Source organism: Streptomyces sp. NPDC048211 (assembly GCF_043202315.1).
Lineage (GTDB): Bacteria > Actinomycetota > Actinomycetes > Streptomycetales > Streptomycetaceae > Streptomyces.
In genome coordinates this window covers 332,588-390,258 of the sequence record NZ_JBIDAD010000001.1, presented here as the reverse complement: position 1 = coordinate 390,258, position 57,671 = coordinate 332,588, and the positions used below count along the sequence as shown (strand labels likewise).

Sequence of the window (57,671 nt, the reverse complement as noted above, 5' to 3'; positions counted from 1 at the left end):
CGGCGGGGTTCCCGCGACACAGTCCCCGAAGACCGGCGGGCTTCCCGCGACGCAGTCCCCGAAGACCCGTCCGCCGACCCCCGTCGAAGCCACCGGGAGCGACGCCATGGATCCGACCGAACCCGGCACCACCGCACCCGAGGCGCCCAAGGCACCCAAGGCGCTCGAAGTGGTCGAGGTCGTCGAGTCGACCGAAGCCGCTCGGGCGGCCGAGCCAGTCGCGGCGACTGAGGTGCTTGATGCGGTTGCCTCGGCCGAGGCAACCGTGGGAACCGACGGGGCTGAAGGGACCGACGGGACCAACGGAGCCGACGGGGCAGAAGGGACCGGGCCCTCGCCCGCCGAGGCGTTCGACGCGCTGTACCGGCACACCGCCGCCGCGCTCTATCGCCAGACCTATCTGCTGACCGGCCGCCGTGCCCTCTCCCGGGAGGCCGTCGGCAAGGCCTTCGAGCAGGCCTGGCAGCGCTGGCCGGAGGTCGCCGTCGACCGCGACCCGGTGGGCTGGGTGCGGGCGGCCGCCTACGAGTACGCGATGTCGCCGTGGCACCGGCTGCGCCGCGAGCACCGCCGCCCCGACCCGCCGCCCGAGGCACCCGGCCCGCGCGCCCTGCTCGACGCGCTGCTGGCTCTGCCGCCCTCGTACCGCCGCACCCTGCTGCTGCACGACGGGGTCGGCCTGGGCCTGCCGGAGACCGCGGCGGAGACCGAGGCGAGCACTCCGGCGGCGGCCGGACGGCTGGTGAACGCCAGAGCAGCGGTCGCCGAGCAGCTGCCCGAACTCGCCGGACCCCCGACACCGGAGGAGCAGTCCGCGCTGCTGCGCGAACACCTCGGCGCACTCGCCCTCGCCCAGCCCGCGTCCTCGCTTCCCGTGCCGGACCTGATCCGTACGGGCAGCGAGCGCAAGGCCCAGCTGTGGACCCGGGCGGCCATCGCGTTCACGGTGCTGCTGATCGGACTGACGCTGATCACCCTGGCGACGGCCCCGACCCGGTACGAGACGCCCGAGTCGCCCCCGCAGAGGGTCGAGGGGGTCCCTCCCCTCGGCGGTCCGCAGAAGCTGACGCCGCAGGACAAGAAGCTTCGGCAGAAGCTGGGCGATGAGCTGGGGCGCGGTCCGGGCCGGCTGGTCCCGCGGGCCGGCTGATCCGGCACACCCGCGGCGGACCCGGTGCACGAAGAAGCGGGCCCGTACCCCTGGCCGGGGGTACGGGCCCGCTTCTTCGCGTGGTGACGCGTTCCCGCTGTGGTGCTCCGACGCGGTGAGGCGTCAGGCGCCGAGGATCTCGCGAGCCAGCTTGGCGGTCTCGGTCGGCGTCTTGCCGACCTTGACGCCGGCGGCCTCGAGGGCCTCCTTCTTCGCCGCGGCGGTGCCGGAGGAGCCGGAGACGATGGCGCCGGCGTGGCCCATGGTCTTGCCCTCGGGGGCGGTGAAGCCCGCGACGTAACCGACGACCGGCTTGGTGACGTTCTTCGCGATGAAGTCCGCCGCACGCTCCTCGGCGTCGCCGCCGATCTCGCCGATCATGACGATCAGGTCGGTGTCGGGGTCGGCCTCGAACGCCGCGAGGGCGTCGATGTGCGTCGTACCGATGACCGGGTCGCCACCGATGCCGACGGCGGACGAGAAGCCGATGTCACGGAGCTCGTACATCATCTGGTAGGTCAGCGTGCCGGACTTCGACACGAGACCGATGCGGCCGGGCTTGGTGATGTCGCCCGGGATGATGCCGGCGTTGGACTGGCCGGGGGTGATGAGACCCGGGCAGTTCGGGCCGATGATCCGGGTCTTGTTGCCCTTCGCGCCGGCGTACGCCCAGAAGGCGGCCGAGTCGTGGACGGCGATGCCCTCGGTGATCACGACGGCGAGCGGGATCTCGGCGTCGATCGCCTCGACGACGGCGGCCTTCGAGAAGGCCGGCGGCACGAAGAGGACGGACACGTTCGCGCCGGTCTTCTCCATCGCCTCGGCGACGGAGCCGAAGACCGGTACCTCGGTGCCGTCGAAGTCGACGGTCGTGCCGGCCTTGCGCGGGTTCACGCCGCCGACGATGTTGGTGCCGTCGGCGAGCATGAGCTTGGTGTGCTTCATGCCCGTCGCGCCGGTCATCCCCTGGACGATGACCTTGCTGTCCTTGGTGAGGAAGATAGCCATGGTGGTCTGAGTCCCTCTTCCTTACTTCGCAGCCGCGGCGAGCTCGGCGGCCTTGTCGGCCGCGCCGTCCATGGTGTCCACGCGCTGAACCAGCGGGTGGTTGGCGTCGGAGAGGATCTTGCGACCCAGCTCCGCGTTGTTGCCGTCAAGGCGCACGACGAGCGGCTTGGTGACCGCTTCGCCCTTGGTCTTGAGCAGCTCCAGCGCCTGGACGATGCCGTTGGCGACCTCGTCACAGGCGGTGATGCCACCGAAGACGTTGACGAACACGGACTTGACGTCCGGGTCGCCGAGGATGATCTCCAGGCCGTTCGCCATGACCTCTGCGGAGGCGCCGCCACCGATGTCGAGGAAGTTGGCGGGCTTCACGTTGCCGTGGTTCTCACCGGCGTACGCGACGACGTCCAGGGTCGACATGACCAGACCGGCACCGTTACCGATGATGCCGACCTCGCCGTCGAGCTTGACGTAGTTGAGGTTCTTGGCCTTGGCGGCAGCCTCGAGCGGGTTGGCTGCGGCCTTGTCCTCGAGCTCCTCGTGACCCGGCTGACGGAAGTCGGCGTTCTCGTCGAGAGACACCTTTCCGTCCAGCGCCAGGATGCGGCCGTCCTTGGTCTTCACCAGCGGGTTGACCTCGACGAGGAGGGCGTCCTCGGCGACGAAGGTGTCCCACAGGGTCACCAGGGCCTCGGCGACACCCTCGGCCACGTCGGCCGGGAACTTCGCCTGGGCCACGATCTCGCGGGCCTTGACGATGTCGACGCCGTCCACGGCGTTGACCGGGACCTTCGCGAGGGCCTCGGGGGTCTTCTCCGCGACCTCCTCGATGTCCATGCCACCCTGCACCGAGGCCATGGCCAGGAAGGTGCGGTTGGTGCGGTCGAGGAGGTACGAGACGTAGTACTCCGCCTCGATCTCCGGGGACAGCTCGGCGATCATCACCTTGTGGACCGTGTGGCCCTTGATGTCCATGCCGAGGATGTCGGTCGCCCGGGCGACCGCCTCGTCGGCGTTGGCGGCCAGCTTCACGCCACCGGCCTTGCCGCGGCCACCGACCTTCACCTGTGCCTTGACGACAGACTTGCCGCCCAGCCGCTCGGTCGCCTCGCGGGCTGCCTCAGGCGTCTCGATCACTTCACCGGCCAGCACCGGTACACCGTGCTTGGCGAAGAGGTCCCTCGCCTGGTACTCGAACAGGTCCACGCGCGTCCGTCCCTTATCAAATGGTCTCGCGGTTGGTTTTCTGCGTGGGCGTGCCGCGAGGGGCAACGTGACTGCTCTGTCACAAGGAAGGCGCACACGGTGACCGAATACGCGGCATGTCCGTCTCGCAGGTTATCCCCGAGCCCCGCAGGACCCTAAATCACAGATCACACCTGGGCGGTGATTACGGTCACAGATCACGCTGGTGGCCGGGTCGCAGTGGACAAAACGGCGTGGGACGGCGGCGCGGCGCCGCCCGGCGGGCCGGGCGGCCCCCCTGGTCCGGACCGGCACGATCCGGATCGTGCGGAGGGACCGCCCGGCGCTCTCAGATCCCCTGGAGCGGGTACGCCGGAGCGGTGACGGAGTGCGCCGGGGACAGCGACGAGACGGTCCCCGTCGCCGACGACACGGTGTCGCCGACGAACCCGGGAGTGACGGCCGTCAGCCCCTCGGAGCCGTCCGCGGCGTGCGCCACGGCCGGACGGGCGTCGTCACCGACCGTGGACACGAGGCCACCCGCGAAGGGCCGGGCCTGGGCGCCGACGCCCTGGGCGAGCGGCATCACCCGGCCGGTGACCCCCTGGGCGAACGGGGTGACGGCGTCGCCGGTGAGGCCTTGGGCCAGCGGCCGGACCTCGGAGCCGACACCCTCGGCGAACGGCTGCACCGAGCCGGTCACTCCGTACGCCAGGGGCTGGACCTCGGTCGTCACCCCCTGCACGAAGGGCACGGCGGCCTGCGTCACGACTCCGTCGGCGAAGGGCGTGACCTCACCGGTGACGCCCTGGACGAGGGTGGACACGTCGCCGAGGGCCTGTCCGACGACCGGGAGCACCGAGGAGACGGCATCGGCGACGAGGGGAGGCAGCACGGCGTCGGAGGTCTGCCCGACGACCGGAGCGGCCTGGGTGAGGGCGCCTTCGGCGGTGGTCCTGGCGGTGCCGAGCACGTAGGGCGTCGCGTTCTGCACGTAGTCGCTCTGCATGTAGGCGCTCTGCATGTAGTCGCTCTGCGCGTAGCCCTGGCCGACGTGCTGCCCGGCGATCCGGTCGACGTGCTGCCCGGCGTTCTGGGCAATCCCCCGGCCGATGTTCTGCCCGTAGCCGGGGAGCTGCTCGATCGGGCCGAAGAGGTAGTCGACGGGTGCTTCGAGGGTGGGGGTGGGCGTGGGGGTGTCGATGGCGTCGGATGCATGGCCGGCCGCGACGCTCCGGGCGGCGGACGTGACGTCAGCCGCCTTCGCGCGGGCATCGGGCGCGACATCGGCGGCCTTGGCCCGGGCATCGGACGTCAGGTCGGCGGCCTTGGCCCGGGCGGTGCTCTGGAGACCTGCCGCCTTGGTGACGGCGTCCGCACCGTCGACACCGACGATGCCGTCGGCCACCTCGCTCACGTCGGGAACGTCGGGAGCGTCGGCCGCGTGGTCCGGGGTGGACAGCGGGAGGGAGACGGGCAGTTCGTCCGCGCTTGCGGCTGCGGTGCCGAGCGCCCACATACCGGTGGCCGTGGCGGCGACGGCTATGGAACGGCGGATGTTCTTGTGCATGAGTGGGTCAGATCCTTCGAATGTGGTCGGCGGTCCGGAGTACGTCCGGACTGCGGGCAGACCTGTTCCGCCCCCGCGCGGCAGGTCGAGGCGGGGAAAGGCCTGCCCTAGCCGGGGAATTCGAGGATGTCGCCGGATCTGTCACGGACCGGCGCGGCGGTCGCCGGAAGACCGGCGCCACGGACGAGCCCGAAGGAGGTGCCGTCCGCAAGCGGAACGGCGTGCTGGTCACCGCCACGGGGCGGGTGGGCCTCGGCGGACGCGGAGTGGCCCTGCCCACCGTCGGGCCCGAACGGCTTCCGGGGAGCCGGACGGTGGTCCGCGGCGGCCTCCCCGTACGCGGCCTCCGCCGCCTCACGCGGTACGGAGAACGCTGCCGGGCCCGGATGGCCGGGTGCTGCGGGCGTGGTGACGGGCCGGGGTGCGGCCGGAAGGTCCGGTGCACCGCTGCCGGGGACGTCGGACACCCGTGCGGGACCGGACTGCGGCGCCTCCGGAGCGGCCGGCGACGAAGGCACCGGAAGCGGCCACGCGCCCGGGGCCGGGAGGGCCACCGTGATGTCACGGAGACCGGTGACGGCCGCGCCGACGGTCTTGTCCACGACCTCACGGAGCTTGCCGGTCTCGCCGGTCTCGCCGCCGGTTCCTCCGGCCTCCGCGACCTCTGCGGCGCGCCGGGTCACCTGCCGGACGGTGGTGCGTGCGGGCTCCGTGCCCGGGGTCAGCGCGACGCGGGCGGCGTCCCTGGGTGCGGGCGGCGCGGGTGCGGACGAGGCGGGCGAGGCGGGCGAGGCGGCGGCTTTGCGTGCCACCCCAAGCGTCGCCCCATCCGCCGCCGTATCCGTCGCTGTCCGGACGGGCTGCTGTTCCCGCTGACCCTGCTGTTCCGACTGCTCCTGCTGTTCCGGGAGTTCAGCGTGTTCCTGCTGCTCCGGGTGTTCCTGGAACGGCCGTTGGAGGAGTTGCTGGACCGCATGTCCCCCGGGCTGTCGGTCCGGTTGCCCGTCCGGTTGCTGGTCCGCCTGGGCTCGCGCGCCGAAGAGGAGGCCCAGTGCCAGCAGACCGCCGAGGAACAGCACTACCTGCAGCGCGCGCCGTCCCGCCGCTCCGCGCCGGGGGCGCGGGGCGGTCACGGGACCGGCGACTGCGGTGGTCATGCGGGAGCGAGCCCTCTCGGGATGGGGTGGACCGCGGAATGCGATCCTCCGCGGACGTCGGGACGATGCTTGCACGAGCCGCCCCGGGTCACGCAAGTCCCCTGTTACTGATGGGTCTCCTTGTCCGGTATGGGCAGGGGCCTCTTCTCGATCGCGGCCGCCATGACGTCCGGGAAGAGGTCCGGCGTACAGGCGAACGCGGGAGCACCCAGCGCGGAGAGCGCCGCCGCGTGGTCACGGTCGTAGGCGGGCGCACCCTCGTCGGAGAGAGCGAGCAGGGTCACGAACTGCACCCCGGACGCCTTCATCGCGGCTACCCGCTTCAGCATCTCGTTGCGGATACCGCCCTCGTAGAGATCGCTGATGAGCACGACGACCGTGTCGGCGGGGCGCGTGATTCTGGACTGGCAGTAGGCCAGCGCCCTGTTGATGTCGGTGCCACCGCCCAACTGGGTGCCGAAGAGCACGTCGACGGGGTCGTCGAGCTGGTCGGTGAGGTCGACGACCGCCGTGTCGAAGACGACGAGCCTGGTCTGCAGGGAGCGCATGGAGGCGAGGACGGCACCGAAGACCGAGGCGTACACGACCGAGGCCGCCATCGAGCCCGACTGGTCAATGCAGAGGATGACGTCCTTCTTCACGGACTGCGCGGCCCGCCCGTAGCCGATGAGCCGCTCGGGGACGATCGTGCCGGCGCCGTTCTCACCGGGGAGGGTCAGGTAGTTCTTGAGGTTCGCCCGGATGGTCCGGTCCCAGTCGATGTCGTGGTGCCGGGGCCGTGTGACCTTCGCGGACCGGTCCAGGGCGCCCGTGAGCGTGGCGCGGGTGCGGGTGGAGAGCTGCTTCTCCAGCTTCTCGACGACCTTGCGCACGACGGCTCTCGCCGTCTCCTTCGTCGTCTCGGGCATGGCCTTGTTGAGTGAGAGCAGGGTGCCGACGAGATGGACGTCCGCCTCGACGGCCTCCAGCATCTCCGGTTCCAGCAGGAGCGCGGACAGGCCGAGGCGGTCGATGGCGTCACGCTGCATGACCTGGACGACGGAGGTGGGGAAGTACGTACGGATGTCGCCCAGCCAGCGCGCCACGGACGGGGCGGAGGCCCCGAGCCCGGCGGATCGGCCGCTGCCGCCCCTGCCACCGGGCCGGCCCCCTTTCTCGTACAGCGCGGTCAGCGCACCGTCCATCGCGGCGTCGCGGCCGGCGAGGGTGCATCCGGTGCTCTCCGCACTGTCCGCACCCAGCACCAGGCGCCACCGCCGCAGCCGTTCCCCCTCGTCCGAGGGAACGTGTGGCATGGCCGTCACTGCCGCCGCCCTCACTGTCGCCGCCGTCACTGTCGCCGCCGCTGCCAGGTCCCGCGCGTCCCCGCCGCTTCCCGTGGTCATCCCGTTGCCCCCAGCCGTTCCTCGTCGTTGCCCGGTGTCCCCGGCCGTTCCCCGTGGCTGTCCGGTATCCCGGCAGCCGTCTCGGTCGTCGGCCCGGCGTCCAGGCCCAGCAGCAGGCGCAGCACCGGCACCACCGCGTCCGCGCGCGCCCCGTCGAGGACGGGGCCGAATCCGGGCGCCGTGGACTCGTGCCCCGGCACCGCTCCGGTGCCCGCGTCCGTGCCGGCGGCCGGGCCGCGCCGGACGAGTTCGCCCAGCGTGCGCCGCACGCCCGACTCGTACGCCGCGAAGGTGCGGCGCAATAGGGGCAGGACGTCGGTGAAGGTGTCCGCGGGCACGCCGGTGAGCCAGGAGTCGACCAGGGCGAGCAGTCGCTCGTCGTGGACCAGGAGCATGCCGCCGCCGGCCGCACCACCGACGAAGCCCTCGATCCATGCGGCGGCATCGGCGGGCGGCGTGCCGGGCGACAGGGCGAGACCCATCAGCCGGGCGGCCTCGTCCTGGGCGAGGTGTCCGTCGTCGAGCAGCAGCCGGGCGGCCCGCCCACGGATCACACCGGCGACGGCGTCCCTGACGGCCAGTCGGTGCAGCACGGCTCTCCAGCGCTCACGCAGCCCGTCGGCGTTCGCCGGTACGGTCCCGGCGAGCAGGCCGATCGCCGTGTGCACGCCGTCCACCTGGCGGCGGAGTGCGGCGGCCCCGTCCGCGTCGAGTCCGGTGCAGGCGGGTGGCAACCCGATGCAGATCCGCTCCGCGAGCCCCGCCGCCACCTCCCCGAGCGCGGCGGTGTCCGTCGCCCGGACATCGCCGTAGCGCAGGGTGCGGGCCAGGGCCGGCAGGGCGTCGGCGAGGTGGCCGACGTCGGAGTCGAGGGCCGCGCGGTCGGCGAGGACCCGCATCACGACGGGCAGCGCCTCGGGCAGTCCGGCGAGCAGGCACCGCTCGGCAAGGGCGGTCACCTCGGAGAGCGCGGTGGCCGCGAGGGCGTCCGACTCGGCGCGCGCGGTGGCGGCGGAGAGCACGGTGGTGCCCCAGACCCCCGCCTCCGCGACCCGTACGTACAGCTCGGGCTCCCAGTGCAGCCGCCAGCTCTCCCGGAAGGTGCCGGTGCTCCCCCGGCCCGCGGCGGGTTCGCCCCAGCCGATACCGAGGAGGCGCAGCCGGTGCAGGAGCCTGCTGCGTGCGCCGTCGGTGTCCTTGCGGAGGTCGAGCTCCAACTCCCTTTCGGTGGCTTCCGGTTTGAGGCGCAGGGTGCGCTGCTGCCGGTTGAGGTCGCGCTGCAGCGGCACGGCGGGGGCGGTGTCCGGTACTTCGCCGAGTGTCACGCCGACGATCAGCCGGTCCCGGACGAGGGCCAGCGGCACGTCGGAGCCCTCGCACATCACGGCGCGGACGGCGTCGGTGGTCTCGCCCAGTCCGGCGAGCGGCCGGCCCCGCATGGCGGCCAGGGTGTCGGCGAGCCGGACCGCCTCGATGACATGGGCCGAGGACACGAACCGGTCCTCGTCGCGCAGGAGTCCGGCGACCTTGGTCATCCAGCGTTCGACCGGGCGGTCCGGGGAGGCGAAGAGGTGCTCGTACCAGCCGGGCGAGTCGATCCCGGCCCCGTAACCGCTGCGCCGTGCGAGCCGCTGATGGGTCCAGGGCACCCAGGTCAGTTCGGCCTTGACCTTGGGGAGGCCCTTGAGGAGCGCCCGGTCGGCCGTCTGCGTCGTCCTCGCTTCGAGCGCGGGGACATGCCAGGCCCCGCAGACCACGGCGAAGGCACCGCCGAACTCCTTGCGGGCGGCGCGGATCTGGATGCGCATGTACGCCTCCCGGACCGCGTCCCTCGGGTGTCCGCCGTCCCCGTACACCTCGCGGAGGGCCGTCATCGCCTCGCCGAGCGCGGCGAAGGCGGCCAACGGATCTGCGGCGGCCGCGCCGGGCACGCCGGAACCGCCGGGGGCTCCGGGAACGCGGGGACCTGCGGGCACGCGGTGTTCGACCACGTCCTCCCACCAGCGCTCGGGGTCGTCGTACCCCGCGGTCTCGGCCAGCACCCGGATCGGGTCGACGGGAACGGCCCGGAGCTCGTCGTCCCGCTCCGCGCCCTCAGCCTGCCGGCCGTCCCGCTCCCCCTCCTCCGCCATGGCCAGGGAGTGCGCCGCGGGCAGGTCGATGAAGCGGACCGGGACGCCCTGCGCCAGCGCCCAGCGGATCGCGACCCATTCGGGTGAGAACGCGGCGAACGGCCAGAAGGCGGCCCGCCCCGGGTCGTCCACCGCGTGGGCGAGGAGCGCGACGGGCGGCCGCATCTGCTCGTCGGCGACGAGCGGCAGCAACGCGTCCCCCTCGGGCGGCCCCTCGATGAGCACCGCCTGCGGACGCGCCGCGTCGAGAGCGGCACGGACGGCACGGGCGGACCCCGGGCCGTGGTGCCGCACCCCGAGCAGCAGCGGCCCCGACGGGCGCGCGCCCGTCATACCGAGACCTCACGGCAGGCGCGGTAGAAGTCCTTCCAGCCGTCCCGCTCGCGCACCACGGTCTCCAGGTACTCCTGCCAGACCACGCGGTCGGCCGCCGGATCCCGGACGACCGCGCCGAGGATGCCTGCGGCCACGTCCCCGGGGCGCAGCACGCCGTCGCCGAAGTGTGCGGCGAGGGCGAGACCGTTGGTGACGACGGAGATGGCCTCGGCGGTGGACAGCGTCCCCGAGGGAGACTTCAGCTTGGTCCGGCCGTCGGTGGTGACTCCGTCGCGCAGTTCGCGGAAGACCGTGACCACCCGCCGGATCTCCGCGAGGCCGTCGGGTGCGGGCGGCAGGTCGAGCGAGCGTCCGACCTGGTCGACGCGCCGCGAGACGATGTCGACCTCCGCCTCGGGGGTGGCCGGCAGCGGCAGCACCACGGTGTTGAAGCGCCGCCGCAACGCGCTGGACAGCTCGTTGACCCCGCGGTCGCGGTCGTTGGCCGTGGCGATGACGTTGAAACCGCGGACGGCCTGGACCTCCTGGCCCAGTTCGGGCAGTGGCAGGGTCTTCTCCGAAAGGATCGTGATCAGCGAGTCCTGCACGTCGGCGGGGATGCGGGTGAGCTCCTCGATCCTGGCCGTCATGCCCTCGGACATGGCCCGCATCAGCGGGCTGGGCACCAGCGCGTCACGGCTGGGGCCGTGTGCGAGCAGCTGGGCGTAGTTCCATCCGTAACGGACGGCTTCCTCGGGTGTGCCCGCGGTGCCCTGGACGAGGAGGGTCGAGTCGCCGCTGACGGCGGCCGCGAGGTGCTCGGACACCCAGGTCTTGGCGGTGCCCGGAACGCCGAGGAGCAGCAAGGCACGGTCGGTGGCGAGTGTGGTGACGGCGACCTCCACGAGGCGGCGCGGGCCCACGTACTTGGGCGTGATCACCGTGCCGTCGGGCAGGGTGCCGCCGAGCAGATACGTGGCGACGGCCCACGGAGACAGGCGCCAACGCTCGGGCCGGGGGCGGTCGTCGGCTGCGGCGAGTGCCTTCAGCTCGTCGGCGAAGGCGTCCTCGGCATGCGGGCGCAGGACTTCGGCGCCGATGGCTTCGGTACGTTCGGCGCTTGCGGTGGTCACGTTGTTTGCGGTGCTTGCGGACACGGTCATGGATCCCCCTCCAGATCGGTCGACCTGATGTGGTTCCCACGGTGCACCATGGCACTGACAATCGACCTTCCCGCAGGTCAGGGCCCGTTGTCAGTGGTGCGGCCTAACGTCGTTCCCATGCTGCTGACTGACGGGGGAGAACCCTTGGGCGCCGCTGCTCCGGCGGCGCGCTGGACGGTGGAGCAGGTCCTGGCCCTGGCTCCTGACGACGCTTCACGCAAGGCGGGAAACAAACTGGGTGCGGCCGGTTGGTGGTCGGACACCGGAGGGAGTGCTTCGGGCGCGGTCTGGGGGCTGTGCCGGGGAAGCGGGAGCAAGCCGTACCGCACGGCGGTCGACACCACCGGGCCCGCGTACAAGTGCAGTTGCCCCAGCCGCAAGTTCCCGTGCAAGCACGCGCTGGGTCTGCTGCTGCTCCGCGCGGCCGACGGATCGGCGCTGCCCGCCGGCGAACCGCCCGACTGGGCCGAGGAGTGGCTGACAGGCCGTCGCTCCCGCGCCGAGGCGAAGGAGAAGGGGAAGGACTCGGGCGGTGGTCCGGCCGATCCCGAGGCCGCGCGGCGCCGTGCCGAGCGGCGGGCGGAGCGGATCGACGGCGGCGCGCAGGAGTTGGAGCAGCGCCTGACCGACCTGCTGCGCGGCGGGCTGGCCGCGGCCGAGCAGTCGGGGTACGGGCTGTGGGAGGAGACGGCAGCCCGCATGGTCGACGCGCAGGCACCCGGCCTGGCGGGCCGGGTGCGGGAGTTGGGGGCGATCGCGGCCTCCGGCCCCGGGTGGCCGGTGCGGCTGTTGGAGGAGTGTTCCCTGCTTCATCTGCTGGACACGGCATGGCTGGGCATCGACCGGCTTCCGCAGCCGCTCGCGGCGACGGTCCGCACCCGTGTGGGCCTGCCGGCCGCTGCGGAGGGGCCGCCGGTCCGTGACCACTGGCTGGTTCTCGCGCAGTACGACACGCCGGAGGGCAAGATCGTCACCCGGCGCATCTGGCTGTACGGCAGGGCATCGGGCCGTATCGCGCTGCTGCTGTCCTTCGGGGCCGCCGGGCGCTCCCCCGGACAGGCGCTCCCGGTGGGCGTCACTCTCGACGCCGAGGTCACGGCCTATGGAGGAGGCGGGCAGCTACGGGCCGAGCTGGGACCGCAGTTCGGCCTGCCCGTGCCGGCCGGATCACCGCCTCCGGGCGTCCCGGTCACCGGGGCGATCGCCGCGTACGGCAAGGCGCTGAGCGACGATCCATGGCTGGATTCCTGGCCGGTGACGCTGCGCGACGTCATACCCGTGCCGTCCGCGGACGGCTGGCAGCTGGCGGACGCCGAGGGTGATGCGGCCCTGCCCGTCGCCGCCACCGCGCTGTCCCGGCCCGCGCTGTGGAAGCTCGTCGCGCTCTCCGGCGGCCGTCCGCTCACCGTCTTCGGGGAGTGCGGTCACCGCGGCTTCGACCCGCTCGCCGCCTGGCCGGTGACGGGTGAGGGCGGCGACGCCGCGGCGCCGGACCCGTCGTCGCGCGCCCGGCCTGACGCCGACGCCGACGCCGCCGCCGCCGCCGTCGCCGGTGCTGACGCCGGCGCCATGACCACCGCCGGCGCGATCGTGCCGCTCATCTGACCCGAGGAGGAGGAGCGATGCCCCGCACCACCACGACCGCAACCCCGACCGCGAACGCATCCAGATCCACATCCGCACCCACACCCACACCCATGACCACCGCCACAGAGACGACCGCACCCACATCCACGTCCGCGCCCCGGACCGGTGCGTCGGCCACCGCGCCTGCCGGCGGGCTCGTGGCCCCGCCGTGGGAGGAACTCGTCACCTCGGCGCTCCTCGGCACGGACCGCCGCCCGTCCGGGACGGCGTCCGGCACCGGGCCGGACGGCGCGGCGGCGGCGCTGCTGGACGCGGCCGCCCTGCACACCGTGCGGCGCCGGGCGGGCCTGCTGCCCGCCCCCGCCGCGCCCCGGCCCGATCCCGCGCCCGCCGACCCGCGGCCCGCGCTGCCGGAGGCCGCCCGGAACCGGCTGACGCAGCTGCTCACGGACCGGGCGGCGCCGCACGGCTCGGGCGGCAGGCGCGGCACGGCCCCCGATCTCATGGAGCTGCTCCCGCAGTGGCTCGCCGCCGCCAATCTGCACAGATACCGGGCGCCGGACGCCGCGTTGCCGCCCCTGCTGGACGCGGCCCGGGCACGGACCGATCTGCGCCCCCAGGCCCTGGCGTTCGCCGGACCGCGCGGACTGTGGCTGGCCGGGCTGAACCCGGAGTGGAAGTTCGCGCTGCGCGGCGCGTCCGGCAGTGCGCTGCTGCCGAAGGTGACGGACCCGGAGGCGGTGGGCCGGCTCTGGGAGGAGGGCCTTTTCGCCGAACGCGTCGCTCTGCTGTCCGCCGTACGGGCACATGACGCGGACGCCGCCCTCGCCCTGCTCGCCACCACCTGGTCCACGGAACGGGCCGAGGACCGGCTGATGTTCATCGATTCGCTGCGCACCGGACTGTCCGGTGCGGACGAGGAGTTCCTGGAACAGGCCCTCGCCGACCGCAGCCGCAATGTGCGCGCCACGGCCGCCGAGCTGTTGTCCGCCCTTCCCGGATCGGCGCTGGCCCACCGGATGGCCGCCCGCGCGCTGTCCTGCGTGAGCCCCGGTCTCACCGGGACCGGGCCGTCCGTGGCCGTGGAGGCCCCGCACGAGTGCGATGCGGCGATGCAGCGCGACGGAGTCGTGGCGCTCCCGCCGTCCGGGCGGGGCGAACGGTCCTGGTGGCTGGGTCAGCTGGTGGAGTCGTCCCCGCTGTCCGTGTGGCCGACACGGTTCGGCGGCCGCGAAGCCCGGGAGATCGTGGCGCTGCCGGTGGCCGACGGCTGGGGCGAGGAGCTGCACGCGGCCTGGTGCCGGGCGGCCGTACGCCAGCGCGATCCCGAGTGGGCGCGGGCGCTGCTCGGCGCACCGTCCATACCTCCGTCGAACGGTCCCGGTACGACGTCGCTCGCGGAGCGGTCCAAGCTCCTGGCCGTTCTGCCCGCCGCCGAGCGGGCCGACTGGGTGGCCGGGTTCATCGCGGCACACGGCCTGTCGGAGGCGTTCCAGCTGCTGGGGGTCTGCCCGACACCGTGGGCGGAGCCGCTCGGGCGGTCCGTCGTGGACGCCCTCGACATCGCCCGGGACGCGGGCAGCTACCCCTGGAGCTTCAGCGGGGTGATGGGCCTCGCCGAGCGCTGCCTGGACCCTGCCGAGGCGGACAGGCTGGAGGTCCTCACCACGACACCCGACGAGCCTGCGGACGCCTCACCGGGCGCGAACGGCTACTGGTCCGAGGCGTTCCAGCGCCTGGTCTCCACGTTGCGGCTGCGCGCGGCGATGGACCTGGAGCTCGGACGGGGCCGCCGCCTCTGAGGCAGTGGACGGGGGCGATGGGCCGCAGGCGGGTGCGGCAGGCCGCGGACGGCGGGCGACTGGCGACTGGCGACTGGCCGCAAACACCGGACAGCCACCCGGACCGCAACCCTGAGACTTCATCCTGGGACCGCACTACCCGGACCGCGGCCCAGGGACCGCACTCCCCTGACCGTCTCCGGAGATCGCTCCCCGGCCACCTCACTCCAGGGACCGCACTCCCCGCACCGCAACCCGGGCACCCCGGCCCACGGACCGCAACCCGGGCACCCCGGCCCACGGACCGCACCGCCCCGGCCTCGGGCTCAGGCCTCCGCCGGCTGGCGGACGTTCGCGTTGACCCAGTCGACGATCGCGACCGTCGTCGCGCCCGGCGTGAAGATCTCCGCGACGCCCTGCTCCTTCAGCGGCGCGATGTCCGCCTCCGGGATGATGCCGCCTCCGAACACCTTGATGTCCGCCGCGTCGCGCTCCTTCAGCAGCTCGATCACCTTCGCGAAGAGCGTGTTGTGCGCACCGGAGAGGATCGAGAGACCGATGGCGTCGGCATCCTCCTGGATCGCGGTGTCCACGATCTGCTCGGGCGTCTGGTGGAGCCCCGTGTAGATGACCTCCATACCCGCGTCACGCAGCGCCCGCGCGATCACCTTCGCCCCGCGGTCATGGCCGTCGAGGCCCGGCTTGGCCACCACCACACGGATCGGACCGGTCACACCCATCACTGCCTCCACATGCGTCTCCCGTGGCCGGAGGCCGGGGAATGTGAACGAACGTTATCGCCAGCATCCCGCAAGCCGCAGTTTCGCGGTGGACGGGGAGGGGGAAATCACACGTGGGACATGTTCACCGGGCACCGTTCCCGCAGCACGCGGCAGTCCTGCCGTGCGGGACCGGCCGCCGGGGGAGCCGCGACGAGGTCGTCGTACCACCGTGCCGTCAGCCGCACGGCACGGTGGTACGACTCACCACCTGCCCGTCCGCCGGTCACCGAAGGTGATCCGGAGGGCGCGGCGGGCGGCTGGTCCCGGACGGCGACCAGCCGGCCCGGGCCTCCGGCGTGGCGCCCCATGAGGGCATACGGGGCAGCGAGCCGCTTCTCCCCGGGTGCCGGAGCAGGAGGTCGACCATGAAGACCCTGCCTTTCCTCCCCCTTCTTCCCCTACTGCTGCGCCGGATGTGCAACGGCACCACCTGGCTGCCGTCCGCCCCGACCCCGCCCACCCGGCTGTCCGCCGCCCTGCTGAAGGCGACCGCCCTTGAACTGGTGGTGCTCGCGGGGCACGCGCTCCTGTATCCCACCGGCATCACCGGCGAACGGCATCCCGCGGCCGGCACCCCCGCACAACCCGCAACAGGAACGCCACCAGCACCGGCACCGGCACCGGGATCAGCGACGGGATCAGCACCAGCGACAGGCACGACGGCCGGCCCGGCGGAACGAACCGTGCCGCCGTCCACCCCCACGTCCCCTCCGCCGTCCACCCCCACGTCCCCTCCGCCGTCCGCCCCCACGGCCCTTCCGCCGTCCGCCCCCACGGCCCTTCCAGCGTCCGCGCCCACGCCCACGCCCGCCCCCGCGGGGACCTCCGCGCTGCCCACCGGGCACCCCGGCCGGCCTCCTGTCGTGCTGCTGCACGGCTTCATCGACAACCGCTCCGTCTTCGTCCTGCTGCGCCGCTCACTGGCCCGGCACGGCTGGCACCACCTGGAGTCGCTCAACTACTCCCCGCTGACGTGCGACATCCGCACCGCCGCCGAGCTGCTCGGCCGGCACATCGAAGAGATCTGCGCCCGCACCGGCCACCACGAGGTGGACATCGTCGGGCACAGCCTCGGCGGCCTGATAGCGCGCTATTACGTCCAGCGACTGGGCGGTGACCGTCGGGTCCGCACGCTCGTCACCCTCGGCACGCCGCACGGCGGCACCTCCGCCGCCCCGCTGGCCGGCGCCCACCCCATCGTCCGCCAGATGCGCAGCGGTTCGGCGCCGATCGAGGAGCTGCGGCTCCCCGCACCCGGCTGCCGCACCCGGTTCGTCAGCTTCTGGAGCGAACTGGACCAGGTGATCACCCCCGTCGAGGCGGCCTGCGTCGACCACCCGGACCTCGACGCGGTGAACGTACGCGTCAGCGGGGTCGGCCATCTGGCACTGCCCGTGCACCCGGTCGTAGCCGCCGGTATCCGCCGGGCGCTCGACGCCCCCACGTCGGCCCAGGGGTCGGCCGAGGCCGCCTCCGTGGCCTGAATCCCACACATTCCGGAAGCCTTGGCCTGTTCGGTCGACGCACCACCCCGCGCACGAATAGAACGAGTTTCGAACATAGAGCCAAGGGTGTGTGAGCAGCCCGTCGAAAGGCGGCCGATTGCCCGTTTCCTGAGCGCCGGGGTGCCGTCGAAGATTGTCCGCGTCGCATACCGCCGGGTACAGTCGCGGCCACTGCTTCCCCCGGAGTCCCACCGGACCCCGGACAAACTGGTCCTGCTGCCGAGGCGAGAGAGAAGTTGGTGAACGACCAGCACCCCTACGCCGGGTACGCCGGATACGACGGCCACTCCACGGGCGGCTTCGACGGCGACCCGCTCTTCGGCTCCCTCCCCGGCGACCACGACGGCTCGTACGACACCGCGACGGCCTACGCCGCCCCGTACGGCAGCGGCCAGGCCGACTACAGCGGCAGCGCGTACGACACCGGCGCCTGGGACACGGGCGCACACCACACGGTCGGGTACGGCCACCCCGCGGATTACGCGGGCCACACCGCGCAGCCCCAGCAGCAGCACCCGTACGAAACCGACCCGCAGTACGACACAGGCGCGACCTGGATCCCGGGAGACACCGGCTACGGCTACGCGATCCCGGCCCAGCTCGGCGCCCCGGACTCCTCCGGCCAGTGGGACACCACCGCCTGGCACCAGAACGGCCAGTGGGCCGACGCCGGAACAGCGGGATACGACACCGGCGCGTACGACGCCACCGCCTGGAACACCGGCGCCACGCCCGAGCACGAACAGCAATCCGCGCACACCGCGACCGCATCGCACGAATCCGAACAGACGGCGCAGCACCCGTACGCGGCCAACGAGACATACGAGGCGTACGAGCAGCAGCCCTCGCACGGAACACCGTACGAGCAGCAGCCCTCCCACGAAACGACGTACGAGCAGCAGGCCCACGGAGCACCGTACGAGCAGCAGGTCACCCACGAGGCCTCGTACGAGCAGCAGGCCTCCTACGATCCGTACGAGCCCTACCGCACCGCCGAGTTCAGCCTCCCGGAGACGGACACCGGGACGGAGACCGGAACCGGGACGGGTGCGGAGACAGGGCCCGCGACCGCGAAGGACTCAGGCGCGGAGGCCACCGACGGCACCCGGGCCGAGACCGCGGAGGCCGACGATCACACCGGCGGCCACGCGTCCGCACCGGACGCCGGCCACCGCCCCGCAGGCCGCCCCGTCACCCGCGGCGGTGGCGGCGGCCGTAGCCGCAGGCGTTCCCCCGCGAAGCGTTCCGCGCTCCTCACCGTCGCCGTCCCGTCCGCCTGCGTGATGAGCGTGGCGGGCATCGCCGCAGCCTCCGTGGGCGGAATGGGCGGTGGCGAGGAGAAGAAGGACGAGACCACGACGATGGCGGCCGCCGACCCCGGCACGGTCAAGCCCGTCGCGGCCAACAACGAGCTGGACACCCAGCTGGCCAATCTCAGCGCCGACGCGGAGAACTTCGCCGACCGCGCCAGCCGCACCCAGGAGCGCATCGACCTGAAGGAGCGGCAGGCCGCCGAGAAGAAGAAGCGGGCGGAGGAAGCCGCCCGCAAGGAGGCCCTGCGCCCCAAGTTCGTCATGCCGGTCAAGGATCACCGGCTCAGCGCGTACTTCGGACAGGCGGGCGTCAACTGGATGTCCGTGCACACGGGCATCGACTTCCCCGTCGACTACGGCACGCCGGTGATGGCGGCGACCGACGGCACCGTCCGTACGCAGTTCAACACCGCCTACGGGAACATGGCCATCGTCACCGCGGCCGACGGCACCGAGACCTGGTACTGCCACCTGAGCAGCACCCGGATCCGCTCGGGTTCGGTCAAGGCCGGTGACGTCATCGCGTACTCCGGGGACTCCGGCAACTCGACCGGCCCGCACATGCACTTCGAGGTGCGACCCGGCGGCGGCGCGGCCATCGACCCGCTGCCCTGGCTCCGCAGCCACAACGTCAACACGAACTGACCCGCAACGCAACGCGACGCAAGGCAACCCCATGCGACGCAAGGCAACGCAACGGCCGGCGCGACCGCCTCATCGGGGCGGCCGCCCCGGCCGCCCCGTCCGGCTAGAGCTTCTCGACCGGGGCGTACCGCAGCAGCAGCTTCTTCGGGCGCTCGTCGCCGAAGTCGACCGTGGCCTTGGCCTGGTCCCCGATGCCCTCGACCGCCGTCACCGTGCCCAGACCGAACTGGTCGTGGGTGACCCGGTCGCCGGCCACCAGCGTGATCGTCGGCTTGTCCGAGGTCCGCCGGGTCGCGAAGCCCGAGGGGCCGGAGCGCGCGCGGGACGCGGAGAGCGATGAGGTGATGCCCGACGTCGGTCCTGCCGGCGCCGCCATCGGACCCTTGCGCTTCCACTCCAGGTGCTGGTCCGGGATCTCCTCCAGGAACCGCGACGGCGGGTTGTACGAGGGCTGGCCCCAGGCGCTGCGCATCGCCGCCCGGGTGAGATAGAGCCGCTCGCGGGCGCGCGTGATGCCGACGTAGGCCAGCCGGCGCTCCTCCTCCAGCTCCTTGACCTGGCCCAGCGCCCGCATGTGCGGGAAGACGCCGTCCTCCATGCCGGTCAGGAAGACCACCGGGAATTCGAGGCCCTTCGCGGTGTGCAGCGTCATCAGCGTGACGACACCGGAGCCGTCCTCGTCCTCGTCGGGGATCTGGTCGGCGTCGGCGACGAGGGCGACCTTCTCCAGGAACTCGGCGAGCGTGCCCGCGCCCTCGTCCTCCGCCCGCTCCTGCTCGAACTCGAGGGCGACGGAGGCGAGCTCCTGGAGGTTCTCGATGCGGGTCTCGTCCTGCGGATCGGTGGACGCCTGGAGTTCGGCGAGATAGCCGGTCCGCTCCATGACGGCCTCCACCACGACCGCCGGCCCCGCGCCGGACTCCACGACCGTGCGGAGCTCCTCCATCAGCGTGTTGAACCGCTTCACGGCGTTCGACGAGCGGGCCGCCATGCCGTACGCCTCGTCGACGCGGCGCAGCGCCTGCGGGAACGAGATCTTCTCGCGCATCGAGAGGGCGTCGATCATCGCCTCGGCCCGGTCGCCGATGCCCCGCTTGGGCACGTTGAGGATGCGGCGCAGCGGGACGGTGTCCTCGGGATTGGAGAGCACCCGGAGGTAGGCCAGGACGTCCCTGACCTCCTTGCGCTCGTAGAAGCGCACCCCGCCGACGACCTTGTACGGCAGGCCGACGCGGATGAAGATCTCCTCGAAGACACGGGACTGCGCGTTCGTCCGGTAGAAGATCGCCACGTCGCCGGCCTTGGCGTCGCCCGCGTCGGTCAGCCGGTCGATCTCGTCGGCGACGAACTGCGCCTCGTCGTGCTCGGTGTCCGCGACGTATCCGGCGATCCGGGCACCGGAGCCGGCGTTGGTCCAGAGGTTCTTCGGACGACGGCTCTCGTTGCGCTCGATGACCGCGTTGGCCGCGGACAGGATCGTCTGCGTGGAGCGGTAGTTCTGCTCCAGCATGATCGTGGTCGCGTCCGGATAGTCCTCCTCGAACTGGAGGATGTTGCGGATGGTCGCGCCGCGGAAGGCGTAGATCGACTGGTCCGCGTCACCCACGACGCACAGCTCGGCGGGGGCGTCCTCGGGACCGGCCGGGCCGACCAGCTCCCGTACGAGCGTGTACTGAGCGTGGTTGGTGTCCTGGTACTCGTCGACGAGGACGTGCCGGAAGCGGCGGCGGTAGTGCTCGGCGACGTCGGGGAACGCCTGGAGCAGGTGCACCGTCGTCATGATGATGTCGTCGAAGTCCAGGGCGTTCGCTTCGCGCAGCCGGGACTGGTAGAGCGCGTAAGCCTGGGCGAGCGTCTTCTCGAAGCCGTCGGCGGCCTGTCCGGCGAAGGTCTCCTCGTCGATCAGCTCGTTCTTCAGGTTCGACACCTTCGCCGTGAACGACTTCGGCGGGAAGCGCTTCGGGTCGAGGTCGAGATCGCGGCAGACGAGGGCCATGAGGCGCTTGGAGTCGGCCGCGTCGTAGATCGAGAACGAGGAGGTGAAGCCGAGCCGCTTCGACTCGCGGCGCAGGATCCGTACGCACGCGCTGTGGAAGGTCATGACCCACATGGCGTTGGCCCGCGGTCCGACGAGCTGCTCGACGCGCTCCTTCATCTCGCCGGCGGCCTTGTTGGTGAAGGTGATCGCCAGGATCTGGCCCGGGTGGACCCCGCGCTCGGCCAGCAGGTGGGCGATGCGGTGGGTCAGCACGCGGGTCTTGCCCGAACCGGCACCGGCAACGATGAGCAGCGGGGAGCCGGCGTGCACGACGGCTGCGCGCTGCTCGGTGTTCAGCCCGTCGAGCAGCGCGGCGGTGTCGATGACCGGGCGGTGGGCCCCGTCGCGGTAGTACGCGTCACGGGGCGGCGGGGGCCCGTCGAAAACGCCCGCGAAGAGGCCCTCCGGCACCGCTTCGGGTGCGGAGTCCTCGGGGGGCGGCGGGGGCCCTTCCTCCGTGTGCTGGAGGCCGGCCAGGAAACTGTCGTCAAAGAGGCTGCTCATCGCCTCCCGAGTCTAGGCGTGCGCACTGACACTCCGCGGCCGAGTGACGAACCACGCATCGGGAGCGGCCACGCAGAGCGAGCGGGGGACCGCACTGCGTGGGGCGATCACGGGCCCCACCTGCCCCGCAGCACTCCCCCGCGTCGAGGTCACGAAAATGTATCGGGCATATCGAACATCAACCTTCACAGCGACACCATGAGTTGGCTAGCGTGCTCGTTCGGGCGGCCCGTACCCCCAGAGGCGATCCACGCCGAGCGGGCTTCCACGCCGAATCCGGGCTGCCGTACAAGGAGTCCGGAACCGGGGACCCACACGCAGCACCGGGGTGAATCGGTCCGCAACCCCCACCAGGACCGTAGGGCAGCCTTCCGTTCCGCCCGAACCCGACAGCTAACCCGGTAGGCGGTCCACGGAAGGAGATGCCGGCCTTGGCGTCGCATCGCAAACCGCGCACCCGTGTGCGCAACACCGGCCCGGCCGTCGGGATCACGACGGCCGCGCTCGCGTCGGTGACCCTGCTGTCCACGCAGAGCGCACTCGCCGCCCCGGCTCCCAAGCCCAGCATCGAGGACGTACAGAAGAAGGTCGACGACCTCTACCGGCAGGCGGGCACCGCGACCCAGCAGTACAACCAGGCGAAGGAGGCGACGGGCAAGCAGCGCACCAAGGTGGACACGCTGCTGGACGACGTCGCCCGGCGCACCGAGAAGCTGAACGAGGCCCGCAGGACACTGGGCGTCTACGCCGCCGACCAGTACCGCAGCGGCGCCCTCGCCCCGACGGCCACCTTCTTCCTGGCCGACGACCCGCAGTCGTTCTTCGACCAGTCCCACCTCATGGACCGGATGACCGCGCGCCAGACGCAGGCGGTGTCGGACTTCCGTACGCAGCAGGCGAAGGCGTCCAAGCAGCGGGCCGAGGCCGTGGCGGGCCTGGAGACGCTCACCGAGTCGCAGGCGACGCTGCGCACCAGCAAGCAGAACGTCCAGACGAAGCTGTCCGAGGCCCGCAGCCTGCTGTCGAAGCTGACCGCCGAGGAGAAGGCGCGTCTGGCGGAGCTGGAGCGCAAGAAGGAGGCCGAGGCCAAGCGCAAGGCCGAGGCACTGGCGAAGAAGCAGGCAGCCGCGAAGGCCGAGGCCGACCGCAAGGCCGAGGAGGCCGCCAAGGAGGCCGGCACCGGAAGCGGTGCGGACACGGGGAGCGGGACGGGGAGCGGGACGGGCACCGGTTCGGGCTCGGACGCGGACGCCTCGACGAAGGCCGAGAAGGTCATGGCGTTCGCCAGGGCGCAGCTCGGCAAGCCGTACGTCTGGGGGGCGACCGGCCCGGCCTCGTACGACTGCTCGGGACTCACCCAGGCGGCCTGGAAGGCGGCGGGCGTCGACATTCCGCGGACCACGTGGGACCAGGTGAACGTCGGCACCAGGATCGCCACGGCGGATCTGCAACCGGGTGACCTGGTCTTCTTCTACGACGACATCAGCCACGTCGGCATCTACAAGGGCGACGGCATGATGATCCACGCGCCGAAGCCGGGGGCGAACGTGCGTGAGGAGTCGATCTTCTACATGCCGATCTACGGGAGCGTGCGACCGGGCTGACCTCCCCTCCCGCGTCGCGAAAACGCCGCTGCCCGGACCCACGGGGTCCGGGCAGCGGCGTTTTCGACGGCTCAGGTCCAGAGCGTGGCGATGAAGATGTTGACGATCGTCAGTCCGCCGACCGCGGCGAAGAGGCCCTTGTCGACCTTCTCCTCGTCGCGCTTGACGTAGACGAGCCCGAGGATCACGACCAGGATCAGCAGCTTGATGCCGATCTTGACGTTGTTCACGGGGTGGTCGTCGGCCTGGTCGAGCCCGACCAGCGCGATTCCGGTGACCAGCATCGTCAGCGCGCCGTGCAGCATGGCCGGGACGAACCGCGCCGTGCCCGCACTCATCGCCTTCATCTGGGTCAGGAAACCGCCCAGCAGGGAGGCGATGCCGATGATGTGCAGGGCGACGAAGACATCGATGAGTACACGCATGGCTCCGCAGCCTAGCCCCGGCCATATCAGCACTCCGCAGCCGGGTGAGGCTTAGTGGCCACTTGACCGCGTGATGCACCAATTGCCTGACTCTGGTGCAATTTTTCCGATCGTACGGTGGCAACGCAACGCCAAATTAAGACAATAACCGTCATTACAACCCTTTCCCGTGTCCCGGGTTTAGCGTCCCTTCCCAGGTGGCCGGCACAGCTCCGATCCGCACCCGGACGGCGTTCCCGGTCACCCCGCCGAGGTCCCGGCGGCGGGCCGCTCCCCCTGTTGGCGGCCCCTCGCCGGGGCCGGGCGGGCCCGTCGGTAGACCCCGGCGGGCCGTCGACAGGAAGGACGCCCGCCCTCGTGGCAGCGCACCGGAAACCCAAGCAGCGCCCGTACACCGGCTCTGCTGCCCGCACAGCGGCGACGCTCGCCTTCGCCGGGGCTGCGACCGCTGCCGCGTTGCCGGGATCCGCGCACGCCGATCCGGCGCCGACCCCCGCCCAGGTCAGGGCCGAGGTGGACCGGCTGTACCGGGAGGCGGAGGTGGCCACCGAGCAGTACAACGGCGCCAGGGAGAAGGCTGCCGCCACCGCCAGGTCCGTGGACGACCTGCGCGACGAGGCAGCCCGCAGGACCGAGCGGCTCAACACCGCACGCGACGCGCTGGGTTCGTACGCCGCCGCGCAGTACCGCTCCGGCGGCATCGACCCCGCCGTGCAGCTGCTGCTCTCCTCGGACCCCGACCAGTACCTCCAGCGCGCCTCGTACGTGGACCGGGCCGGCGAGCGGCGTGCCACCGAGGTCCGCAGCGTGCGGCGCCAGGTCGCGGACGTGGCGCAGGTCCGCGCCGAGGCCGCCCGGCAGCTGACCGAGCTCGCCGCCCGCCAGGCGGCCCTGAAGGAGCACAAGGCGACGGTCCGCGCCAGACTCGCCGAGGCCCGGCAGCTGCTGGCCCGCCTCTCCCCCGCCGAGCGCGCCTCCTACGACGCCTCCGAGAGCGGCCGAGGCAGCACCCACGCCGACCGCAGCGCCCCGCGCGGCACCGCTCAGGCGCCCAACGCCCGCGCCGCCGAAGCGGTCGCCTTCGCGTACACCGCCCTGGGCAAGCCCTACGTCTGGGGCGCAACCGGCCCCTCCTCGTTCGACTGCTCCGGCCTCACCCAGGCCGCCTACCGCTCCGCGGGTGTCTCGCTCCCCCGGACCACGTACACCCAGATCGACGCCGGCCGGCGCGTCTCGCGCTCCGAACTCGCCCCCGGTGACCTGGTGTTCTTCTACTCGGGCATCAGCCACGTCGGCCTGTACATCGGCAACGGCCGGATGATCCACGCCCCGCGCCCGGGGGCGCCGGTCCGCATCGCGCCGATCGACCAGATGCCCTTCGCCGGAGCGACCCGGGTGGCATGAGAGCCACGGCCACCGAAGCCCTCGTCCGCTCCCCCTGGTGTACAGGGCGTAGGATCCCGGCTTTCGACCGCAACGGCCTTGAGGACACCCGCACATGCCCATGGACGTCGACGTCCAGAACCATGCCCGTACGCTCACGCTGCGCTCCCCGGACCACGTCCGGGTCGGCCCGTTCGTCATCCGGTACAACCCGAACTGGTCCCTGAAGTACGCCAACTACGCCCTGCCCGACCAGGGCGCGGAGCCGACGCCCGCCGAACTCGACGCGCTGGTCGCGGCCTTCCGGGAGCTGGACCGGATGCCGCGTCTGGAGTTCCTGCCCACGTGGGCACCGGCCGTCGAACCGGCGCTGCTGGAAGCCGGGTTCACGGTGGAGAACCGCGCCCCGCTGCTGGGCTGCGACCCCGCCGGGCTGCTGCCGCCCAAGCCGGTGGACGGCCTGGTGATGGCGGAGCCCGCCACGGACGCGGAGTTCGACGCCGCGGCCCTCGTCCAGCACCTGGGCTACGGCGGGACGGGCGAACCGGAGGCCGGTACGGCCCAGTGGCTGCGCACCGCCGCGGCGGACGGCGGGGTCGCCGCCCTCGCGACCCTCGACGGCACGCCTGCCGGCGCGGGCGGCTGCTCGGTCCCGGTCGACGGCCTGAGCGAGCTGGCCGGGCTCGCGGTCTCGGCGGACTTCCGCCGCCGCGGTATCGGGGCGTCCCTCTCCGCCCACCTCACGGAGACCGCGTTCGCGCGGGGCTGCCGGGTGGTGTGGCTGGAGCCGGGCGACGCCGATGTCGAACGGATCTACGCGGCCATCGGCTACCGCCGGATCGGCGAGAAGCTGAACATCTCGCTCGACCCCGAACGCGAAGGCGTCTGACTCAGACCAGCCGACGCGCCGTCGCCCACCGCGTCAGCTCGTGCCGATTGGAGAGCTGGAGCTTGCGCAGCACCGCCGAGACGTGCGACTCGACCGTCTTCACCGAGATGAACAGCTGCTTGGCGATCTCCTTGTACGCGTAGCCCCGGGCGATCAGCCGCAACACCTCGCGCTCGCGCTGGGTCAGCCGGTCGAGGTCCTCGTCGACCGGCGGCGCGTCCGTCGAGGCGAAGGCGTCCAGGACGAAGCCGGCCAGCCGGGGCGAGAACACCGCGTCGCCGTCCTGGACCCGGAAGACCGAGTCGACCAGGTCGGCGCCGGTGATGGTCTTGGTGACATAACCGCGGGCGCCGCCGCGGATCACGCCGATGACGTCCTCGGCGGCGTCCGAGACGGACAGCGCCAGGAAGCGCACCGGGTTCTCCACCGCGCCCATGAAGGGGGCGCAGCGGCGCAGCACCTCGACGCCGCCGCCGCCGGGGAGGTGGACGTCGAGCAGGACGACCTCGGGGCGGGTCGCCGTGATGACGGTGACGGCCTGGTCGACGTCGGCCGCCTCGCCGACGACCTCGACGCCGGTCTCCTCGGTGCGGCCGATCTCGGCCTGTACTCCGGTGCGGAACATCCGGTGGTCGTCGACGAGCACGACTCGTACCCGGCGCTCCGGGCCCTCGTGGCCCCCGGTCGCCTCAGTGGTCCCGTTCATCGCTCGTCCTCTCCATCTCCAGCTCGACTTCCGTGCCCCCGCCGGGCACCGAACGCAGCCGGGCGGTACCGCCGTTGCGCTGCATCCGGCCGATGATTGACTCTCGTACGCCCATTCTGTCCCCCGGTACGGAATCCAGGTCGAAACCGGGGCCCCGGTCGCGGACCGAGACGAAGACCGTGCGGCCCTCGACCTCAGCGAAGACCTGGACGGCGCCGCCCTCGCCACCGTACTTGGCGGCGTTGACCATCGCCTCGCGCGCGGCCTGCATCTGTGCGGTCAGCTTCTCGTCGAGCGGGCAGTCACCGACGACGACGACCTCCAGCGGGACGCCGTGCTTGTCCTCGACCTCGGCCGCGGCGCGTTTGACGGCCTCGGCAAGGGTCTCGGGCTCGTCGTCCTCGTCCTTGCCGGTGCCCTCGGGGTTGTACAGCCAGTTGCGCAGCTCGCGTTCCTGGGCGCGGGCCAGTCTGCGGACCTCGCCCGCGTCCTCGGCGTTGCGCTGGATCAGGGTGAGGGTGTGCAGCACCGAGTCGTGGACGTGGGCGGCGACCTCGGCGCGTTCCTGGGCCCTGATGCGCATCAGGCGTTCCTCGGAGAGGTCCTGGGTCATGCGGACGAGCCAGGGACCGGCCAGCAGGGCGATGCCGGTGAGCACGGCGATGGCCGCGGTCAGGACGTTGCCGAGCTGGGCGGCGGAGCCGCGGACGACCATGAATCCGGCGAGGCCGAGGCCGACGAGGGCGACTCCGGCCAGGCCCCGGGCCAGGTTCAGGACCCGGCGGCGGCTGCCGACCTCCATCCAGCGGGCGCGACGGGCGTTGTCGGCCTGGCGCCACACCAGGACGGAACCGGCGCCGATCAGCAGGGTGGGCCAGATGTAGCGGTCGGCCTTGCTGCCCATGTCGACGTTGCCGACGAAGATCAGGGCCCCGATGAGCAGTCCGATGAGGGCGAAGACCTGGCCCTTGTCGGGTTTGCGGAGCTTGCGGGTGCCGTCGGGGGCGGTCTCGAAGACGGAGCGCGGGCCGTCCACGCCGCCGACGCCGAGCGGGACGACGATCCAGAACACGGCGTACAGGAGCGCGCCGAGGCCGTCCGAGAAGAAGAGCCCGAGGAAGACGAAGCGGACCCAGGCGACCGGCAGCCCGAGGTGACCGGCGAGCCCGCGTGCGACGCCGCCGAGCAGCCGCCCGTCGGCGCTGCGGTACAGCTTGCGCTGGGTCGGCTCCTCCGGGTCGGGGGCGAGGGAGCTTGCGGCTCGGGGCGAGGCGGCTGGCATGACCCGATCGTCACACGTCCGTACGGGCGATGGCATCAGGGTCGGCCCCCACTTCGACCCTGAGACCGGCGGACGGCCGCGCGGGTCCCCTCAGGGTCGGCCGGCCCAATATCAGGGACCGGCCAGGGTCGGGGCGGGTGCCGGAAGGCGCCGGCGCCCGTCACCATGGAGCCATGACCGTTCCCCAGGATGCGCCGCCCGGCGTCGTACCGCCCCCCGGGCCCGTACCGCAGCTGCGCCGCAGCTCGCGGCAGAAGGTGGTGGCCGGGGTGTGCGGGGGACTCGGCCGGTACTGCAACGTCGATCCGGTGATCTTCCGGATCGTGCTCGGAGTGCTGTCCGTGACCGGTGGCCTCGGGCTGATCTTCTACGGCTTCGCGTGGCTGCTGATCCCGCTGGAGGGCGAGGAGGAGAACGAGGCCCGCCGGCTGCTGTCGGGCCGGGTCGAGGGGTCGTCGCTGATCGCGGTGCTGTGCGCGCTGATCGGCTGCGGTCTGTTCCTGTCCATGCTCGGCAACAGCGGCACGCTGGCGTTCTCCGCGATGCTCGCGCTCGCGGTCATCGGCTTCACCGTCTGGACGCAGCACCGCAGGACGGCCGATCCGCAGGAGCGGACGCATCCTGCGGCCGAGCGGGCGGTGTCGGACGCGCCGCCCGAGGTGAAGGCGCCGCCGACGCCGTCCGCGCCGTCCTGGTGGCGCGATCCGATCGTCAAGGACGGGGCGGCGGGGCAGGCCGGAGCGGACTATCTGTGGGGGCCGCAGGACGCCGTGCTGGACGGCCGGGCGCGGGACGCGCGCCGGGCGGCGGCCGATGCCCCGCGCCGCGGACCGGAGCGGTCGTGCGTGAGGGAGGAGCCGGCGTCGATCGCCGGTGCGGTCTTCCTGCTCGCGGTGCTGGCGGGCTTTCTGGGCACGCGGCTGCACTGGGACTCCCAGCCGTTCGGCACCAGCCTGCAGACCGGTCTGACCGCCGCACTCGCGGTGTTCGGCGTCGGGCTGCTGGTCAGTTCCTTCGTCGGCCGGACCGGTTTCGGCACGCTGCTGCTCGCGGTGATCACGGCGCTCCTGCTGGCGGGCGCGTCCGCGCTCCCCGACGAGATCACCGCGCACTGGGTGCGCAAGGAATGGCGGCCGGCGTCGGTCGCCGCCGTGCAGCCGCGTTACGAGGTCGGCTCCGGGGTGGCGGACCTGGACCTCACCGGGGTCGCGGTGCCGAAGGGCGGCACCCTGCGCACCCGTGTGGAAGTCGGTGCGGGCCGGGTCGTCGTGCGGGTGCCGAAGGACGTCACGGTGACGATGCACGCGCGGGCCGGTCTCGGCGACATCAACTGGCCGGGTGAAGCGCGGCAGGGTGATGTGGACGTCCGCCCCTCGCAGAACGAGCGCCGGACCCTGGCACCGGCCGCCGGTACGAAGCCGGCCGGGACACTCTCGCTCGATCTGGAAGTCGGCATCGGACAGGTGGAGGTCACCCGTGCTGCGTCATGAGTTCCGGCCCGGACGGGCCGTCGCGGGTGTGGTGATGCTGGCGCTGGCCGCCGGGTACGCGGCGGAGGCGGCCGACGCCTGGGACCCTCCGTGGGGATTCTTCATCCCTCTCCTGGTGGGCGGGTTGTGGGTGTCCGCCGTGGTGACCTGGACCGCCTACCGGATCCGCCGCCGCCGCGTCCTGAGGAAGGCGTCCGCGGAGAACGAGGCGGCCCCGCCGAGCAGCAGCGGCAGCCAGGCCATGAGGTAGATCAGGTCGTTGCCGAGGTAGTACGGCGAGACCTGCCAGCTGACGGTCAGCCACAGGCTGAGCGAGATCAGCGCCCCGCCGAGTGCCGCGATCCGGGTCCACAGGCCCAGCAGGGTGCCGATGCCGACGGCGAGTTCACCGAAGGCGATCGCGTATCCGAATCCGGAGGGGCTCTTCAGCGCGAGGTCGACGAGGGCCGGGATCGCGGCGGAGTCGCGGACGGCGGTCATCTGCTCGCCGATCGATCCCGGTCCCGTGGCGTGGAAGAAGGCGCTGTCGGTCAGCTTGTCGAGCGCGGCGTAGATGAAGGTGACCCCGAGGAAGATCCGCAGGGGCAGCAGGGCATGCTCGCGCGCCAGTTCCCCCAGGCTCCTGGCCTCACCCAGACCGCGCCCGTTCGTGCCGTACCCGTGCATCGCTTCTCCCGCCTTCCGCGGCCCCGCCGCCGGACCTCCCGGTCCGTCGGCAGAACCGTTCGACCCTCGCCGGACCGTTCGATCCTTCTCCAGACCATACGTACGCTGCGGACGCACGGCTCACCAGGTGTGCGGTCGGGTTCCTCCGCGTCGGTACCAGGGCGGCGCGCGTGCGGGTCACACGGCGGTTCCGTCGGCTTTCCTGCGCGTCGTCGCCACGGCGGTGCGGTCCGGGTCAGTCGGTCACGTCGATCGCGACGCGGTTCGACTCCGCCCCGGACGCGGTGACCACCTGGACCTCGACCACCCCGGGCTCCACCTCGACCGGCACCGGCACGGTCAGCACGGTGTCGGTCGGATTGGCGAAGCCGCCGGTGACCGGGACCATCGGGACGTGTACGTGGACGGGGCCGATCCGCACGACCATGCGGGCCAGCCGGTCCGGGGTCCCGGCGCCGGGCGGCACGAATCCCGCGCCGCGGATCTCGATGTCGTCGCCGGTCCGGATCGGCGCGTCCAGATCGCCCGCCTCGCGGGCCCGGACCACCGACAGCACCACGGGCCGCCCGCCCTCGGTGTACTTCCCGGCGAAGTAGGCCGCCGCCGACACGGCCACCAGCAGGGCGAGCCCCCACGGCAGGTCCGGCAGCTGCTCGGGCCGACGGGCGAGCCGGACGGCCGCGAACACCACGGCGACGGTGGACACCAGCACGTAACTCACATCGGTGAACCCGCCGCGCCCGGAGTCGTCGGTGAGCAGGTCGGCTGCGCGCGGCCGGTCCGCCCGCAGCTTCTGCAGCCGCCCGGACAGCACCCGTACGCTCACCACCCGCCGGACGACCACCGCGATGGCGCACACCAGCGCCAGTACGGTCACGACCCCGGCGCCGCGCGCCAGGTCCAGGCCCTCGATCAGCGCGTCGCGCTGCGCGTGGCCGGAGGCGCCCGCGAGCTGGAGGGCCAGGACGAGGACGGAGAAGACGGCGAGCAGCACCCAGGACGCGGCGACCGCGCGGGAGGTGGAGAGCCGGTTGTCCTCGCCGATCAGCGGGGCGAGCAGGCCGCCGCGTGCCCGGTGGATGTGGGCGGCCGCGGTGAGCAGGCCGGCGGTGACGAGTCCGGCGATCAGCCCGGCGGTACGGGCGTGGGTCCAGCCGGCCCCGATGGCGGTGGCGGCCTCGACGACGGCCAGCACGGCGACGGCGCCCCAGACGATGACCAGGGTGCGCTGCCACACCCGGTACAGCCAGGCGTCACCGGCCTCCCGGCCCCGGTCGGCGACGGCGCGCGCGGACTGGGTCAGCTCGTCCGAGACCCACTGCCGGGTCGCGGAGGCGGACTGGGCGACCCCGGCGGGAAGCCCCTGGCCCGCCGCGAGTTCGTCCCGCTTGGCCAGGAAGGCGGCCACCGCGCGCCGGTGCCCCTGGCGCGCTCCGTGCGGGCAGTCGCCACACGTACAGCCACCGCCGTGCGTGCCCTGTCTTGCCTCGTCCAACGCCACGGAGAGCCCCGCCCCTTTTTCCCGCCCCGGTACAGCCGTTGATCAACCCAACTCGGCTGTGATTGCTGCGAATTGTGCCGTACGGTACGGGCGGTTCCCGCATCGGGGCACACCGGGCGGGTGGGATCGTCAGAATGTTCGGGAGATCCGCTGCCAGAGCGGCTGGTAATTGATCCAGGCGACCAGGTCGCTGCCGAGCTGTTCGCGCGTGGTGACCGCGTCCCGGTGCTCGATCAGCACCGGCTTCCCGGCCGCCCGCGCGGCCAGCTGGACCTGGCAGGACCGTTCCAGCGCGAGGAACCACCAGGCCGCCGCGTCCACCGAGTCGCCCACGGTCAGCAGCCCGTGGTTGCGCAGCACGATGGCCTTGCGCGCCCCGAGCGCGGCCGCGATCCGGCGCCCCTCGTCCTCGTCCACGACGACCCCGGTGTACGCGTCGTAGAGCGCGTGGTCCTCGTAGAAGGCGCAGGCCTCCTGGGTGATCGGCTCGACGAGCTCCCCCAGCGCGGCCAGCGCCCTGCCGTGCACGGAGTGGGTGTGCGCGACCGCGACGACGTCCGGGCGGGCCCGGTGCACCTGGGCGTGGACGGCGAACGCGGCCTGGTTGACGTGCCGGCTCCCCTCGACGACCTGGCCCTCGCCGTTCACCAGGATCAGTTCGTCCGGGCGCAGCCCGTCGAAGGGGGCGCCGAAGGGGTTGACCCAGTAGCAGTCACCGAACTCGGGGTCGCGGGCCGTGATGTGCCCGGAGACGCCGTCCTCGTACCCGTATTCGCCGAACAGGCGCAGCGCCCCGGCCAGCCGTTCCTTGCGGTGGGCGCGCTCCTCCTCCACGGAGGTGTGGACGGGCGGCATGGCGAAGTGGAGCTGCTCCACGGGTACGGGTGTGGGCTCGGGCATGGCGACTCCTCGGGGCTCCCGGGCGTACGGGATCAGGCGTACGGGATCGGAAGTTACCGCCGGTCGCCCCAGGTGACCAGAGGCACAGGGCTGTGATTCGGGCCGGGAACGCGGCGATGCCGCCGCCCGTGGGTACGGACGGCGGCATCGGCGGGAATGCGCGGGTGGGATCACTCCCACTCGATCGTCCCCGGCGGCTTGCTCGTGACGTCGAGCACGACACGGTTGACGTCGGCGACCTCGTTGGTGATGCGGGTGGAGATCTTGGCGAGGGTCTCGTACGGCAGTCGCGACCAGTCCGCCGTCATGGCGTCCTCGGAGGAGACCGGGCGCAGCACGATCGGGTGACCGTAGGTGCGGCCGTCGCCCTGGACGCCGACGCTGCGGACGTCCGCGAGCAGGACCACCGGGCACTGCCAGATGTCACGGTCCAGGCCGGCCGCGGTCAGCTCCTCACGGGCGATGGCGTCGGCCTCGCGCAGCAGGTCGAGCCGCTCCTTGGTGACCTCGCCGACGATCCGGATGCCGAGGCCGGGGCCCGGGAAGGGCTGGCGCTGGACGATCTCCTCCGGCAGGCCGAGCTCCTGGCCGACCATCCGGACCTCGTCCTTGAACAGCTGGCGCAGCGGCTCGACGAGCTCGAACTCGATGTCGTCGGGGAGGCCGCCCACGTTGTGGTGGGACTTGATGTTGGCGGTGCCGGTGCCGCCGCCGGACTCGACGACGTCCGGGTAGAGCGTGCCCTGCACGAGGAAGGCGACCTCGGGGCCGTCCTCCTGGAGGATCTCCAGCTGGGCCTGCTCGAAGACGCGGATGAACTCGCGCCCGATGATCTTCCGCTTCTGCTCCGGGTCGGACACACCGGCCAGGGCGTCGAGGAAGCGCTTCTCCGCGTCGACGACCTTCAGCTTCGCACCGGTCGCGGCGACGAAGTCCTTCTCGACCTGCTCGGTCTCGCCCTTGCGCATCAGGCCGTGGTCGACGTAGACGCAGGTCAGCTGGGAGCCGATGGCCTTCTGCACGAGGGCAGCGGCGACGGCGGAGTCCACACCGCCGGAGAGGCCGCAGATGGCGCGCTTGTCGCCGACCTGGGCGCGGATCGCGGCGATCTGCTCCTCGACGACGTTGGTCGTCGTCCAGTTCGGCTCGATGCCCGCGCCGCGGTAGAGGAAGTGCTCCAGGACCTGCTGGCCGTGCGTGGAGTGCAGGACCTCCGGGTGGTACTGGACGCCGTAGAGCTTCTTCTCGTCGTTCTCGAAGGCGGCGACCGGGACGACGTCCGTGGACGCGGTGACGGTGAAGCCCTCGGGGGCGGCGGAGCAGGCGTCGCCGTGCGACATCCACACCGACTGCTCGTCCGGCGTGCCCTCGAAGAGGGTGGAGCCCGACTTGGAGACGGTGAGCGCGGTGCGGCCGTACTCGCGGGCACCGTTGTCGTCGACGGTGCCGCCGAGCGTGGTCGCCATCAGCTGGAAGCCGTAGCACATGCCGAAGACCGGGACCCCGGCCTCGAACAGCGCGCGGTCGAGCGAGGGCGCGCCCTCGGCGTACACGGACGAGGGTCCGCCGGACAGGATGATCGCCCGGGGGTTCTTGGCCAGCATCTCGGCCACCGGCATCGTGGACGGCACGATCTCGCTGTAGACCCGGGCCTCACGGACCCGTCGGGCGATGAGCTGGGCGTACTGGGCGCCGAAGTCGACAACGAGGACCACGTCGGTGGTGGTGTCGGGGGCGGCGGGGGGTGCTGCTGGCACGGGGCGGCCTTCCGGCGGTGGAGAGGGGGTCGGTTCTTCCGATTCTACCGGCGGCCGGGGACACCCCTCGTCGCACCGGAGCCGGTGGTGCGGTCGCGCGGCCGTCTCACCATCCGGGCCCGGCGTTGGCCCGGGCCCGCCGGCGGGTCCATACTGTCCCCCATGCGTCAGCACACGACCTTCGTCTTTACCTATGGCACCCGGCCCGCCGGCTGCCATGGTCGTGCTGCTTGAGCAACTGACAAGCAACGTTCCAGGCGCCCCGGGCCGACAGGCCCGGGGCGTTCTGGCGTTCCGGGCCCGGTCGGCCCTCGGGAGCCCCACCCACCCCAGGGAGACCAGCCATGAGCAGCACCACCACCGCCAGGACCGCCGCCGAGGTGACCGGCGCGCACACCGACGAGGCCGCGTCCCTGATCGCCGACGCCCGGACGCGCATCGACACCCTCGACGACCGGATCATCGGCCTCGTCCAGGAACGGATGGCGGTCTCCGCGGTCATCCAGGAGGCCCGGATGACCTCCGGCGGCCGCCGGGTGAACCTCTCCCGCGAGATGGAGATCCTGGGCCAGTACCGGGACGCGCTGGGCAAGCCCGGCACCTCCCTCGCGATGACCCTGCTGGAGCTGTGCCGCGGCCGTGTGTGACGCGCCGCAGGTCGGGCGCCCCAAGGGCGGACAGGGCTGTACGGGCGTATCCCAGTTCGGGCGGACTCTCACCCGTACGGCGCGTGACCGTGCCCCGCACGGCTTCGTTGGTCCCGGTGTCCGTGCCAGCCAGGGGCGGCTCCGGAAAGAAACCACGCGTGGCTCCGCCGGGGTGTGTGGCGTACTGCATGTACGCCGTGGGACCGCACACCGGCGTGCGTGACCGGTCGGCAGGGGACAGCAGCCCGGTCACTCGGAGAGGCCGCTCGCCGGCCTCTCCACGAACGGCCGGCTCCGGGGACGCCCGGAGCCGGCCGTTTCTCTCTTCCGGCCGATCGTTCCGGCCGGAGCGGTTCGGTCGTTCCTTCCCGGCCGCTCGTTCCGTGGGGCCGGGACCTGGTCAGCGGGTCGCGCGGCGGCGGCGGGCCGCCGTGTACAGGACGCCACCCGCAACCAGCGCGACGACAGCCGCGCCCCCGGTCATCAGTGCCGTGGAACCGGTGGAGGCCAGATCGCCCCCGGTGTCACCCTCGCCCCCGTCGCCGCCGGTGGTACCGGCCGAGGACGAGCCGGTCGAACCGGCGGAGCCGCCGGACGCGCTGCCGCCGCCCGTGGAGCCGTCGCCGGCACCGCCCGTGGCGGCCGGTCCGCCCGAGGTGGTTCCACCGGTGGTGGAGCCGGTGCCGCCCGAGGCCGCGCCCGAGTCCTTGGCGTTCAGCACCAGGGACGCGGTGTTGTTGGCGGGCTCGGGGTCGAAGGGCAGACCGGGTGCGGCCAGGTGGGTGTTGCGGACCGTCACCTTTCCGGACGCCCCCGCGACCACCTTGTCGATCTTCAGCTTGAACGGGAGGGCGAAGTCGGCGTCCTCGCGCACGGACATCGGCGTGGAGCAGAAGTAGCGCGGGGCGGCCTTCTGGTTCTCGCGGTAGTCACCGTCGGCGGTCACACCGCGGCAGGAGTCGGGCTTGCCGACGACCGTGGCGCCCGCGGGCACGGTGAGGTCCACGGTGGCGACGTCCTCGCCGGAGCGGATGTAGCCGATCCAGGCCGGACCCCGGTTACGGAATCCGACGGTCGCCTCGACCGTGGCGCCCGCGGCGCCCTCGGCCCGTGCCCCGTACGCCGCGAAGTCGGCGCTGTTGGCGGTCTGGAAGTCGACGTCCTGCTGGTTGTCGCCCGGCTCCAGGTCGGCCGAGCGCGGCGACGGGGCCTTGCGCAGGGTGAGCGTGGCGCCCTTGCCGGAGCTGTACCGCGCACCGGCCCGCTCCGCGGCGCGGGCGGCGGAGCCGTCCTCGTTGACACGGTAGAGGAAGGAGTCGTAGAACGCGTGCGGGGTGGCCTTGATGGTGGGCGGCTCGACCAGCGTGTACGTGGCGCCCGGCTCGTAGCTGCCGTCGAAGGAGCACAGGGCGGTGGTCCAGGCGCCGGGGCTGCCCATGCCCAGGTCGCTCTCGCTGTACTCGCAGTTCTCGTACCGCTCGGTGAACGCCATGCCGCGGGTGTACCGCAGGGTGAGCAGCACGCCCTCGGCCGCGCGGGTGCCGTTGTTGGTGAAGGTGACCGGCACCGGCTGGCTGTCGCCGGGCTGGAGCTTCGTCCTGAACGGGAGCCGCTTCATCGACAGGTCGGGGCCGCCGATACCGACGTGGGCGGAGAAGGGGCGGAAGGTGATTCCCTGCGCCTCGGCCGTGACCTCGATGGTCCCGGCGTCACCGTCCTTGCTGCCCTTGGCCGCGGTGAGTTCGAGGTCGGCGAAGGTGCTCAGGCCGGCGAAGACGCCCCAGTCGGTGCAGACAGCGGTCGTCCCGGTGATCCGGCAGTCGGCGCTGCCTTCCTTGCTGAACGACGCGTCCGCGATGCCTGCGATCCCGCTGAGGTCGAAGCGGACGGTGTACTCGTCGGCGAAGGTCCCGTTCTCCGGGTCCAAGGACGGATTGTCGACCGTGAAGCCGAGGGTCGCCTTCTGCGGGGCGCCCGTGGCCGGGTACGGGTGCAGCGCGGTCTCGGCGGGGCCGCCGAGGGTGAATTCGGGGGCCGCGGCCTGCGCCGGGGCGTTCAGGGCGAGAGCACAGGCGGCCAGGAGGCCGGCTGCGGCGAAACCTCCGGTGACGCGACGGAGAGCTGCTCTCGGGGGCGTGCTTCTCATCTCGGGCCCTTGGGTCGTCGGTGGCTGTGTGACCGCTGTGACAGCGGCATGGGTACGACCAAGGGCGTGCGGGGATGGTTGCGCGCTTACGGATCACGAATCGGGTACACCGCCGGACGTGATCGACCTCACACCGGAATGTCGTGGGTCAGGGGACAACCATCCGGACTCCTCGCAGGTCATGCATGGCGAACACCGGTCACCGCTGCGCGGTCGCACCGGCTACAGCGTGAGGGGCTGCACTCGGAGGGGGGTGCAGCCCCTTCTGCTGTCCGGGTCCGCCGCCCGTGCCCGCTGTCCGGGTCCGGTCGCTACTCCGACTCCGTGGCCTTCTTCGGCGGCACCGTGGGCATGCCCAGGAACGGCAGCCTCAGCGCGCCGAACGCCTCCTTCGGGACGGCCGGCGTCCGCGGCTCGACCGCGGCCAGCCGCTCGTACGCCTCCCCCGGGGCCGGGCGCAGGTCCCGCTCGCCCTTGTTGGGCCAGAAGGACATGGCGCGCTCCGCCTGCGCGGTGATCGTCAGCGACGGGTTGACGCCGAGGTTGGCGGAGACCGCGGAACCGTCGACGACCGAGATGCCCGGGTGGCCGAACAGCCGGTGGTACGGGTCGATGACCCCCTCCTCGGCACTCGCGCCGATCGGGCAGCCGCCGAGGAAGTGCGCGGTGAGCGGGGTGCCCATCAGCTCGCCGATGTTGGAGCCCGGGAAGCCGTTGATCTCCTCGGCGAGCAGCGTCGCGCTCTGCGTCGCCTCGGCGATCTGCGTCGGGTTGGGCGCGCCGTGGCCCTGCCGGGCGGTGAGCAGTCCCTTCCCTATGCCGCGGGGCTTGCGGTAGGCGGTCAGGGAGTTGTCCAGCGACTGCATGACGAGCCCGATGATGGTCCGCTCCGACCAGCGCCGGTTGGAGAGCGAGCGCATGGCGAGCGTCGGGTGCTTGGCCATGTTGCCGATCCAGCTCAGCACCCGGTGGGTGCCGTAGGGGACCTGGAGGATGGTCATGCCGCCCATCGCGTTGGATCCCCTGCCGTAGCGGACCGGTTCGATGTGGGTGTTCTCGTCGGGGTGGATCGACGAGGTGATGGCGACGCCCCGGGTGAAGTCGGCCTTGGTGCCGTGCTTCCTGCGGTAGCGGCGGTCGGAGGTCTGCGCGCCGACGAGGCCTTCGGAGTTGGTGCGGGTCAGCTCGCCGAGCCGGGCGGACATCCGGGGCAGCAGTCCCCGGTCCTTCATGGTGTGCAGCAGCGTCTGCGTGCCGTACGTGCCTGCCGCCACGACCACCTTGCGTGCGCGCAGCAGGGTGGGCTTCGCCTTCTTCCGGCGGTCGGTCGGCACGGTGGAGACGTGGTAGCCGCCCTCCGGGTCGTCCGTGACCGCGACGACGGACGTCATCGGGTGGATGACCGCCCCGGCCTTCTCGGCGAGGTGGAGGTAGTTCTCGTTGAGGGTGTTCTTCGCACCGTGGCGGCAGCCGGTCATGCACTCGCCGCACTCGGTGCACGCCTTGCGGGCCGGTCCGGCGCCGCCGAAGTACGGGTCGGCGACGGTGCCGCCGGGCTTCGCCCTCGCCGTGCCGTCGGCGTCCTCGCCGTCGCCGAAGAACACGCCGACCGGGGCGAGATGGAAGGTGTCGCCGACCCCCATGACCTCGGCGGTCGCCTTCAGATGGACGTCGGAGGGCGTCATCGTCGGGTTGAGCCGGACCCCGAGCATCCGCGTGGCCTGGTCGTAGTACGGCTTCAGCTCGTCCTGCCAGTCGGTGATGTGCGCCCACTGCCGGTCCTCGAAGAAGGGTGCCGGGGGTATGTAGAGCGTGTTGGCGTAGTTGAGCGAGCCGCCGCCGACGCCCGCTCCGGCCAGCACCATCACCTTGCCGAGCAGGTGCACGCGCTGGATGCCGAAGAGGCCGAGGGCGGGGGCCCAGAGGTAGTTCTTCAGGTCCCAGGAGTTCTTCGGCAGCGTGGCGGGGGTGAAGCGGCGGCCGGCCTCCAGGACGCCGACCCGGTAGCCCTTCTCGGACAGCCGCAGCGCCGAGACCGCGCCGCCGAAGCCCGAGCCGACGATCAGGACGTCGTAGTCGTACGCGGCGTCGTCATCGGGTCCTTCCGGGTCCATGGGCTGATTCCGGGCAGGGCTGACCTGGGACATGGCTCTCCTCGGTACGGAAAGGACAGAAATGCTGCGGTGGTGCGGGGTCAGCGCAGGCGGAACGCCTTCATCGCCTTCAGGCTGCGGCTCATGAACGCCGCGTACTTCTCGTCGTCCATCCCGAAGGACGGGGCGAGCGGCATCAGCCGCTGCTGGGCGACGGTCTGGGCCTCGGTGTACTTGAGGATGCCCTCGGAGCCGTGGCGGCGGCCGAGGCCGGATTCCTTCATGCCGCCCATCGGGGACTGGACGCTGCCGTACGCGGGGGCGTATCCCTCGTTGATGTTGACCGTGCCGGTCCGCAGCCGGGCGGCGACCTGGTGGCCGCGCCGGCCGTCCTTGGTCCACACGCTCGAATTGAGGCCGTACGGGGTGGCGTTGGCCAGGGCGACGGCCTCGTCCTCGTCGCCGAAGCGGTAGATCGAGACGACCGGTCCGAAGGTCTCCTCGTTGCAGACGGCCATCGGGGCCTCGACGCCGTCGAGAATGGTCGGCTCGTAGAACAGCGGGCCGATGTCGGGGCGGGCGACGCCGCCGGCGACGAGCGTGGCGCCCTTCTCCACGGCCTCCGCGACATGGCGGCTGACGGTCTCCAGCTGCCGCTCGCCGACGAGCGAGCCCATGTCGGCGCCGTAGGCGAGGGAGTTGCCGAGCCGCATCGCCTTCGTACGGGCCGCGAACCGGGCCACGAAGTCGTCGGCGACCGACTCGTGGACGTACAGCCGCTCGATGGAGATGCAGAGCTGGCCGGCGGAGGAGAAGCAGGCGCGGACGGCGCCGGCGGCGGCCTTCTCCACGTCGGCGTCCTTCAGGACCAGCATGGCGTTCTTGCCGCCGAGCTCCAGCGAGACGCCGACGAGCCGGGCCGCGGCACCCTGGGCGACCTCGCGGCCGGTGCGGGTGGAGCCGGTGAACGAGACGTAGTCGGCGTGCTTGACGACCTCGGGGCCGACGACGGGCCCGTCCCCGAGCACAACCTGGAAGACCTCGGCGGGCAGCCCTGCCTCGATCAGCAGGTCGCGGGCCCACAGCGCGGTCAGCGCGGTCTCCGTGTCCGGCTTCATCACCACGGCGTTGCCGGAGACGAACGCGGGCAGCGCGTCACCGACGGACAGCTCGAAGGGGTAGTTCCACGGCGCGATCTGGCCGACGACCCCGCGGGGCTGGCGCAGCTCGGTGACCTTGGTGAGGGTCGGCACGACACCGGTGTGCCGCTTCGGCTTCAGATACGCGCCGGCCCTGCGGCCGTAGTGCCGGGCGGCGACGGCGACGGCCTGCACCTCCTCGTGGGCGTGCAGCCGGGCCTTGCCGGTCTCCAGCTGGATGAGGTCGAGGACCTCCGACTGACGGTCGAGGACGAGGTCGTGGAAGCGCAGCAGCACGGCGGCCCTGGCCCGGACGGACGTCGCGGCCCAGGCGGGCTGGGCGGCGCGGGCGCGCTCGTAGGCGGTCGCCACGTCCTCGGGGGTGGACTCGGGCAGGTCGGCCAGCTTCTCGCCGGTGAAGGGGGTGTGGTTGGCCGTGCGGCCGGAGCCGACGACACCACGGGTCAGCCGGGCGATCACCTCGGGGGTCACGACATCGGCGGCCGTGCGCACGCCCGCGGGCGCGGCGGCCACCGGGTTGGTACCGACAACCGCGGCGGAGGGGGACGTGGAGGCCTGCGAGTCCGTCATGAGGGCGAGAGTACGTCGAGCCGGATGCTTTGGGTACCCGTGGGTAACAGCTTTTCACACTCCCCACAACAGCCCCGTGCAGCCACCCGTCAACCGAGCCAGTGATCACTGGCTGAATAACCGCTGATCAGCGCGTATCTCCCGCCGATTCTCCCCCTGACCACCCGGCCCGTGGAGCGTGGGCGCGCCTGTGGCAGTCCGCCGGATCAGTCGGCCGGCCGGTCAGCTGACGTCGGCCGGCGGGCGCCAGCTGCGCAGCATCGTGTTGAACTGGTCCCGGGTGACGTCCCAGTCGTCGGCCGGCCCCGTCATGTACAGCGCGTACTCCGGACCGCCCTCCTGCGCGTAGTACATCTGGTCGATGGCGTGCCGCGGTCCGGCGCCGTCCTTCTCGGTCCAGGTGAACTCCCAGATGGATCCCGGGCAGTCGCGGTAGACGTTGCTGTTCATCTCCAGGCTGCGGTAGTCCGGCAGCCGCTCGCGCAGGGTCGTCTCCAGGTTCTGCATGTGCGTGTACGGGTGCTCGAAGTCGGGCGCCGGGTCGACGCTGACGCGGAGGTAGTGCACACCGTCGTCCGGGGTGTAGTCGATGTTGGTGCCCTCCACCCGGCGCTCCCAGCCGATCGGCATGAGGATGCTGAACCCGGAGGGGTCCTCCACCCGCCGCCAGCCGTCCGGCACGCCCTCCTTCGCCGCATCCGGCGAAGGAGTCGGGGTGGGCGTGGGAGTGGGCGTGGGCGTGGTGGTGTCCCGCCCCGGCGACCGGGTGCCGTGGGATGCCGCGCCGCCGCTGCCGGTGCTCGCGTCCGTGCGGTGCGCGTACAGCATCGCGGCGATGCCCGCTCCGCCGCCCACCAGGGCCGCCAGCGCGATGACCACGACCGTCGTACGCCACCGGCCGCGCCGGGTCGCCGGCGCGGAGCCGGGGGGCGGGACGGGACCGGGGTAGGGCAGTTGGGCCGTACCGCCGTTCACCACCCCGCCGCCGGAGGTGCCGTCGGCGCCCATGGAGCGCAGCACCTCCTCGGGGACGCGCTGGGTGGGGACGTAGGCCTGGGCCGACCGGGGCTCGCGCCCCTCCATGGCCTCCAGCAGCATCCGTTCCGCCTGCTCGGCCGAGGGCCGGTCCTCGGGTTCCTTGCGGAGCAGCGCCGTGATGACGGGCGCGAGCGCCCCGGCCCGGGCGGGCGTCGGCGGGTCCTCGGTGACGACGGCCTGCATCGTGGATATCGGGGAGGTGCGGCGGAACGGCGAGCGCCCCTCGACCGCGGTGTACAGCGTGGCGCCCAGCGACCACAGATCGGATGCGGGGCCCGGGTCGCCGCCGCGGACCCGCTCGGGTGCCAGGTAGTCGATGGAGCCGACCAGTTCACCGGTCCTGGTGATGGTCGAGTCGCCCTCTATCGCCGCGATCCCGAAGTCGGTCAGCAGCACCCGGCCGTCCCGCGCGAGCAGGACGTTGCCCGGCTTCACATCGCGGTGCAGCACCCCGGCACCGTGTGCGGCGCGCAGGGCGCCCAGCACATGGAGCCCGATCCGGGCGGCCTCGCGCGGATCGATCTCGCCGGACTCCTTGGCCTGGTCGGCGAGTGACGGTCCGTCGACGTACTGCATGACGATCCACGGCCGGTTGTCGTACTCGATCACGTCATGGACGGTGACCACGCCGGGATGGGTGATGCGGGCGGCGGCGCGGGCCTCCTTCTGGGTGCGCGCGTGCAGCACGACCCGGTCCGCCTCCGCGACGTACAGCCCGGCGGTCAGCTCCTTGACGGCGACGGTGCGGTGCAGCACCTCGTCGTGGGCGCGCCAGACCTTGCCCATGCCGCCGCGTCCCAGGACCTCGCCGAGCCGGTACCTCCCGGCCAGCACCAGTCCCGCTGCCGTGTTCTGCGATCGATCCACGTGTCCCCGCCCCGTTCCTTCGGATGCCAGGTTACGGAGGGGAGGTACGACCACGGAACCTCGCACCGCTCACGAGATCGCACTGTGATGCTTGTCGCTCTGCCGGAGCGTGCCCGGCCCGGGTGCTGTCGGACCGTCCGGATTCGCTACGTCACCCGGTAGGAGAGGCTGGCCTGTTGGTAGATCTCGGTCACCTTGTCGCGCTGGTCCTCCGGGCCGATGACCTGGAGAACGTGGTAACGGCCCTCGACGACCATCACGAGGTTGCGGACGTAGACCTCGCGCCCACCGGCCTCCTGCCAGGTGAACTGCCCCTCCGCCATGGCCTGCCGGCCCACGTCGATCCGGCGCAGCCCGCTCGCCGAGGCCCAGCTGGAGTCGCGGAACTGCTTCAACTCCGGCTCCTTGTCCCGCTGGTAGTCGAGCGGGTCGGCGCCGTTGGCCTTCACGGTGTCGCGGCCGGGGACGATGAGGAGGCTGAACCCGTCGCTTCCGTACCGGATCCGGCGGTCCGCGCCGGCGGGGCTGCGCTGCCAGCCCTTGGGCACCCCGACCGCGAAGCCCTCGGCGTCCTTGCGCAGGGTGTAGCCGGGTGCGAGTGCGACGGCGGAGCGGCTGGTCTGCGGCTGCTGCGCCCCGGCCGAGCTCGACGGAGCCGGTTCGCCGGAGTCCGGCGAACCGGGCTCGGGCGCTCCGGAGTCGGTACGGGAAGGGCTGGCGCCGGCCCCGGAATCCGTACCGGACTTGGGCATGAACATCACGGCGTACGCGACCGCCGCGGCCAGGACCAGCAGGATCAGGACGAGCAGCAGCCGGCCGAGCCGTCGCGGTGCGCGCCCCTCCTGCTGCGGGCGGGGCGGGGTGCGCAGCGCCTTCGGCCCCTTGGGCTCGCGCGGCGGCCTGGGGCTCCTGGGCTCGTGCTGCTGGAGCGCGGTCCGCTCCGCGGGTTCCAGCCGTTCCTTGGTGTGCCGGTGCCGGCCGTGTGCCGCCCCGCCCCGGCGGCCGCGGCGCTTGCGGACGAGTTCGCCGCGGCGGCGCACGACGGGCAGCCGGGTGGCGTCGGCGGAGGGCAGCGTCACGACGTCGACACCGGCCTCCGGCTCGGGCGCCGACCGCACGAGGGAGCGCAGCCAGCCGCGCAGTTCCTCGAAGTCCGGGCGCTCGGTGGGGTCCTGCCGCAGCAGCGACTCGACGACGGGCCGCAGCGGCCCGCACTCCTCGGCGAAGGCGGGCGGTTCGCCGCAGACCATCTGGACGAGCTCGGCGGCGTTCTCCTCCGGATACGGGGCGTGGCCCTGCACGGCGCGGTAGAGCAGGGCACCCAGCGCCCAGAGGTCGGTGGAGGGCCCGATGGGCGGTGCCAGCTGCCAGTTCTCGTGGACCGGCCCGGCCTGCTCGGGCGCCCAGCGCTCGGTGACCGCGCCGACGACGGCGATCCGGGCCTGCCGGGCCCGCTCGGCGGCGAGGGTGGTGGCGGGGCCGCGGTAGGCGGACGGGTCGCGGCTTCCGGCGACGATCTCGTCCCAGCGGCCCGGGGACGTCTCGTGGGTGTCCCCGGTGGTCCCACGGACGGGGGCGGGCAGCTGCGGCCGCACGGCCGGGGTGGTGCTCCGGCGCCGGGAGTCGGCGCGCAGGGCGTCCTCGCTGGAGCCCCCGGCGGGCACCGGGCGCCCATGGCCGGGGCCGTCGTCCCAGGAACCGGTCAGATGCAGCCGCCGGGGCGGCGCCTGGCCGCCGTCGTCGCCGAGGTCACCGCCGTGGAAGCCGCCGCTCGCGTCGTCGCCCTCGTCGTCGTACGGATCCTCGTCGTCGTCCAGGTCGTAGGCGTCGTACGCGGCCGGGGTGCCGGGCGGTGCGAGGGGCGGCCGCGGCTGGGCGGGCCGGGGGACGGGGAGCGTGCCGGTGTCCTGCGCCCCGTCCGTACCGGCCCGGCGCTCCTCCTCGCTGAGCCGGGCGGCGGCGCGGGCGCCCGCACGGTACGCGGCGATGGCCCCTGCCCGCGCGGCGCGCGTCTGAGCGCTGCCGGCCTCGGAGGCGGGGACGGGCACGGTGGCGGGCGGCGGCCGGCGCACGGCCTCCAGCTCGCCGGCTCCGTAGGGCTGCACCGGGGCGCCCCCGGGCCCCGACTCTATGGCCGCGGGCCCCCGCGAACCGGGCACCTCGGGCGGGCCGTACGGACCGGCGCCCTCGGGTCCGGCCGCGGGCAGGGCCGCGGGCGGGCCGTACGGGTCGCCGCCCGGCTCCGGCTCCGGCTCCGGCTCCGGCTCCGAGGGGCCGTACGAGCCGTACGGGTCGTCGTTGCCCGGTTCGACCGCGGGCGGGGTGTACGGGCCGGTGGGCCCCGTCTCGACGGCGGGGCCGCCGTAGCCGTCCTCGGCGTCGTCGTCGGTGCGCGGCACCGGGACGTACCCGCAGAGCGCCTCCTCCGCCGCCCCGGCCGCCAGGCCGGTCAGCACGACGCGCCCGTCGTCGCAGATGAGCACCGTGCGCACGGTGATGTTGCGGTGGGTCCAGCCATGGGCGTGCAGGACGCGCAGCGCGGTCAGGACGTCGGAGCCGATCTCGGCGGCCCGGTACGGATTGAGCGGGTGCTCCGCGAGCAGGGCCGCCAGCGGCCGGGCCGCGACCAGTTCGCTCACGATCCAGAGCGAGCCGGCCTCGGCGAACACGTCGAAGACCTGGTCCAGGCGCGGGTGGTCGGGCACCTGGGCCGCCGCCTGGGCGGCCTCGATGGCGCGCCGGACCGCCGGGTCGGTGGAACGCCGCACCGTGCGCCCGCTCGTCCGCCGCGCCGCCGTCGGCAGCCCGTCCGCGTCGAGCACCTCGGCGTCCACGACCTCCGGCAGGGGCACCTGACGGACCAGTACCTCCTGGCCGCTGTAGGTGTCGAACGCCCGGGTCTCGACCAGTTCGTACTCGTCGGACGGAGGCAGCGGAAGGCGGTAGCGGTCGGCAAGTACCCGACCCGCATAGTCGTCCACGACGCCTCCCCAGAGCGCGCTGTCCCCCGGTCACGTAGACCGCACGAATCCGTCAATTGCAGTCACTTACTGCGCAATTGACTTGTGGTTTCGGCTGCGTACGGTCTTCGAGCTCTCACAATACGTGGCAGGAGGCGGCCGCGCGGCAGGGTCGGCGCAACCCGGCCGCGCGGGCTTCCCTCAGTCGACCGGCTTGAACGTGTCGAACGCCGTCTTGCGCAGCGTGCGGCACTCCTTGTCGTCCCACGCGTCGGCCTTGCAACTGATCATGATCGCGTACCCGTGACCGCTGTCGACCTTGAAGCCCCGGTTGATCACCCGGACCCGCTGGCCCTGCTGCGTACGCTCGAACTGCCAGTCGGCGACGGTCGGGTAACCCTTGTACTGGACCTCGTTTATGCCGAGGTGGTGGTAGCCGTTACTGGTGGCCGCGACACCGGCCCTCGCGACCTTCCACGCTCCGGCGGCGTCGCCGCCGGGCGAGTCGGTGAAGTCGACCTGGATGCGGGGAAAGCCGCCGCTGACGTTGTAGATGGCGCCGGAGTTGGCACCCGCCGTCTTGTCGAAACGGAAGTTCTCGGGCATCGCCATGGAGAAGTGGAACTGCTTGTTCTCCACCGTCCGGAATCCGGCGGGCACGGCGTCGTCCGGCTTCTCCTCCGTCGCGTCGTCCGACCCCTTGTCCGCGTCGTCGTCCGCGCCCTGGCCGCCGCCGCTCTTCGCGTCCTCGCCCTGGCTCTGCTCCTTGCCGCTGCCCTGCTCCGTGTCGGCGGAACCACCGGAACCGCCGGAACCGCTGCCCGCGGAGGATCCGGCCGGGGCGGACGCGCCGCCCTTGGTCCTGCCCGCGTCGTCGGAGCCCTTGTCGTCCCCGCCGAGCGTGAGCGCGAGGACCGTGCCGAGCACGGCGAGCACGATGACGGCCGCGATGATCGCCAGCGTGCGGCGCGGCACCACGTCCGTGAGGGACGCGCGGGGCGGCGTGACCGGGGACGTGGCCGGACGCGGCGGCGGTACGGCCCCCGAGGGGGAGGCCGTGGCCGTGACGGGCGCCTTGGCCGGCCGGGCCGGGGCGGAGGCCGCCGCGGCCGGACCCGCGCCCGCCGCCTTCGCGTTGCGCGCCGAGCGCAGCGCCCCGCGCAGCCGGTCCCGGGCGCCTTCGCCCGTCTCACCGGACTTCTGCGCCGCCTTGGGCGGGGCATCGGCCACGTTCTTGGGGAGAGCCATCACCTGGGTGGCGTCCGCCGGCGGCGGCACCACAAGCTCCGGCTTCTCCGGGGCGTTGATGACGTCGTTGAGCAGGGCGCGCGCACCCGCGTCGTCGAGCCGCTGCTCGGGGTCCCGGGCGAGCAGCCCGTAGATGACCTCTTCCAGCGGGCCCGCGTTCTTCGGCGGGTCGAGCGGCTCGGTCATCACGGCGGTCAGGGTCGCGATCGCGGACCCCTTGTCGTACGGCGGGCAGCCCTCCACGCTCGCGTACAGCAGTCCGCCGAGCGACCACAGGTCGGCCGGCGGTCCCGGCTTGTGCCCGCGGGCCCGCTCCGGCGAGATGTACGAGGGGGCGCCGACGAGCATGCCGGTGGAGGTGACCGACGGGTCGCCCTCGACCTGGGCGATCCCGAAGTCGGTCAGCACGACCCGGCCGTCCTCGGAGATCAGCACGTTGGACGGCTTCACGTCGCGGTGCAGGATGCCCTCGCGGTGCGCCGAGCGCAGCACGTCGAGAATGGCGAGGCCGACCTCGGCCGCCCGCTGCGGCGTCAGGACGCCGTCCTCGCGCACCGCCTCGGCCAGCGACTTGCCCTCGATGAGTTCCATGACGATCCACGGGCGGTCGTCCTCGTCGACCACGTCGTAGACGGTGACCGCGCCGTTGTTGCGGATCCGGGCGATCGCCTTGGCCTCGCGCAGTGTGCGCGTGATGAGCCGGCGCTTCTCGTCGTCGTCGATCGCCGACGGGAACCGCAGTTCCTTGACCGCGACCGTGCGGCCCAGCGTCTCGTCGACCGCACGGTGGACCGTGCCCATTCCGCCCCGGCCGAGCACCTCTCCGAGCCGGTACCGCCCCGCGAGAAGACGTCCGTCCTTGTCCCGTTGGGGCCCCCGCGCCTGCTCCGCCTCCGACATGCGTCCCCTCTGCGATCAACCCGCCCTGGCAGAGCGTTCATTGTCCCTCACCCCGGGACCGGTCCTGGTGCCGGGTCCGGGGACCTTCATCACGTGGCCGGCGAAAGGGATTTCCTGCCGGGCCCGTACGCGCGGCGCCGCCGCGCCATGGCCGCGCCCCCACCGTTCCCTGCCCAGGGAACCACATCTCACCCGGGCACCCTCCTGCCTACCACGGCCCGTCGTCCGGAGCGACGTTCCGAACCGTCGCATTCCGCGCCCGCCGGGACGTACCGCCCGGGACGCCATCGCCTCCCTCCGCCTCGATCTTTCGTGACGGTCCGTCGGTTTCTTCGGCTGGCCGTTTCGGTTGTCGGGGCTGGTGGGCAGGCTGATGGCCCGGCTGTCGCGTCGGGTGGGCGCCGGGTTCCACGGCTCGGGTCGGGGGGTGCTGCTCGCAGGGGCGGGAACGTGCTGGTCAGCCGGGTTCGGGAGAGCTTCGAGCCAGATGATGGCCTCGGTGATCACGTCGGCCCAGGGCCAGTGGCGGGCGCATATCAGGTACGGCGGCGGGCAGTGGTGACGAGCTGGGCGGCGGCGGAGAAGGGCCGGATTCTCAGGCGGCGGGGCTCCCACCTGCGGGTTTCGCCCGTCAGAGCGAGCATGGGCATCCATGCGAGCAGATCGAGGGCGATCTGGACGATCTCCAGCCGTTTCCGGTTCTGCGCGGTGTCGCGCAGGGGCAGGTTGCGCAGGCCGGTGGCCCGCACTGCCCGTATGCGGTCCTCGGCCCGGGCCCGCCGGCGGTGTCGCAGCTCCAGGGCTGCGATCGGCATGTCGGCGGTGTTGGCGAAGCAGGTCAGCCGCAGGCCGTCGGCGTCCGTGATCCGCAACTGGACTCCTGGGCGGGACCGTTCCTTGCGGACGATCAGCCGCATTCCCTTCGGCCAGCCCTTGAGACAGTCGCCGGCGATCTCGGCGACCCGGGCTCCGCCCCGGATCTCGCCGCCCGGCTCGATCGCCGCCGTCCACGCGATGGCCTGGACCTTGAGGACGGCCTGGTGGACGGCATCGGTGATGGTCATGCCGACCGAGTACGACAGCCACCTTCCGCACTGGGCGAGCCGGGCGACGAACTCGTGGGTGCCCCCTCCGGAGTCGGCGCGGATCAGTGTCCGGCGTCCTCGCCGGTGCTTCTGAATCCGCGTTCGCCTCGAAGCCGCAGCCGGCTGCGGCCCGGTGGTGCCGAGGGGAGATGCCCGGCACCACCGGGCCGGCGGCGCACCGCGTCCCGCCTCCGCCGGGCCGTCCCGACCCGTCACGCCACCTCGTCCACTGGTGCGCGGCGGGTTCGGGGCGCGCGCCGAGTGCGCCGGAACGAGAGGCGCCCGGGCCCGAGACGGGCGGTTCCGGGCCGGGCCCGGGGAGACGGGCGTGGATCATGAGCTGTACACGGAGACCCTTTGAGAACGCGCCAGCACAACGAAACCGTTCCGATTGTTTTGTTTGCGGAGGGTGGCTGGCAAGTGTGCGCGGCGGACACTTGAACGCCGCGGTGACGTGCGGAATTGAGATCTTTCGCGATCGCACCAGGTCAGGCTGCGCGGAGGGACGGTCGACGGAAGCGGAGGCAAAGTGGTCGCTTTCCGTCAATCTAGAAACCGCCGAGGCGGTTTGTTACCTTCCCGGAACGTGACGCCACCCCTCCGACGAACGAGAGGCCCATCGCCATGACCACATTCCTGGGCAGACCCTCGCCGGCGCCGCCGGCCCACGCCGTGATCGGCACCGAGAAGCCCCTCGTGCAGTCCGAGCGGGCCTTCGAGCCGGCCGTGGACGGACTGCGTGCGATCGCAACGCTGATGGTGCTCCTCGTGCACCTCGCCCAGTGGACCGGCTCGCTCATTGACGAGACCGGCAAGGCGGGGCCCTTCGCCCCGGTGATGACGGGCTTCCTGGCGGCGATCCCGATCTTCCTGATCATCAGCGGCTACCTGCTCTACCGGCCCTGGGCCGACGCCGCGATCGATGGACGCAAGCAGCCCAACGCCCTGCACTACTACTGGCACCGCGTCCTGCGGGTGTTCCCCGCGTACTGGCTTCTCATGGTCACCGCGCTGGTGGTCTTCAACCGGGAGCAGCTGGGCGACTTCTGGCGCACCGTGCGGCTGCTGACCGCCCAGCACGTGCAGAACTGGGCAGATCTGCGCACCGATCCGAGCCCGACCAACTGGGCGCAGACCTGGAGCCTCGCCACCGAGGTGCACTTCTACCTCGCACTGCCGGTGGTGGCGGTCGTGCTGCACAAGGCGGTGCGCTCGGCGAAGAGCGCGAGGCTCGCCGGGGCCCTGCTCGGCGCCGTGATCGTCGCCGACTTCACCTGGCTCGTCGCCACCAGCCCGTCGAGCCCGCTGGGGCCGCCGTCCCTGTGGTGGCTGCGCGGCTACCTCGGGTTCCTGGCGGCGGGGATGCTGCTCGCGCTGGCGGCCGCGAAGGCCCGGAGCGGGCCGCCGACGGCGTTCGTCGGGTTCGTACGCAGATACCCGTGGGCCTTCTGGGGTGCTGCGTTCGCGGCGTTCGCGCTGTCCAACACGGACTGGGCGGGCAGCATCGACTCGGCAGTGCTCATGAAGGAGGAGGCCGCGTTCAAATACGTCTGCCACATGGCGGTCGCCGTAGGGCTCGCTGCGCCGGTGGTGCTGGCGCGGGGCAACGGGCCGGAGCGGTTGCTGTCCCGGCGGAGGATGGTGTGGCTCGGACGGAACTCCTGCGGGACGTTCCTGTGGCACCTGATCGTCATGCAGGTAACCGTCTGGTACCTGATGGACAGCGAGTTCGCCCAACTCGGGACGGGGGCGTACTTCGCTCTGCTGCCGTTCGTGGTGGGGCTGTCGGTACTGGCCGGGTGGCTGTCGTACACGTTCGTCGAGCGGCCGGTGCTCCGGCGGTTCCGGATCCGTCCGGCCGCGGAGCCGGAGAGGCGCGTGACGGCGGGCGAGTGACGCACGGCTGACCGTCGGCGGGCCGGGAAGGACGAGCGCATCTTCCTCCCCGGTCCGCCGCGGCGTTGCGGGGCGTGTGCGGGCACGGCTGCCGCGCGTTCCCCCGGCCGTCCTACGCGGTCTTCGGTGCCGCCCGCATCCCGATGTACGCGCACTTCGTGCCGTCGCGGAGGGTGGAGAAGACGACCGGCATCCAGTCCTCGGCGAAGGACGCGCCGCCGCCCGAGCCCGCGAACACCGTGTCGGACAGCGGGACCAGCTCCATCTCGAGGTCAGGGGAGTAGCCGACCATCCCGTCGACGAAGGCATAGACCAGGTGAGGCCTGCCGTCCCTCTCGGAGACGGTGATGAGGACGCCCTCGCGCTTGTACGTGCCGGCCCACGGGGTGATGTCGACGGCCGGCGGGTGCTCCGGGGGGGCGAAGGGGGCCGGCATGCGCACACCCGCGTGATCGGCGAGGACCTCGCGCAGCAGGTCGGCGTAGAGGAGGCGGGAGCCGCCCCCGTTGGTCAGGAGGGCGACGGCGACACCCGCGCCGGGCACCACGCGCAGGTAGGAGTACTGGCCGATGGAGGCGCCGTCGTGGCCGAAGCCCGGCACGCCGTCCCAGTCGTACAGGGTCCAGCCCAGGCCCCAGCCGTCAGCACTCACCGTCCACTTGTCGGGCACGTCCGTCTCGCGCCGCTGCATCGCCTCCACCGAGCCGGAGCCGAGGACCCGGGTGCCGTCCGCCGCCCTGCCGCCGTCCAGGTGCAGCCGGGCGAAGCGGGCGAGGTCACCGGCGGTGGCGCAGACACGGGCGGCGGGACCGACGGCGCGCGGCATCAGATCCCAGGCCGGAGCGAGGCCCTGCGTACCGTCCGGGCCGGCGAGGTGACCCATGGCCGCGCGGAACGGCAGGACTTCCTCGGGAAGCGTCATGGTGTGGGTGAGGCCGAGCGGGACGAGCAGCCGGTCCTTGAGCGCCTGGTCCCAGGTCGTGCCCGTCAGCACCTCGACGATCCGGCCGAGCACCACGTAGCCGATGCCGCTGTACGACACGGCCGTGCCCGGCGGGCAGTCCATCGCCACACCCCGGGCGGCCTCCACGTACTTGGCCAGACTGTCGTCGCCGCGCCCGGTGTCGATGTGGAAGTCGCACGTCAGCCCACTCGTGTGGGAGAGGAGCATCCGAGTGGTGATGACCTCGGTGGCCGCGGGATCGACGGTGGCGAACTCCGGCAGGACGCTGACCACGGGGACGTCGAGGTCCAGATCACCGGACTCCGCCAGTTGCATGACCAGGACGGCCGTGTACACCTTGGCGATCGAGCCCAGTTGGAACACGGAGTCGGTGGTGGTTTCCACCTCCGTCTGCAGGTTCAGTAATCCGCTGGCCAGCTCGTGCACCTCTCCGCCGACCGCGACGGCGAGACCCGCGCCCGGCACGTCGTACTTCTCGCGCAGTTCGTCCAGCCGGCGCTGCCACCGGTCGAGGTCGAACGGGCGGCCGCCGGCCGGTACGGACGCCTCCTCACCGGCGCCGGCAGCGGATCGAGCCGGGGGCCGCTGAACCGCAGCAGTCGCTTCCGCGCCTCGCTCCCCGGGCATGTACCGCGCCACGTCCCAGGAGCCCTCCGCACCCTCCATCCGCCAGGTCCCGGTCAGCCCCCAGCCGTCGCTCGTCTCCCAGCTGCCATTCGCCATCCATGTGCGGAGGTCCCCCCACCTCGAACTCCGCTGCTGCTGAGCCTTCTTCGACATCACCTGTCCTGCCTTTCACCGATAGCCGCTCTGGGCTCCGGTCGTCCCGGAAGGCCCGGAGCCCGCGGCTCCGGGCGCCCCCGACACGGGGCACCCCTCCGTCGCCGCGAGTCCCGCACGCGAGGGATCGAGGCATGCCGCGGTCCGGGCACCGGACGAAGCCCCGCACCCCGCCCACCCGTACGGCAGCAGACTTTGCCATGTGAAGTGACACCATGTCAGGACGACGATCATCGTCTACCCCTGAGGGCGGAGGGCACACACTTGAGCTGAATTCCCTGCCTTACCTGGATTGGCACGATGCGCTGCGATGGACTTACTGATCGTTTCAGAATGAGTTGAACCGCGGGTCCTACGTCTAGCGATCTTGGTGGGCAGGGGTGTCCGGGTGCGTGCTGGTCTTGTTCCGGACGACCTGTGGGAGCGTGTGGCTCCGCTCCTGCCACCCGCTCCTGAGCGGCGGCGCCGCCACCCCGGGCGATTGCGCCCGTTCCGGCTCCAAGCACCACCTGATAGTCGACCGGCGCGGAATCCCGCTCGCTGTCACGCTCACCGATGGCAACCGTCACGACGTCACCCCGCTGCTGCCGCTGCTTGACGCGGTCCCGCCGATCCGGGGGCTGCGAGGACGACCGCGCCGCAAGCCGCGATACCTGTATGCCAACCGGGGCTACGACTTCGACAAGTACCGGCGCCTGCAGTGGAAGCGCGGCATCAAGCCGTTGATCGCCCGGCAGACCCGGCACGATCCGAACAACAGGCCCTAAATGGGCACGATGTCCGGCGCGCCCAGCCGTGCCGCGTCCGCCGTCAGGTCGTCGGGCTGGCGCTGCGACTCCCGTTCCGCCTCCACCCGCTTCTCGTAGTGCGCGACCTCGCGGTCGATCCGGCCCTTGTCCCAGCCGAGCACCCGCGCCATCAGCTCCGCGCACAGCCGGGCGGAGCGCGTGCCCCGGTCGAAGGTCTCGATGGAGATCCGGGTGCGCCGGGTCAGTACGTCGTCGAGGTGACGGGCCCCCTCGTGCGAGGCCGCGTACACGATCTCGGCCTTCAGGTAGTCGTCGGCGGACGGCAGCGGCTCGCCCATCACCGGATCGGCGACGATCAGTTCCAGGATCTCCTCGGTCATGGAGCCGTACCGGTTCAGCAGGTGCTCCACCCGGGCGACGTGGAGGCCGGTCCGGGCGGCGATCCTGGCCCGCGCGTTCCACAGGGCGCGGTAGCCCTCGGCGCCCAGCAGCGGAATGTCCTCCGTGACGCACTCGGCCACCCGCTGGTCGAGGCCGTGCACGGCCTCGTCGACGGCGTCCTTGGCCATCACCCGGTACGTCGTGTACTTCCCGCCCGCGACGACGACCAGGCCCGGCAGCGGATGCGCCACCGTGTGCTCGCGCGACAGCTTGCTGGTCGCGTCCGACTCACCGGCCAGCAGCGGCCGCAGACCCGCATAGACGCCCTCGACGTCATCCCTGGTCAGCGGGGTGGACAGCACCGAGTTGACGTGTTCGAGGAGGTAGTCGATGTCCGCGCTCGACGCCGCCGGATGCGCCTTGTCCAGGTCCCAGTCGGTGTCCGTCGTCCCGACGATCCAGTGCCGCCCCCAGGGGATGACGAAGAGCACGGACTTCTCGGTCCGCAGGATCAGGCCCGTGGAGGAGTGGATGCGGTCCTTCGGGACGACCAGGTGGATGCCCTTGGACGCCCGGACGTGGAACTGTCCGCGCTCGCCGATCAGCGCCTGGGTGTCATCCGTCCAGACGCCGGTGGCGTTGACCACCTGTTTGGCCCTGACCTCGTACGTGTCACCCGCCTCGACGTCCTCCACCCGGGCGCCGACGACGCGCTCGCCCTCCCGGAGGAAGCCGATCACGCGCGCCCGGTTCGCCACCTGCGCCCCGTACCCGGCGGCGGTGCGCACCAGCGTCGCCACATAGCGGGCGTCGTCCATCTGGGCGTCGTAGTACTGCAGGGCCCCCACCAGGGCGTCGCGCTTGAGCGCGGGCGCGACCCGCAGGGCCTGGCGGCGGGAGAGGTGCCGGTGCACGGGCAGTCCGCGGCCGTGCCCGGACGATACCGACATCGCGTCGTACAGCGCGACGCCCGAACCGGCGTACAGCCGCTCCCAGCCCTTGTGCTGCAACGGATAGAGGAACGGCACCGGCTTCACCAGGTGCGGCGCCAGCCGCTCCAGCAGCAGTCCGCGCTCCTTCAGCGCCTCGCGGACGAGCGCGAAGTCGAGCATCTCCAGATAGCGCAGCCCGCCGTGGATCAGCTTGCTCGACCTGCTCGACGTGCCGGACGCCCAGTCGCGCGCCTCGACCAGTCCGGTCGAGAGCCCTCTCGTCACCGCGTCGAGCGCCGTCCCGGCGCCGACCACGCCCGCCCCCACGACCAGCACGTCCAGTTCGCGCTCGGCCATCGCGGCGAGCGCCTCGGCACGCTGCGCAGGTCCCAGTGTCGCTGTCCTCACTGCTGCCTCCCGGTAGATCGGGGTGGTCAGGCACGGGGGATGCGGTCCGACCGCGGGGTCGGATGCCCGTGCCCACGTCTCGATTCTGTCCGCGCTCCGCGACTTCAGCCACCGCCTGTGGACAACACCCGGACGACGAGGGCCACACAATGCGACATATAGGTCATATTTACGCCTAGTCTGACATTGCGCTGTCCCCAGCAGTTGCGCTTTCTCTCCTCATGGTCCGAGACCGACCGGCACATGAGGGGTGGAAGAAGGAGCGGGCCCGCGTGTGAGCAGCCGCAAGGCGGAGGATCGAGACCTGGCAGGAGCCATGGTGATCGCCGACGACGCCGCGGATGCGCGCACCCGGCCCCGCGACGCCACCCCTCATGTGCCGGTCGGACTCAGGGAAGGACGGCCACCCACGTGCCTGCAGACCTCGCCGTCATCGGACTCGGTCACCTCGGCCTGCCCCTCGCCCAAGCCGCCGTCGCCGCCGGTATCCAGACCATCGGCTACGACACGGACCCGCGGGCCTTCGCGGAGCTCACCGCGGGCCGCACCCCCGTCGAGGGATCGCTCACCGCGTCCGACATCCGCCGCATGCTCTCCGGGGGCTTCCGCCCCACCACCAACCAGGCCGAGCTGGGCCGCGTCCGTACCGCCGTGATCTGCGCGCCCACCCCCCTGGGCCCCGACCGCGTCCTCGACCTCACCGCCGTGGGCGACGCGGCCCGCGCGCTGGCCGCACGGCTGCGCCCGCACACCACCGTGCTGCTGGAGTCGTCCGTCCCCCCCGGCACCACCGAGAACTTCCTGCTCCCCCTCCTCGAACAGGGCTCGGGGCTGCGCGGCGGACGCGACTTCCACCTCGCCTACTCCCCCACCCGGCTCGACCCGGGCAACCGCACCCACGTCTACGCCAACACCCCCAAGGTCATCGGCGGCCTCACCCCCGCCTGCACCGAGTCGGCCGCCGCCTTCTACGGCCGGCTCACCGACAAGGTCGTCCGCGCCCGCGGCCCGCGCGAGGCCGAGATGACGAAGGTCCTGGAGACCAACTTCCGGCACGTCAACATCGCCCTGGTCAACGAGATGGCCGTGCTCTGCCACGACCTCGGCGTCGACCTCTGGGACGTCATCCGGTGCGCCGAGACCAAGCCCTTCGGCTTCCAGCCGTTCCGCCCCGGCCCCGGCGTCGGCGGCCACGGTGTCCCGGTCGACCCGGGCTACCTCCCGTACAACAGCCGCACCCCCGGGCACCCGCTGCGGATGGTCTCGCTCGCGCAGGAGATCAACGACCGGATGCCGCAGTACGTGATCCAGCGCTGCGCCACCCTCCTCAACGAGCACGGCAAGTCCGTCCGCGGTGCCCGGGTCCTCCTCCTCGGCGTCACCTACAAACCGGACCTCGCCGACCAGGAGGCCTCTCCCGCCCGCGAGATCGCCGGCCGACTGATGGACATGGGGGCCCAGATCGGCTACCACGATCCGCACGTCCTGGACTGGCGCGTACGCGAACTCCCGGTCCCCCGTGCCGATTCGCTGTACGAGGCGGCCTCCAGCGCCGATCTGACGGTGCTGCTCCAGCACCACCGCACCTACGACCTCCAGGGCCTCGCCGTGAAGGCGCAGCTCCTCCTGGACACCCGCGGCGCCACCCCGGCGGGGGCCGCGCACCGGCTCTGAACCCGCTCTCCGCTCAGTCCCCCCAAGGATTCCAGTGGGTCAATGTCGGAACCGACTGCTAGCCTGCGGCGTCACTCATCGCACATCCGTGCGCCACATCCCAGGGGGAACCCACCATGAGCACGCCCGTACCACCGCCGAACCAGCCGTACGACGCCCAGCCCCAGCCCGGCAACCCGTACGCCGCGCAGCCCGGCCAGCCCCAGCCCGGCGCCCCGTTCCCGGGCCAGCAGCCCGTCGGCGCCCCCTTCGGCGGCGGCGCACCGTTCGCTCCGGTGGCACCGGCGCGCAACAACGTGGGCCTCGGCATACTCGTCGCGTTCGTCGCAGCCCTCGTCGCGGCCGGTATCTACGGTGCGATCATCGGCGCCACGAAGCACGAGATCGGCTACGCGGCCGTGGGCGTCGGCGCCATCGTCGGCTTCGCCGCCGGCAAGCTCGGCGGCCGCAACCCCGCCCTGCCGGTCATCAGCGGTGTCTTCGCGCTGATCGGCGTGTACTTCGGCCAGCTGCTCGGTGAAGCGATCATCATCAGCAAGCAGCTCCCGCTCTCGGTCACCGAGATCTTCTTCGACCACTTCAGCGACCTGAACACGGTGTGGAAGGAAGACTCCGACTTCGTCAGCGTCATCTTCTTCCTGGTCGCCGCCGCGGTCGCGTTCTCCACGGCCAAGAAGACGTCCGACTAGTAGCGGACCGCACACACCGGAGGGCCCGGACCGCGATCGCGGTCCGGGCCCTCCGGTCATGCTCCGTGCACTCAGCGCCGGTGCTGCGAGTCCGCCACCGTGACCTCGACGCGCTGGAACTCCTTGAGGTCGCTGTACCCCGTCGTCGCCATCGCCCGGCGCAGCGCGCCGAAGATGTTCATCGAGCCGTCGGGGGTGTGCGAAGGACCGGTGAGGACCTCCTCCGTCGTGCCGACGGAGCCCAGGTCGACCAGCTTGCCGCGCGGCACGTCCTCGTGGACGGCCTCCATGCCCCAGTGGCGGCCGCGGCCCGGCGCGTCCGTCGCGCGGGCGAGCGGGGAGCCCATCATCACGGCGTCCGCACCGCAGGCGATGGCCTTCGGCAGGTCGCCGGACCAGCCGACGCCGCCGTCCGCGATCACGTGCACGTACCGGCCGCCGGACTCGTCCATGTAGTCGCGGCGGGCACCGGCCACATCGGCGACCGCGGTCGCCATCGGGACCTGGATGCCGAAGACGTTGCGCGTGGTGTGCGCGGCGCCGCCGCCGAAGCCGACGAGGACACCGGCCGCGCCCGTACGCATCAGGTGGAGGGCCGCGGTGTACGTGGCGCAGCCGCCGACGATGACCGGGACGTCCAGCTCGTAGATGAACTGCTTCAGGT

Annotated in this window: 38 protein-coding genes, 2 pseudogenes and 1 riboswitch (2 of these 41 running past the window's edge); of the genes and pseudogenes, 14 read left to right on the top strand and 26 right to left on the bottom strand. The window is 72.3% G+C overall.

Features of this window, described 5'->3' with window-relative positions:
- Window positions 1–1,150: the 3' portion of a helix-turn-helix domain-containing protein gene (locus ACGFZA_RS01820; RefSeq protein ID WP_393676464.1), read on the top strand. The gene continues 365 nt to the left of window position 1, outside the view; only the last 1,150 of its 1,515 coding nucleotides appear in the window; its start codon lies beyond the left edge, outside the window; the stop codon is at window positions 1,148–1,150.
- A gap of 123 nt (window positions 1,151–1,273) precedes the next feature.
- On the opposite strand, the gene sucD is transcribed toward ACGFZA_RS01820, so the two are convergent.
- The 7 genes from sucD to ACGFZA_RS01785 form a co-directional block, all read right to left on the bottom strand.
- Window positions 1,274–2,158 (bottom strand): succinate--CoA ligase subunit alpha, encoded by an 885-nt coding sequence (sucD, locus tag ACGFZA_RS01815; RefSeq protein WP_136327624.1) that lies wholly within the window; start codon window positions 2,156–2,158, stop codon window positions 1,274–1,276.
- 21 nt (window positions 2,159–2,179) lie between these two features.
- Complete coding sequence (sucC, locus tag ACGFZA_RS01810) at window positions 2,180–3,361, bottom strand: ADP-forming succinate--CoA ligase subunit beta (protein ID WP_385284916.1); 1,182 nt, start codon at window positions 3,359–3,361, stop codon at window positions 2,180–2,182.
- Between the two features lie 328 nt (window positions 3,362–3,689).
- On the bottom strand, window positions 3,690–4,910 hold the full coding sequence (locus ACGFZA_RS01805) for a hypothetical protein (protein WP_393676461.1): 1,221 nt from the start codon (window positions 4,908–4,910) through the stop codon (window positions 3,690–3,692).
- 107 nt (window positions 4,911–5,017) lie between these two features.
- On the bottom strand, window positions 5,018–6,067 hold the full coding sequence (locus tag ACGFZA_RS01800) for a hypothetical protein (protein WP_393676459.1): 1,050 nt from the start codon (window positions 6,065–6,067) through the stop codon (window positions 5,018–5,020).
- Window positions 6,068–6,171: 104 nt separating this feature from the next.
- The gene (locus ACGFZA_RS01795) at window positions 6,172–7,362 is read right to left on the bottom strand and encodes a vWA domain-containing protein (RefSeq protein WP_385284911.1); all 1,191 of its coding nucleotides are present in this window, start codon (window positions 7,360–7,362) and stop codon (window positions 6,172–6,174) included.
- Window positions 7,363–7,448: 86 nt separating this feature from the next.
- Window positions 7,449–9,917: a DUF5682 family protein gene (locus ACGFZA_RS01790; protein WP_393676457.1), complete on the bottom strand. Its 2,469-nt coding sequence runs from the start codon at window positions 9,915–9,917 to the stop codon at window positions 7,449–7,451.
- Window positions 9,914–11,062, bottom strand: a complete 1,149-nt coding sequence (locus ACGFZA_RS01785; protein ID WP_385284908.1) for an AAA family ATPase — start codon at window positions 11,060–11,062, stop codon at window positions 9,914–9,916. The genes ACGFZA_RS01790 and ACGFZA_RS01785 overlap by 4 nt, the downstream gene beginning before the upstream one ends.
- 117 nt (window positions 11,063–11,179) lie before the next feature.
- Between ACGFZA_RS01785 and ACGFZA_RS01780 the strand changes: the two genes are divergently transcribed.
- Both ACGFZA_RS01780 and ACGFZA_RS01775 read left to right on the top strand, forming a co-directional pair.
- Window positions 11,180–12,667 carry an SWIM zinc finger family protein gene (locus ACGFZA_RS01780; RefSeq protein ID WP_393676454.1) on the top strand — a complete coding sequence of 496 codons (1,488 nt, stop codon included), beginning with the start codon at window positions 11,180–11,182 and terminating at the stop codon, window positions 12,665–12,667.
- 92 nt (window positions 12,668–12,759) lie between these two features.
- The gene (locus tag ACGFZA_RS01775; RefSeq protein ID WP_393676452.1) at window positions 12,760–14,451 is read left to right on the top strand and encodes a DUF5691 domain-containing protein; all 1,692 of its coding nucleotides are present in this window, start codon (window positions 12,760–12,762) and stop codon (window positions 14,449–14,451) included.
- A 305-nt stretch (window positions 14,452–14,756) separates the two neighbouring features.
- Here the strand turns inward: ACGFZA_RS01775 and ACGFZA_RS01770 are convergent, their stop codons facing one another.
- On the bottom strand, window positions 14,757–15,170 hold the full coding sequence (locus tag ACGFZA_RS01770; protein ID WP_328898391.1) for a cobalamin B12-binding domain-containing protein: 414 nt from the start codon (window positions 15,168–15,170) through the stop codon (window positions 14,757–14,759).
- Window positions 15,171–15,625: 455 nt separating this feature from the next.
- On the opposite strand from ACGFZA_RS01770, the gene ACGFZA_RS01765 reads away from it, so the two are divergent.
- Together ACGFZA_RS01765 and ACGFZA_RS01760 are read left to right on the top strand one after the other, a co-directional pair.
- On the top strand, window positions 15,626–16,696 hold the full coding sequence (locus ACGFZA_RS01765; RefSeq protein WP_393677599.1) for an alpha/beta fold hydrolase: 1,071 nt from the start codon (window positions 15,626–15,628) through the stop codon (window positions 16,694–16,696).
- 260 nt (window positions 16,697–16,956) lie between these two features.
- Entirely contained in the window at window positions 16,957–18,675 is a 1,719-nt protein-coding gene (locus tag ACGFZA_RS01760; protein WP_393676450.1) for a peptidoglycan DD-metalloendopeptidase family protein, read from the top strand.
- A gap of 103 nt (window positions 18,676–18,778) precedes the next feature.
- Here the strand turns inward: ACGFZA_RS01760 and pcrA are convergent, their stop codons facing one another.
- Window positions 18,779–21,217 (bottom strand): DNA helicase PcrA, encoded by a 2,439-nt coding sequence (gene pcrA / locus ACGFZA_RS01755; RefSeq protein WP_385284899.1) that lies wholly within the window; start codon window positions 21,215–21,217, stop codon window positions 18,779–18,781.
- A 258-nt stretch (window positions 21,218–21,475) separates the two neighbouring features.
- Window positions 21,476–21,641, top strand: a riboswitch (cyclic di-AMP (ydaO/yuaA leader).
- Between pcrA and ACGFZA_RS01750 the strand changes: the two genes are divergently transcribed.
- Window positions 21,640–22,821 (top strand): NlpC/P60 family protein, encoded by a 1,182-nt coding sequence (locus tag ACGFZA_RS01750; RefSeq protein ID WP_385284897.1) that lies wholly within the window; start codon window positions 21,640–21,642, stop codon window positions 22,819–22,821. It overlaps the preceding riboswitch by 2 nt.
- A gap of 71 nt (window positions 22,822–22,892) precedes the next feature.
- Here ACGFZA_RS01750 and ACGFZA_RS01745 read toward each other — a convergent pair whose 3' ends face one another.
- Window positions 22,893–23,246 (bottom strand): hypothetical protein, encoded by a 354-nt coding sequence (locus tag ACGFZA_RS01745; RefSeq protein ID WP_326738185.1) that lies wholly within the window; start codon window positions 23,244–23,246, stop codon window positions 22,893–22,895.
- A 357-nt stretch (window positions 23,247–23,603) separates the two neighbouring features.
- On the opposite strand from ACGFZA_RS01745, the gene ACGFZA_RS01740 reads away from it, so the two are divergent.
- Both ACGFZA_RS01740 and ACGFZA_RS01735 read left to right on the top strand, forming a co-directional pair.
- Entirely contained in the window at window positions 23,604–24,650 is a 1,047-nt protein-coding gene (locus tag ACGFZA_RS01740) for an NlpC/P60 family protein (RefSeq protein WP_393676446.1), read from the top strand.
- 94 nt (window positions 24,651–24,744) lie between these two features.
- On the top strand, window positions 24,745–25,518 hold the full coding sequence (locus ACGFZA_RS01735; RefSeq protein WP_393676444.1) for a GNAT family N-acetyltransferase: 774 nt from the start codon (window positions 24,745–24,747) through the stop codon (window positions 25,516–25,518).
- Window position 25,519: 1 nt separating this feature from the next.
- Here the strand turns inward: ACGFZA_RS01735 and ACGFZA_RS01730 are convergent, their stop codons facing one another.
- Together ACGFZA_RS01730 and ACGFZA_RS01725 are read right to left on the bottom strand one after the other, a co-directional pair.
- Entirely contained in the window at window positions 25,520–26,224 is a 705-nt protein-coding gene (locus ACGFZA_RS01730) for a response regulator transcription factor (RefSeq protein WP_136327611.1), read from the bottom strand.
- On the bottom strand, window positions 26,208–27,506 hold the full coding sequence (locus ACGFZA_RS01725) for a PspC domain-containing protein (protein WP_393676441.1): 1,299 nt from the start codon (window positions 27,504–27,506) through the stop codon (window positions 26,208–26,210). Before ACGFZA_RS01725 ends, ACGFZA_RS01730 begins: the two co-directional genes overlap by 17 nt.
- 173 nt (window positions 27,507–27,679) lie before the next feature.
- Here ACGFZA_RS01725 and ACGFZA_RS01720 point away from each other — a divergent pair, with 173 nt between their 5' ends.
- Complete coding sequence (locus ACGFZA_RS01720; RefSeq protein ID WP_393676439.1) at window positions 27,680–28,996, top strand: PspC domain-containing protein; 1,317 nt, start codon at window positions 27,680–27,682, stop codon at window positions 28,994–28,996.
- Window positions 28,997–29,152: 156 nt separating this feature from the next.
- Here the strand turns inward: ACGFZA_RS01720 and ACGFZA_RS01715 are convergent, their stop codons facing one another.
- The 4 genes from ACGFZA_RS01715 to guaA all read right to left on the bottom strand — a co-directional run bounded on the left by ACGFZA_RS01715 (window position 29,153) and on the right by guaA (window position 33,820).
- Window positions 29,153–29,662: a DoxX family protein gene (locus ACGFZA_RS01715; protein WP_385284288.1), complete on the bottom strand. Its 510-nt coding sequence runs from the start codon at window positions 29,660–29,662 to the stop codon at window positions 29,153–29,155.
- Window positions 29,663–29,897: 235 nt separating this feature from the next.
- The gene (locus ACGFZA_RS01710) at window positions 29,898–31,163 is read right to left on the bottom strand and encodes a hypothetical protein (protein ID WP_393676437.1); all 1,266 of its coding nucleotides are present in this window, start codon (window positions 31,161–31,163) and stop codon (window positions 29,898–29,900) included.
- Window positions 31,164–31,292: 129 nt separating this feature from the next.
- A complete protein-coding gene (locus tag ACGFZA_RS01705; RefSeq protein ID WP_385284282.1) occupies window positions 31,293–32,063 on the bottom strand; it encodes a class II aldolase/adducin family protein in 771 nt (256 codons plus the stop codon).
- A 170-nt stretch (window positions 32,064–32,233) separates the two neighbouring features.
- The gene (gene guaA / locus ACGFZA_RS01700) at window positions 32,234–33,820 is read right to left on the bottom strand and encodes a glutamine-hydrolyzing GMP synthase (RefSeq protein ID WP_385284279.1); all 1,587 of its coding nucleotides are present in this window, start codon (window positions 33,818–33,820) and stop codon (window positions 32,234–32,236) included.
- A 344-nt stretch (window positions 33,821–34,164) separates the two neighbouring features.
- Between guaA and ACGFZA_RS01695 the strand changes: the two genes are divergently transcribed.
- Window positions 34,165–34,467 (top strand): chorismate mutase, encoded by a 303-nt coding sequence (locus ACGFZA_RS01695; RefSeq protein ID WP_385284276.1) that lies wholly within the window; start codon window positions 34,165–34,167, stop codon window positions 34,465–34,467.
- 400 nt (window positions 34,468–34,867) lie between these two features.
- Here ACGFZA_RS01695 and ACGFZA_RS01690 read toward each other — a convergent pair whose 3' ends face one another.
- From ACGFZA_RS01690 to ACGFZA_RS01660, 7 genes and pseudogenes are all read right to left on the bottom strand, one after another.
- Complete coding sequence (locus ACGFZA_RS01690; RefSeq protein ID WP_393676434.1) at window positions 34,868–36,613, bottom strand: peptidase; 1,746 nt, start codon at window positions 36,611–36,613, stop codon at window positions 34,868–34,870.
- 311 nt (window positions 36,614–36,924) lie between these two features.
- Complete coding sequence (locus tag ACGFZA_RS01685) at window positions 36,925–38,760, bottom strand: GMC oxidoreductase (protein ID WP_385284270.1); 1,836 nt, start codon at window positions 38,758–38,760, stop codon at window positions 36,925–36,927.
- 47 nt (window positions 38,761–38,807) lie between these two features.
- Window positions 38,808–40,436: a succinic semialdehyde dehydrogenase gene (locus ACGFZA_RS01680; RefSeq protein WP_393676432.1), complete on the bottom strand. Its 1,629-nt coding sequence runs from the start codon at window positions 40,434–40,436 to the stop codon at window positions 38,808–38,810.
- Window positions 40,437–40,658: 222 nt separating this feature from the next.
- Window positions 40,659–42,341: a serine/threonine-protein kinase gene (locus ACGFZA_RS01675; RefSeq protein ID WP_393676430.1), complete on the bottom strand. Its 1,683-nt coding sequence runs from the start codon at window positions 42,339–42,341 to the stop codon at window positions 40,659–40,661.
- A gap of 146 nt (window positions 42,342–42,487) precedes the next feature.
- A complete protein-coding gene (locus tag ACGFZA_RS01670) occupies window positions 42,488–45,322 on the bottom strand; it encodes a protein kinase (protein WP_393676428.1) in 2,835 nt (944 codons plus the stop codon).
- A gap of 180 nt (window positions 45,323–45,502) precedes the next feature.
- Complete coding sequence (locus tag ACGFZA_RS01665) at window positions 45,503–47,449, bottom strand: serine/threonine-protein kinase (RefSeq protein WP_385284260.1); 1,947 nt, start codon at window positions 47,447–47,449, stop codon at window positions 45,503–45,505.
- A gap of 462 nt (window positions 47,450–47,911) precedes the next feature.
- Window positions 47,912–48,810 (bottom strand): annotated as a pseudogene (locus tag ACGFZA_RS01660) (transposase); the annotation flags it as partial.
- A gap of 348 nt (window positions 48,811–49,158) precedes the next feature.
- On the opposite strand from ACGFZA_RS01660, the gene ACGFZA_RS01655 reads away from it, so the two are divergent.
- Window positions 49,159–50,430 (top strand): acyltransferase family protein, encoded by a 1,272-nt coding sequence (locus tag ACGFZA_RS01655; RefSeq protein WP_393676426.1) that lies wholly within the window; start codon window positions 49,159–49,161, stop codon window positions 50,428–50,430.
- A 112-nt stretch (window positions 50,431–50,542) separates the two neighbouring features.
- Here the strand turns inward: ACGFZA_RS01655 and ACGFZA_RS01650 are convergent, their stop codons facing one another.
- The gene (locus ACGFZA_RS01650; protein WP_393676424.1) at window positions 50,543–52,117 is read right to left on the bottom strand and encodes a serine hydrolase domain-containing protein; all 1,575 of its coding nucleotides are present in this window, start codon (window positions 52,115–52,117) and stop codon (window positions 50,543–50,545) included.
- A gap of 527 nt (window positions 52,118–52,644) precedes the next feature.
- Here ACGFZA_RS01650 and ACGFZA_RS01645 point away from each other — a divergent pair.
- Window positions 52,645–52,911: pseudogene (locus ACGFZA_RS01645) on the top strand (transposase); the annotation flags it as partial.
- 26 nt (window positions 52,912–52,937) lie between these two features.
- Here the strand turns inward: ACGFZA_RS01645 and ACGFZA_RS01640 are convergent.
- Window positions 52,938–54,644 (bottom strand): glycerol-3-phosphate dehydrogenase/oxidase, encoded by a 1,707-nt coding sequence (locus ACGFZA_RS01640; RefSeq protein ID WP_385284251.1) that lies wholly within the window; start codon window positions 54,642–54,644, stop codon window positions 52,938–52,940.
- Between the two features lie 411 nt (window positions 54,645–55,055).
- Here ACGFZA_RS01640 and ACGFZA_RS01635 point away from each other — a divergent pair, with 411 nt between their 5' ends.
- Together ACGFZA_RS01635 and ACGFZA_RS01630 are read left to right on the top strand one after the other, a co-directional pair.
- The gene (locus ACGFZA_RS01635) at window positions 55,056–56,318 is read left to right on the top strand and encodes a nucleotide sugar dehydrogenase (RefSeq protein WP_393676422.1); all 1,263 of its coding nucleotides are present in this window, start codon (window positions 55,056–55,058) and stop codon (window positions 56,316–56,318) included.
- A 116-nt stretch (window positions 56,319–56,434) separates the two neighbouring features.
- Window positions 56,435–57,007, top strand: a complete 573-nt coding sequence (locus tag ACGFZA_RS01630) for a hypothetical protein (RefSeq protein ID WP_393676420.1) — start codon at window positions 56,435–56,437, stop codon at window positions 57,005–57,007.
- Window positions 57,008–57,078: 71 nt separating this feature from the next.
- Here the strand turns inward: ACGFZA_RS01630 and ACGFZA_RS01625 are convergent, their stop codons facing one another.
- Window positions 57,079–57,671: the 3' portion of a GuaB3 family IMP dehydrogenase-related protein gene (locus ACGFZA_RS01625; protein ID WP_007453079.1), read on the bottom strand. Its footprint extends 532 nt past the window's final position; the window shows 593 of its 1,125 coding nt (coding positions 533–1,125); the start codon falls outside the window, past its right edge — the gene reads right to left on this strand; it ends in the stop codon at window positions 57,079–57,081.

Excerpts from the sequence above, each read along its gene's own strand:
- sucD (WP_136327624.1), bottom strand. The coding sequence starts at position 2,158 with ATGGCTATCTTCCTCACCAAGGACAGCAAGGTCATCGTCCAGGGGATG.
- ACGFZA_RS01805 (WP_393676461.1), bottom strand. The coding sequence starts at position 4,910 with ATGCACAAGAACATCCGCCGTTCCATAGCCGTCGCCGCCACGGCCACC.
- ACGFZA_RS01800 (WP_393676459.1), bottom strand. The coding sequence starts at position 6,067 with ATGACCACCGCAGTCGCCGGTCCCGTGACCGCCCCGCGCCCCCGGCGC.
- ACGFZA_RS01795 (WP_385284911.1), bottom strand. The coding sequence starts at position 7,362 with ATGCCACACGTTCCCTCGGACGAGGGGGAACGGCTGCGGCGGTGGCGC.
- ACGFZA_RS01790 (WP_393676457.1), bottom strand. The coding sequence starts at position 9,917 with ATGACGGGCGCGCGCCCGTCGGGGCCGCTGCTGCTCGGGGTGCGGCAC.
- ACGFZA_RS01785 (WP_385284908.1), bottom strand. The coding sequence starts at position 11,062 with ATGACCGTGTCCGCAAGCACCGCAAACAACGTGACCACCGCAAGCGCC.
- ACGFZA_RS01780 (WP_393676454.1), top strand. The coding sequence starts at position 11,180 with ATGCTGCTGACTGACGGGGGAGAACCCTTGGGCGCCGCTGCTCCGGCG.
- ACGFZA_RS01775 (WP_393676452.1), top strand. The coding sequence starts at position 12,760 with ATGACCACCGCCACAGAGACGACCGCACCCACATCCACGTCCGCGCCC.
- ACGFZA_RS01770 (WP_328898391.1), bottom strand. The coding sequence starts at position 15,170 with ATGGGTGTGACCGGTCCGATCCGTGTGGTGGTGGCCAAGCCGGGCCTC.
- ACGFZA_RS01765 (WP_393677599.1), top strand. The coding sequence starts at position 15,626 with ATGTGCAACGGCACCACCTGGCTGCCGTCCGCCCCGACCCCGCCCACC.
- pcrA (WP_385284899.1), bottom strand. The coding sequence starts at position 21,217 with ATGAGCAGCCTCTTTGACGACAGTTTCCTGGCCGGCCTCCAGCACACG.
- ACGFZA_RS01750 (WP_385284897.1), top strand. The coding sequence starts at position 21,640 with ATGCCGGCCTTGGCGTCGCATCGCAAACCGCGCACCCGTGTGCGCAAC.
- ACGFZA_RS01745 (WP_326738185.1), bottom strand. The coding sequence starts at position 23,246 with ATGCGTGTACTCATCGATGTCTTCGTCGCCCTGCACATCATCGGCATC.
- ACGFZA_RS01735 (WP_393676444.1), top strand. The coding sequence starts at position 24,745 with ATGCCCATGGACGTCGACGTCCAGAACCATGCCCGTACGCTCACGCTG.
- ACGFZA_RS01730 (WP_136327611.1), bottom strand. The coding sequence starts at position 26,224 with ATGAACGGGACCACTGAGGCGACCGGGGGCCACGAGGGCCCGGAGCGC.
- ACGFZA_RS01725 (WP_393676441.1), bottom strand. The coding sequence starts at position 27,506 with ATGCCAGCCGCCTCGCCCCGAGCCGCAAGCTCCCTCGCCCCCGACCCG.
- ACGFZA_RS01720 (WP_393676439.1), top strand. The coding sequence starts at position 27,680 with ATGACCGTTCCCCAGGATGCGCCGCCCGGCGTCGTACCGCCCCCCGGG.
- ACGFZA_RS01715 (WP_385284288.1), bottom strand. The coding sequence starts at position 29,662 with ATGCACGGGTACGGCACGAACGGGCGCGGTCTGGGTGAGGCCAGGAGC.
- ACGFZA_RS01705 (WP_385284282.1), bottom strand. The coding sequence starts at position 32,063 with ATGCCCGAGCCCACACCCGTACCCGTGGAGCAGCTCCACTTCGCCATG.
- ACGFZA_RS01695 (WP_385284276.1), top strand. The coding sequence starts at position 34,165 with ATGAGCAGCACCACCACCGCCAGGACCGCCGCCGAGGTGACCGGCGCG.
- ACGFZA_RS01690 (WP_393676434.1), bottom strand. The coding sequence starts at position 36,613 with ATGAGAAGCACGCCCCCGAGAGCAGCTCTCCGTCGCGTCACCGGAGGT.
- ACGFZA_RS01685 (WP_385284270.1), bottom strand. The coding sequence starts at position 38,760 with ATGTCCCAGGTCAGCCCTGCCCGGAATCAGCCCATGGACCCGGAAGGA.
- ACGFZA_RS01680 (WP_393676432.1), bottom strand. The coding sequence starts at position 40,436 with ATGACGGACTCGCAGGCCTCCACGTCCCCCTCCGCCGCGGTTGTCGGT.
- ACGFZA_RS01665 (WP_385284260.1), bottom strand. The coding sequence starts at position 47,449 with ATGTCGGAGGCGGAGCAGGCGCGGGGGCCCCAACGGGACAAGGACGGA.
- ACGFZA_RS01655 (WP_393676426.1), top strand. The coding sequence starts at position 49,159 with ATGACCACATTCCTGGGCAGACCCTCGCCGGCGCCGCCGGCCCACGCC.
- ACGFZA_RS01650 (WP_393676424.1), bottom strand. The coding sequence starts at position 52,117 with ATGGCGAATGGCAGCTGGGAGACGAGCGACGGCTGGGGGCTGACCGGG.
- ACGFZA_RS01630 (WP_393676420.1), top strand. The coding sequence starts at position 56,435 with ATGAGCACGCCCGTACCACCGCCGAACCAGCCGTACGACGCCCAGCCC.